This is a genomic window from Bradyrhizobium sp. 2S1 (assembly GCF_011516625.5).
Lineage (GTDB): Bacteria > Pseudomonadota > Alphaproteobacteria > Rhizobiales > Xanthobacteraceae > Bradyrhizobium > Bradyrhizobium septentrionale.
Genome location: NZ_CP147717.1, coordinates 3,779,528 through 3,835,138, shown reverse-complemented (window position 1 = coordinate 3,835,138; position 55,611 = coordinate 3,779,528). Strand labels below are relative to the sequence as shown.

General features: G+C 63.3%; 55 protein-coding genes and 7 pseudogenes (2 of these 62 only partly in view). 23 read left to right on the top strand and 39 right to left on the bottom strand.

The genetic code is table 11. The annotated features are described in order from the left end of the window. Positions 1–300, top strand: partial view of an IS1380-like element ISBdi2 family transposase gene (locus HAP54_RS18105; protein ID WP_166295177.1) — the final stretch only. 1,044 nt of this gene lie to the left of the window's left edge; 300 of the gene's 1,344 nt are visible here — the last part of the coding sequence; its start codon lies off the left edge, out of view; it ends in the stop codon at positions 298–300. A 167-nt stretch (positions 301–467) separates the two neighbouring features. Beyond that, positions 468–587, top strand: a pseudogene (locus HAP54_RS18100) (IS66 family transposase); the annotation flags it as partial. 232 nt (positions 588–819) lie between these two features. Here the strand turns inward: HAP54_RS18100 and HAP54_RS18095 are convergent. Further along, a pseudogene (locus tag HAP54_RS18095) lies at positions 820–1,419 on the bottom strand (Ku protein); the annotation flags it as partial. Between the two features lie 16 nt (positions 1,420–1,435). On the opposite strand from HAP54_RS18095, the pseudogene HAP54_RS52510 reads away from it, so the two are divergent. The 4 genes and pseudogenes from HAP54_RS52510 to HAP54_RS18080 form a co-directional block, all read left to right on the top strand. Further along, positions 1,436–1,579 (top strand): annotated as a pseudogene (locus HAP54_RS52510) (hypothetical protein); the annotation flags it as partial. Between the two features lie 176 nt (positions 1,580–1,755). Next, the gene (locus tag HAP54_RS18090; protein ID WP_166302393.1) at positions 1,756–2,109 is read left to right on the top strand and encodes a hypothetical protein; all 354 of its coding nucleotides are present in this window, start codon (positions 1,756–1,758) and stop codon (positions 2,107–2,109) included. Positions 2,110–2,114: 5 nt separating this feature from the next. Next, the gene (locus HAP54_RS18085) at positions 2,115–2,669 is read left to right on the top strand and encodes a hypothetical protein (protein WP_166302391.1); all 555 of its coding nucleotides are present in this window, start codon (positions 2,115–2,117) and stop codon (positions 2,667–2,669) included. A 114-nt stretch (positions 2,670–2,783) separates the two neighbouring features. Further along, positions 2,784–3,094, top strand: a pseudogene (locus tag HAP54_RS18080) (methyltransferase); the annotation flags it as partial. 233 nt (positions 3,095–3,327) lie between these two features. On the opposite strand, the gene HAP54_RS18075 reads toward HAP54_RS18080, so the two are convergent. The 5 genes from HAP54_RS18075 to HAP54_RS18055 form a co-directional block, all read right to left on the bottom strand. Further along, positions 3,328–3,630, bottom strand: a complete 303-nt coding sequence (locus HAP54_RS18075) for a response regulator (RefSeq protein WP_224741881.1) — start codon at positions 3,628–3,630, stop codon at positions 3,328–3,330. A gap of 55 nt (positions 3,631–3,685) precedes the next feature. Beyond that, positions 3,686–3,904, bottom strand: a complete 219-nt coding sequence (locus HAP54_RS18070; protein WP_166302388.1) for a hypothetical protein — start codon at positions 3,902–3,904, stop codon at positions 3,686–3,688. Between the two features lie 57 nt (positions 3,905–3,961). Further along, complete coding sequence (locus HAP54_RS18065) at positions 3,962–4,258, bottom strand: GlsB/YeaQ/YmgE family stress response membrane protein (protein WP_166302385.1); 297 nt, start codon at positions 4,256–4,258, stop codon at positions 3,962–3,964. A gap of 210 nt (positions 4,259–4,468) precedes the next feature. Then, on the bottom strand, positions 4,469–4,786 hold the full coding sequence (locus tag HAP54_RS18060) for a hypothetical protein (RefSeq protein WP_312022832.1): 318 nt from the start codon (positions 4,784–4,786) through the stop codon (positions 4,469–4,471). A gap of 51 nt (positions 4,787–4,837) precedes the next feature. After that, positions 4,838–6,046, bottom strand: a complete 1,209-nt coding sequence (locus HAP54_RS18055; RefSeq protein ID WP_166302383.1) for a sensor histidine kinase — start codon at positions 6,044–6,046, stop codon at positions 4,838–4,840. Positions 6,047–6,339: 293 nt separating this feature from the next. Between HAP54_RS18055 and hspD the strand changes: the two genes are divergently transcribed. Together hspD and HAP54_RS18045 are read left to right on the top strand one after the other, a co-directional pair. Further along, positions 6,340–6,795 carry a small heat shock protein HspD gene (hspD, locus tag HAP54_RS18050; RefSeq protein WP_166302380.1) on the top strand — a complete coding sequence of 152 codons (456 nt, stop codon included), beginning with the start codon at positions 6,340–6,342 and terminating at the stop codon, positions 6,793–6,795. A gap of 71 nt (positions 6,796–6,866) precedes the next feature. Then, positions 6,867–7,268 carry a hypothetical protein gene (locus tag HAP54_RS18045; protein WP_414646203.1) on the top strand — a complete coding sequence of 134 codons (402 nt, stop codon included), beginning with the start codon at positions 6,867–6,869 and terminating at the stop codon, positions 7,266–7,268. A 243-nt stretch (positions 7,269–7,511) separates the two neighbouring features. On the opposite strand, the gene HAP54_RS18040 is transcribed toward HAP54_RS18045, so the two are convergent. The 7 genes and pseudogenes from HAP54_RS18040 to HAP54_RS18010 all read right to left on the bottom strand — a co-directional run bounded on the left by HAP54_RS18040 (position 7,512) and on the right by HAP54_RS18010 (position 13,609). Next, on the bottom strand, positions 7,512–8,156 hold the full coding sequence (locus tag HAP54_RS18040) for a class I SAM-dependent methyltransferase (protein WP_283843270.1): 645 nt from the start codon (positions 8,154–8,156) through the stop codon (positions 7,512–7,514). Positions 8,157–8,244: 88 nt separating this feature from the next. Then, a pseudogene (locus HAP54_RS18035) lies at positions 8,245–8,703 on the bottom strand (malonic semialdehyde reductase); the annotation flags it as partial. Between the two features lie 18 nt (positions 8,704–8,721). Further along, a complete protein-coding gene (locus HAP54_RS18030) occupies positions 8,722–10,158 on the bottom strand; it encodes an IS701 family transposase (protein ID WP_166306603.1) in 1,437 nt (478 codons plus the stop codon). Positions 10,159–10,307: 149 nt separating this feature from the next. Then, positions 10,308–11,620, bottom strand: a pseudogene (locus HAP54_RS18025) (IS1182 family transposase); the annotation flags it as partial. A 57-nt stretch (positions 11,621–11,677) separates the two neighbouring features. Next, positions 11,678–12,142, bottom strand: a complete 465-nt coding sequence (locus HAP54_RS18020; RefSeq protein WP_166302372.1) for a RidA family protein — start codon at positions 12,140–12,142, stop codon at positions 11,678–11,680. Between the two features lie 186 nt (positions 12,143–12,328). Further along, positions 12,329–12,607 carry a hypothetical protein gene (locus HAP54_RS18015; RefSeq protein WP_166302369.1) on the bottom strand — a complete coding sequence of 93 codons (279 nt, stop codon included), beginning with the start codon at positions 12,605–12,607 and terminating at the stop codon, positions 12,329–12,331. 369 nt (positions 12,608–12,976) lie between these two features. Further along, the gene (locus HAP54_RS18010; RefSeq protein ID WP_166302366.1) at positions 12,977–13,609 is read right to left on the bottom strand and encodes a TetR family transcriptional regulator; all 633 of its coding nucleotides are present in this window, start codon (positions 13,607–13,609) and stop codon (positions 12,977–12,979) included. A gap of 94 nt (positions 13,610–13,703) precedes the next feature. On the opposite strand from HAP54_RS18010, the gene HAP54_RS18005 reads away from it, so the two are divergent. Next, positions 13,704–14,369, top strand: coding sequence for an O-methyltransferase (locus tag HAP54_RS18005; protein ID WP_166302363.1), 666 nt, complete (start codon positions 13,704–13,706; stop codon positions 14,367–14,369). Here HAP54_RS18005 and HAP54_RS18000 read toward each other — a convergent pair. From HAP54_RS18000 to HAP54_RS17985, 4 genes are all read right to left on the bottom strand, one after another. Next, the gene (locus HAP54_RS18000) at positions 14,315–15,133 is read right to left on the bottom strand and encodes a tetratricopeptide repeat-containing protein (RefSeq protein WP_166302360.1); all 819 of its coding nucleotides are present in this window, start codon (positions 15,131–15,133) and stop codon (positions 14,315–14,317) included. The two genes, HAP54_RS18005 and HAP54_RS18000, sit on opposite strands and share 55 nt — an antisense overlap. Next, positions 15,130–15,708: a hypothetical protein gene (locus HAP54_RS17995; RefSeq protein WP_166302356.1), complete on the bottom strand. Its 579-nt coding sequence runs from the start codon at positions 15,706–15,708 to the stop codon at positions 15,130–15,132. The genes HAP54_RS18000 and HAP54_RS17995 overlap by 4 nt, the downstream gene beginning before the upstream one ends. A 27-nt stretch (positions 15,709–15,735) precedes the next feature. Continuing rightward, positions 15,736–16,320, bottom strand: coding sequence for a hypothetical protein (locus tag HAP54_RS17990; protein WP_166302303.1), 585 nt, complete (start codon positions 16,318–16,320; stop codon positions 15,736–15,738). A 112-nt stretch (positions 16,321–16,432) separates the two neighbouring features. Next, on the bottom strand, positions 16,433–17,572 hold the full coding sequence (locus HAP54_RS17985) for a patatin-like phospholipase family protein (RefSeq protein ID WP_166302300.1): 1,140 nt from the start codon (positions 17,570–17,572) through the stop codon (positions 16,433–16,435). Between the two features lie 473 nt (positions 17,573–18,045). Here HAP54_RS17985 and HAP54_RS17980 point away from each other — a divergent pair, with 473 nt between their 5' ends. Beyond that, complete coding sequence (locus HAP54_RS17980) at positions 18,046–19,296, top strand: hypothetical protein (RefSeq protein ID WP_224741883.1); 1,251 nt, start codon at positions 18,046–18,048, stop codon at positions 19,294–19,296. 45 nt (positions 19,297–19,341) lie between these two features. Here the strand turns inward: HAP54_RS17980 and HAP54_RS17975 are convergent, their stop codons facing one another. The 3 genes from HAP54_RS17975 to HAP54_RS17965 all read right to left on the bottom strand — a co-directional run bounded on the left by HAP54_RS17975 (position 19,342) and on the right by HAP54_RS17965 (position 21,559). Beyond that, positions 19,342–20,073 (bottom strand): hypothetical protein, encoded by a 732-nt coding sequence (locus tag HAP54_RS17975; protein ID WP_029077648.1) that lies wholly within the window; start codon positions 20,071–20,073, stop codon positions 19,342–19,344. A gap of 108 nt (positions 20,074–20,181) precedes the next feature. Beyond that, positions 20,182–20,451, bottom strand: a complete 270-nt coding sequence (locus HAP54_RS17970; RefSeq protein ID WP_166302297.1) for a hypothetical protein — start codon at positions 20,449–20,451, stop codon at positions 20,182–20,184. 130 nt (positions 20,452–20,581) lie between these two features. After that, positions 20,582–21,559, bottom strand: coding sequence for an NAD(P)H-dependent flavin oxidoreductase (locus HAP54_RS17965; RefSeq protein WP_166302295.1), 978 nt, complete (start codon positions 21,557–21,559; stop codon positions 20,582–20,584). 87 nt (positions 21,560–21,646) lie between these two features. Between HAP54_RS17965 and HAP54_RS17960 the strand changes: the two genes are divergently transcribed. After that, positions 21,647–23,209 (top strand): AMP-binding protein, encoded by a 1,563-nt coding sequence (locus HAP54_RS17960; protein ID WP_166302292.1) that lies wholly within the window; start codon positions 21,647–21,649, stop codon positions 23,207–23,209. Between the two features lie 161 nt (positions 23,210–23,370). On the opposite strand, the gene HAP54_RS17955 is transcribed toward HAP54_RS17960, so the two are convergent. The 10 genes and pseudogenes from HAP54_RS17955 to HAP54_RS17910 form a co-directional block, all read right to left on the bottom strand. Continuing rightward, positions 23,371–24,321 carry an alpha/beta fold hydrolase gene (locus tag HAP54_RS17955; RefSeq protein WP_414646222.1) on the bottom strand — a complete coding sequence of 317 codons (951 nt, stop codon included), beginning with the start codon at positions 24,319–24,321 and terminating at the stop codon, positions 23,371–23,373. 176 nt (positions 24,322–24,497) lie between these two features. Then, positions 24,498–25,175: a response regulator gene (locus HAP54_RS17950; RefSeq protein WP_248114486.1), complete on the bottom strand. Its 678-nt coding sequence runs from the start codon at positions 25,173–25,175 to the stop codon at positions 24,498–24,500. Between the two features lie 8 nt (positions 25,176–25,183). Beyond that, positions 25,184–26,623 (bottom strand): hybrid sensor histidine kinase/response regulator, encoded by a 1,440-nt coding sequence (locus HAP54_RS17945; protein ID WP_224741884.1) that lies wholly within the window; start codon positions 26,621–26,623, stop codon positions 25,184–25,186. A 209-nt stretch (positions 26,624–26,832) separates the two neighbouring features. After that, positions 26,833–27,605, bottom strand: a pseudogene (locus HAP54_RS17940) (thioesterase family protein). Then, a complete protein-coding gene (locus HAP54_RS17935) occupies positions 27,605–28,573 on the bottom strand; it encodes an NAD(P)H-dependent flavin oxidoreductase (protein ID WP_166302287.1) in 969 nt (322 codons plus the stop codon). The pseudogene HAP54_RS17940 and the gene HAP54_RS17935 overlap by 1 nt, the downstream one beginning before the upstream one ends. A gap of 172 nt (positions 28,574–28,745) precedes the next feature. Continuing rightward, positions 28,746–29,036 (bottom strand): hypothetical protein, encoded by a 291-nt coding sequence (locus HAP54_RS17930; RefSeq protein WP_224741885.1) that lies wholly within the window; start codon positions 29,034–29,036, stop codon positions 28,746–28,748. 91 nt (positions 29,037–29,127) lie between these two features. Then, entirely contained in the window at positions 29,128–29,448 is a 321-nt protein-coding gene (locus HAP54_RS17925) for a hypothetical protein (protein ID WP_166302285.1), read from the bottom strand. Positions 29,449–29,611: 163 nt separating this feature from the next. Further along, entirely contained in the window at positions 29,612–30,193 is a 582-nt protein-coding gene (locus HAP54_RS17920) for a YqaA family protein (RefSeq protein ID WP_029077657.1), read from the bottom strand. Between the two features lie 69 nt (positions 30,194–30,262). Further along, positions 30,263–30,658 carry a phosphoribosyl-ATP diphosphatase gene (gene hisE, locus HAP54_RS17915; RefSeq protein WP_166302282.1) on the bottom strand — a complete coding sequence of 132 codons (396 nt, stop codon included), beginning with the start codon at positions 30,656–30,658 and terminating at the stop codon, positions 30,263–30,265. Between the two features lie 116 nt (positions 30,659–30,774). Further along, positions 30,775–31,212, bottom strand: a complete 438-nt coding sequence (locus HAP54_RS17910) for a hypothetical protein (protein WP_166302279.1) — start codon at positions 31,210–31,212, stop codon at positions 30,775–30,777. A gap of 158 nt (positions 31,213–31,370) precedes the next feature. Here HAP54_RS17910 and HAP54_RS17905 point away from each other — a divergent pair, with 158 nt between their 5' ends. From HAP54_RS17905 to HAP54_RS17870, 8 genes are all read left to right on the top strand, one after another. Next, on the top strand, positions 31,371–32,702 hold the full coding sequence (locus HAP54_RS17905) for an IS1182 family transposase (protein ID WP_166297236.1): 1,332 nt from the start codon (positions 31,371–31,373) through the stop codon (positions 32,700–32,702). 204 nt (positions 32,703–32,906) lie between these two features. Further along, a complete protein-coding gene (locus tag HAP54_RS17900; protein WP_224741886.1) occupies positions 32,907–33,962 on the top strand; it encodes an ABC transporter substrate-binding protein in 1,056 nt (351 codons plus the stop codon). A 307-nt stretch (positions 33,963–34,269) separates the two neighbouring features. After that, complete coding sequence (locus tag HAP54_RS17895) at positions 34,270–36,048, top strand: glucan ABC transporter ATP-binding protein/ permease (RefSeq protein ID WP_166302273.1); 1,779 nt, start codon at positions 34,270–34,272, stop codon at positions 36,046–36,048. Positions 36,049–36,250: 202 nt separating this feature from the next. Next, on the top strand, positions 36,251–37,666 hold the full coding sequence (locus HAP54_RS17890; RefSeq protein ID WP_166302270.1) for a D-alanyl-D-alanine carboxypeptidase family protein: 1,416 nt from the start codon (positions 36,251–36,253) through the stop codon (positions 37,664–37,666). Between the two features lie 180 nt (positions 37,667–37,846). Next, positions 37,847–39,529, top strand: coding sequence for a long-chain fatty acid--CoA ligase (locus HAP54_RS17885; RefSeq protein WP_166307983.1), 1,683 nt, complete (start codon positions 37,847–37,849; stop codon positions 39,527–39,529). 25 nt (positions 39,530–39,554) lie between these two features. After that, positions 39,555–40,112, top strand: coding sequence for a DUF924 family protein (locus HAP54_RS17880; protein WP_166302267.1), 558 nt, complete (start codon positions 39,555–39,557; stop codon positions 40,110–40,112). A gap of 108 nt (positions 40,113–40,220) precedes the next feature. Next, positions 40,221–40,706 (top strand): peroxiredoxin, encoded by a 486-nt coding sequence (locus tag HAP54_RS17875; protein WP_166302264.1) that lies wholly within the window; start codon positions 40,221–40,223, stop codon positions 40,704–40,706. A gap of 465 nt (positions 40,707–41,171) precedes the next feature. Beyond that, complete coding sequence (locus tag HAP54_RS17870; RefSeq protein ID WP_166302261.1) at positions 41,172–42,395, top strand: calcium-binding protein; 1,224 nt, start codon at positions 41,172–41,174, stop codon at positions 42,393–42,395. Between the two features lie 125 nt (positions 42,396–42,520). Here HAP54_RS17870 and HAP54_RS17865 read toward each other — a convergent pair whose 3' ends face one another. Both HAP54_RS17865 and HAP54_RS17860 read right to left on the bottom strand, forming a co-directional pair. Beyond that, positions 42,521–43,453, bottom strand: a complete 933-nt coding sequence (locus HAP54_RS17865; RefSeq protein WP_166302259.1) for a calcium-binding protein — start codon at positions 43,451–43,453, stop codon at positions 42,521–42,523. Continuing rightward, on the bottom strand, positions 43,441–45,375 hold the full coding sequence (locus HAP54_RS17860; protein WP_166302256.1) for a beta strand repeat-containing protein: 1,935 nt from the start codon (positions 45,373–45,375) through the stop codon (positions 43,441–43,443). Before HAP54_RS17860 ends, HAP54_RS17865 begins: the two co-directional genes overlap by 13 nt. A 239-nt stretch (positions 45,376–45,614) precedes the next feature. On the opposite strand from HAP54_RS17860, the gene HAP54_RS17855 reads away from it, so the two are divergent. Together HAP54_RS17855 and HAP54_RS17850 are read left to right on the top strand one after the other, a co-directional pair. Then, positions 45,615–46,118, top strand: a complete 504-nt coding sequence (locus tag HAP54_RS17855) for a hypothetical protein (protein ID WP_166302253.1) — start codon at positions 45,615–45,617, stop codon at positions 46,116–46,118. 50 nt (positions 46,119–46,168) lie between these two features. Further along, a complete protein-coding gene (locus HAP54_RS17850) occupies positions 46,169–46,732 on the top strand; it encodes a hypothetical protein (protein WP_166302251.1) in 564 nt (187 codons plus the stop codon). A 42-nt stretch (positions 46,733–46,774) separates the two neighbouring features. Here HAP54_RS17850 and rnhA read toward each other — a convergent pair whose 3' ends face one another. The 3 genes from rnhA to ispH are packed head-to-tail and all read right to left on the bottom strand — an operon-like array spanning position 46,775 to position 49,184. Next, entirely contained in the window at positions 46,775–47,236 is a 462-nt protein-coding gene (rnhA, locus tag HAP54_RS17845; RefSeq protein ID WP_166302248.1) for a ribonuclease HI, read from the bottom strand. Next, positions 47,224–48,204 carry a homoserine kinase gene (locus HAP54_RS17840; RefSeq protein WP_166302245.1) on the bottom strand — a complete coding sequence of 327 codons (981 nt, stop codon included), beginning with the start codon at positions 48,202–48,204 and terminating at the stop codon, positions 47,224–47,226. The genes rnhA and HAP54_RS17840 overlap by 13 nt, the downstream gene beginning before the upstream one ends. Positions 48,205–48,209: 5 nt before the next feature. Next, entirely contained in the window at positions 48,210–49,184 is a 975-nt protein-coding gene (gene ispH, locus HAP54_RS17835; protein ID WP_166302242.1) for a 4-hydroxy-3-methylbut-2-enyl diphosphate reductase, read from the bottom strand. Positions 49,185–49,413: 229 nt separating this feature from the next. Between ispH and HAP54_RS17830 the strand changes: the two genes are divergently transcribed. Beyond that, complete coding sequence (locus tag HAP54_RS17830; RefSeq protein WP_166302239.1) at positions 49,414–50,112, top strand: DUF1013 domain-containing protein; 699 nt, start codon at positions 49,414–49,416, stop codon at positions 50,110–50,112. 215 nt (positions 50,113–50,327) lie between these two features. Here HAP54_RS17830 and HAP54_RS17825 read toward each other — a convergent pair whose 3' ends face one another. The 4 genes from HAP54_RS17825 to HAP54_RS17810 form a co-directional block, all read right to left on the bottom strand. Beyond that, positions 50,328–51,404, bottom strand: a complete 1,077-nt coding sequence (locus tag HAP54_RS17825; RefSeq protein WP_166302236.1) for an acyltransferase family protein — start codon at positions 51,402–51,404, stop codon at positions 50,328–50,330. Between the two features lie 81 nt (positions 51,405–51,485). After that, positions 51,486–51,758 carry a hypothetical protein gene (locus HAP54_RS17820; protein ID WP_166302233.1) on the bottom strand — a complete coding sequence of 91 codons (273 nt, stop codon included), beginning with the start codon at positions 51,756–51,758 and terminating at the stop codon, positions 51,486–51,488. Positions 51,759–52,164: 406 nt separating this feature from the next. Beyond that, a complete protein-coding gene (locus HAP54_RS17815) occupies positions 52,165–54,075 on the bottom strand; it encodes a propionyl-CoA synthetase (RefSeq protein ID WP_166302230.1) in 1,911 nt (636 codons plus the stop codon). Positions 54,076–54,176: 101 nt separating this feature from the next. Continuing rightward, entirely contained in the window at positions 54,177–54,959 is a 783-nt protein-coding gene (locus HAP54_RS17810; protein ID WP_166302227.1) for a hypothetical protein, read from the bottom strand. Between the two features lie 134 nt (positions 54,960–55,093). Between HAP54_RS17810 and HAP54_RS17805 the strand changes: the two genes are divergently transcribed. Continuing rightward, positions 55,094–55,611, top strand: the 5' end (the start) of a protein-coding gene (locus tag HAP54_RS17805) for a cation:proton antiporter (protein ID WP_166302224.1). Its footprint extends 1,027 nt past the window's final position; the window shows 518 of its 1,545 coding nt (coding positions 1–518); the start codon lies at positions 55,094–55,096; its stop codon lies beyond the right edge, outside the window.

Genomic DNA, 55,611 nt, shown 5'->3' with positions numbered 1-55,611 from the left:
AAGCTGCATAAGACACAGCTCGCCTCCGATCGCACCAGCTGCCGTTCGGCGCTCGCCAATCAAGTCCGCCTCGTTCTCCACACTGCCGCTTATTGGCTGATGCTGACCGTGCGCGACGCGATTCCCAAAGCCCGGGAATTGGCCACAGCCGAGTTCGCGACGCTGCGTCTTCGTCTCTTGAAACTCGCTGCCCGTGTCGTCGAGACCACGAGCCGCATTCGCCTTGCGTTTGCCGCGGCATGTCCCGAAGCCGACCTGATCCGCGGCTTGCCAAGCGCGCTGCTGCCGCTCGGTCCTTGACCGGCGGGGCGTCCGCCCCCCGTTCGCCCAACCTACACCTCAAGCGCGTTGCAAAGTACCGGTCGTCAGGCGGTGAAAAGCCGAAGGCAATCCCGCGCGCCTCGTCAGAGCAGATGTGCGGCCACATCAATCGGACTAAAAAAACGCACTCTCACGAATAGGACGGGCTAGAGGCGTGGTTACGCGAGCAGCGCGCCAAGCACTCCAGGAACAACGATACGACCAAGGCGATCAATTACTGCCTTAGCCGCTGGAATGCATTCACCCGCTTCCTTCACGACGGGCGCGCGAGTTGGAAGACAAGGTTCGAAAAGATTAACTGGCATGATCAGCCTGGCGGGCGGCCACGGCGCGGCAACCGAGGGCCGGCTATTTTGTCGGCCGCCGCACGAAGAGCGCCGGCAAGTTTCCTTCCGTGCGAGCTTGTCCTGGCGGCAGGGATCGCGCCTTGGCAAGGGCCTCAATGGCTTAGGCATCGAGCCCAGATGGCGAGTGCCACTCGACCGTATCTTTCATCGCTCAACCGGCCTTGCGGCGAGGCTTGGATTTCGCCTTCTTGGCCTTCGCTGGTTTCGCCGCCGGCGCCGACTTATTGGATGATCCCGTTGATGCTCTGCTTTAGTGCATCCATGAGGTTGAACACATTGCTCGGGGCGGCCTTGCGAGCCGTCGCTATCGGCTGCCCCTTTTGCTTCTTGTCGAGCAGCTCCTGCAAGGCATGCTCGTAATGATCTTCGAATTTTGTCGGCTCAGAATGGCCGGACTTCTGCTCGACAATGTGTTTTGCGAGATCCAGCATGTCCTTGGTGATCTTCACGTCCTGGATATCGTCGAAATATTCCGCGGCGTCTCGAACCTCGTACGGATAGCGGAGCAGCATGCCCATCAGCCCTTTGTCGCGGGCCTCTAACGCGATGACGTGTTCGCGGTTGGTCAGCACCACGCGGGCGAGGGCGACCTTGTCGAGCGAGCGAATGGTTTCGCGGATAACGGCATAAGCGTCGTGGCCGACCTTGCCGTCCGGGACGATGAGTAGGGCCGAACGAGATACAGATCGTCGATCTCGCTTCTTGGCACAAACTCGTCGATCTCGATGGTGCGGGTGGATTCGAGCGCGATGTAGGCAGTCAAGGAAGAGGCGAGCCGCTCGCTGCTCGACCTTGTCCGTGACCAGGTGCTGGAGCGCGGGTTTCGAGATGCGGCAGTTGAAGTTCGCGATGGAGCCGATCGGGTTCTCAATGTGGCCGTCCTGTGGACGATGAAGCGCCTTGATTCTTGATCATCAGGGCTTCGCCTAGCTGTCTTCCTGATGGAGATAGTCAGGCACAAATCGCGCCTGCCATGAGATCAGGCCGCGACGCCTGAGGTCGTTATTGATCTGGATCAACTTGGCCGCGCGGTTCAAGCCACGCTGGAATTTCTACCGATGGGATTGACACTCTCGGCAGGTGCGGGATGATGGTTCCGGCAGTGACGATCAAACCGTCGTTGAATTTGGTTCGCCCAAAATCCTTAGCTTCTGTCTCTGTTGCGAACGTCTTAGTTAAGCGCGGTGACGCGGTCGCAGTGATGGGCGCGCAGCTCTCGATGTCGCTTGCTCGATGTGATGGGCGTTGCTCGTTGCTTGTCGTTCTCAGTCGATTATCGACCGCGTTTTGTCGCGTCCTCAAAAGCGCACCACCAACCAGCGCACAAGGCACCATGCAGGTTCTCAGGCAAGTCCTGATGCAGGTCCATCAATACTTCGATGGAAGCGATGTAGCCTTGTTGCCAAGCGTCCTTCTCGTCATCGGTTCTAAATTCGCCTAGGAATCGTGGTCGCTCCAGTCGACGCGAAGAGTACCGCTGCCGATATCGCCCGCTTCGTACAAAGGGCTATAGAATTCAAGGATGCGGTAAAGAGGGGAGAGACGAATACACCTCAAGCACGCGCAGCGCAGCGGCGCTACGGCAACTACTTTGACGAATTTTCCGGCAAAAAGCGACGGCGACGCATAGAAGAAATCGAATACATCTCTCGTCATGGTGATATTGTCGATGCGGTGCGCCAGTGGCGACGACGAACGCTAAAGTCGGGCAAGAAAATCTTCAAAGACGCTTACGTTGATCTGGGTGTGCAGGCGCGCGGCGTGGTGCGAGAAATCTATGAGGTGAAGACAAGCTGTGAGCGTCAGGCCCTCTACACGGCAATCGGTCAAGTCGTAGTCCATGACGCTTCTCCGGATGGCGATTGCAAACGATTTCTCGTCCTGCCCGACGGGGAAGCCATCCCGGAAGACGTGACACGCGCTCTCACTCGCGCAGATATATCCCTCATTCGATTCACGCTTCAGGAAGACAAAATTCGCTTGTCAACAACCAGCACCTGACCGACCTCAGCACTGCGTAGCACAGCTTTGAGATTTTCTTCTTGATGTCAAACTTCGCGTCAGCGCCAAACAAAGAAACGCACATCTGCTTTCTACAGTGGGCGATTGGCCGCGCAACCAGCGGATGTTCTGTGGCTGCACCCGTTCTATCACGATCTCCCCACCGCGCTAATCCAGGCCACCGGCGCGACGGCGGCTGACTTCAATCGAGCTGTCTACGAGCAGCTGAAGCCCGGCGGGTCATCGTCGACCACGCCGCCGCCGTCGGAACGGGCACGAGCGACGCCCAGTCGCTGCATCGGATTGAGCTTGGCTTCGTACTGGATGCGGAAGGCACCATGCTCGCGAACAAGGAAGATCCACACTCGATCAAGGTTCGACCCTCGATCAAGGGCGAGACCTTTTTCTACCGGTTCGTGAAGCCCTGTCCCGGCGCCGACTTGCTGGCGCATTGGTGGTGTTTTTCCATTCGGCATGATGTGGCGATGTGACGGAACCCGAAGGGGAGTGGGATGGGCGGACCTTCCTCTAATCGAGTGGTACATCAATTTGGATTGTTGTGCCCTTTGGCTCGTTTAATGAGACCGCGATGCGTCGATTGAGTTAGGCAAGCGAGCTCTTGAGCCGCTCGGAAGCGAAGACCCGCTCGCCCCTGGCTCTAATTCATATTTTCGAACGTTCTCATCGCCGCCACAACATTCTTGCCGACATAAGGCTTGGGAATAAAAAGCGCGTTCGCCGGGATTTCCAGCGGCCGCACCTTGCCGGTGGTGATTATGATGTGAACCGGAGGCCACCTGTCTCTTACCGCAGCGGCCAATTTCAGCCCATCCATGGAGCCGGGCATGTCGATATCGGTAAACAGGGTCTCATCTTCGACAACCAAGACTGTAGGCATTTCCACCCTTTCGGTGGACACATCCAGGCCACGACTGCATGCATAAAGCCCGGCGAGGAGCAATCGTTCCTTTCAACGGATCGCAGGTCGGGCGATAGCTCGAAGTCCTGCGGACCGATCAAAGGCGTGTCAGGATCTGGAGCTCCATCAATGCCATTCTTCGCAATATAGCGGGGTCTCGTTCGCCGTCCTTGGCGGTACGAAGAATCGTTTCCGCGATCGCCTGGACATGCGCGGAACTGACGGGATCCGGCAGCGAGGCAACCGCGCTATCCAACGCCGCTTTCATGATCGCAATCGTTTCAGGCGGAAACGACGCATTCGAGAAGTCTTTCATCTGGAATCGATCCCGGAGCTAAGTAACGCGGCAGACGGACGAGCCGCGGGCATTGGGTCACCCCCAACGGCCGCGCCATCTGCTTCCCCATCCACCGCCACCGCGGAGAAGCCGCACCACGAAGAGCAGCAGTACCGCACCGATGGTGGCGTTGATGATCGCGCTGATGATGCCGCTGCCGAGATGGATGCCGAGCCGGGGCAGCAACCAACTGCCTATAAAGGCGCCGAGAATACCGATGATCAGATCGCCGACGATCCCGAATCCGGTCCCGCGCACGATCTGACCGGCCAACCAGCCTGCAACGAGACCTACGAACAGTATGACCAAGAGGCTTTCGCTCGACATATTCATCTTGCTACCTCAATCGTTGGTCCGAATGACGTCCATCAGCGTAATCAGGTGTAGCGGTAATCGGTCATGCTCGCCTGCCAGTCTGATCCGCAGCCGAGCACCTATTTCCTCGCAGATCGCGGCGCTACACACTCGGTCGATCTGAATCGCATTGCGAGCTTCTGGACTGATCATCAAAATCTCCCGTTCGCCACATCTGCAAGCTGCTTACTAGCGGCGCGCCGTGACCAGGCGAACTTCGCGAACCATCGCCTCGCCGCCGTGCAGACAGTGGGCTTCAAAGCGAGGCCAGACCTGCTGCGAACAATTTCGCGCGACAGTCGGGAGTTCAAGCCGGTCCGACTTCGCCAGCACGGAGGTTTCGCCCGCGGCCACTTGAGGCGCAAACCCCGGCAAGGCAATAACCGCCGCTCCCAAGAGGCCAAATATGGCCAGGGACGTGAGAGAGTTGTTCATGTGAGGCTGCTGACTGTGGCTTATCGCCGATCCGGCTCGCTCGGGGATCATGAACATAACGGCGCGGTCCATGGGGAGTTCCCTTGACCACAACCTATATTTGAAAACTCCACGCCCGGTGGCTCAGCCCGTGTTCTCGTCCAAGGGCACGTCAAGCTGGATCATGACGCCTTTAGGCGTGTTGGACGTCACAGCAATGCGTCCCTCAAGTTGGGCGATCAGGCTTTTAATCACTTTGAAGCCGAGACTCGCCCGTGGCTGGTCGATATCGAAGTCCGTCGGCAGACCGATTCCCTGATCTGACACCTCCACACGCAAGTCGCTGCCGTGCAGTTTGCCCGAAACACGAATTTCGCCGGCCCCCTCTGGGTAGGCATGCTTGGCGGAATTAGTCACAATTTCATTGATCAGAAGGCCCAGCGGAATCGCCTTGTCGGCGGAAATCATCAGAGGATCGAAAGCGCAGCTTATCCTGTGCGCCACGGTTTCCTGCAGCTTCCGGCAAAGCTCGCCCGCAAAGTCGGCGATGTCAACAAAGCCGATCTTGTTGCTGCGCCATAAGTGGTCGTGGACCTGGGCAATCGTGGTGATGCGCGAAGCCGCGTCTTTCAGGGCATTTCGGACATCTTCCGACTCCGCGTTGCGCCCCTGCACGCGCAGCAGACCCACGACCGACGCCAGGCTGTTCTTGACGCGGTGGCTCATCTCGCGCGTCAGCATGGCCTGGTGGTCGAGTGCTTCCTTGAGGTCCGCGTCAGCATGTTGTCGCTCGATGGCAATACCGAGCAAACCAGCGAAGCCAGCAAGGAAGTCGGCATCCGCGGCATCGAACTGGCCGGGGTCGGCACTGTCGACCTCGAGAATACCGAACGGCACATTTCCCTCCCCGCCTCTCGCGATCAGGACATTGATCGCCCGCTTGATCCCGTGATCCGACAGCAGCATGGGCGTGCGAAAGCGTGTTTCTTCCTGAAGATGATTTGAAATCACCATTTGGCCGGTCTGGAACGCGTAGCCGGCGGGAGATTCCATATCAATCCCGAGCGACACCTGCCCGATCGTTCCGAGTGCCCAACCGACGCCGGCACGGACCAGCAGCCGCCTGTCGTCAGGCATATACTCGAGCACCTTAGCCAAGGATGTTTCGAGGCCTTGGGCACAGAGTTCGGTTGCGCGTTGCAGGATTTGTCCAATGTCCCGAGTCTGCATCGCAGAGCGACCGAACTCTCCAAGCAGGGACTGTTGCCGCAACCGGTAAGGTAGCTCCTCCCTGGTGAGATCGGCGGCAGCCGTGGGCGCCGATACCGACTCCTTCCCCGGTTGGGTGGGCATGAGTAGTCCCGTCAAATAAGAGGCTGCGGCGTGGCGGGCCGCACGGAAAACGTAGCACAGCGCCACCGCTGGGGGGAGACGATTTCCAGCCCCTAGGGGCCGACCGCAGCCGGCCGTTAGACGGATATTGAAAAATTTTCGGGCTCCCTCTTGAAACCAAAATCCGTTTTTTTTATTTTCCAAGTCGCCGCCGCAAGGTGGCTCCCGGGCGCCTGATGGGCCCGGGACCTGAGACGGGCACCGGTCGTGTCCGGTGCCGCTATTAACCATTTTGCTCCTAGGAGGATCTGGCTATGCGCACTTATGACTTCGCTCCCCTCTTCCGGTCGACCATCGGTTTCGATCGTCTTTTCGACCTCGCCGAAACCGCCCAGCGCGGCGCCGAGGGAGGCTACCCGCCCTACAACATCGAACGCATCGAGGAAGACCGTTACCTGATCACGCTGGCGGTTGCGGGCTTCTCGCCCGATGAAATCTCGATCACTGCAGAGCAGAACGTCGTCACCATCGAAGGCGGCAAGACCGAGAAAACCGAGCGCGAGTTCCTGTATCGCGGCATCTCGACCCGCCACTTCAAGCGGCGGTTCAACCTGGCCGACTACGTGCAGGTCAAGGATGCAGCCTTCGACAACGGCCTGCTCAAGATCGAACTGGTCCGGGAAATCCCAGAAGCCATGAGGCCGCGGCGGATCGCCATCAATGGCGCACAGCCGGCCAACGTGCATCAGATCGAGTCCAAGGCGGCCTGAGCGAACACCCTGCGGCGGCCCGGAATTGTTGTCTCGGGCTGCCGCCCCACTCGTCTTGAATGGAGGATACCATGCGGCCGACGACCGCCATCAAAGACAACGTATTTGACTTCCAGGCGCTGCTGCACCCCGGCACCGTCTTCGAACATCCCAAGGACGTGGTAGCGCATCCGGACCTGACGCTGGCCGAGAAGCGAGCGATCCTTGCTTCCTGGGCCTCCGATGCATCGGCGATCGCGTCTTGCCCGGCACTGCGCGCTCCGGCAGGTCTAAAGGCGCCAGTCAGCATCGACGCCATCTTGGAAGCCCTGTGCGACCTGGACGGCGGGCTTCGCCACCCGCCGGAAAGCCTGCAGACTGCGGTCCACCGAGCGCGCCATCGCGGCTTAGACCACGCATATGACGAAAGACTGTCAGGAGCGATGAAGATGACAGAGGAAATCTCGCCCGTTGACGTCACTCGCACTAGCTGATCGTCGATGTCCCGCGCACGTGCTTAGATGGAGCCGTCCAACGGCCACCTCTTTAACAGCTTGGATGGCTCCTTTGCGCCAGTACCGGCCGTTCGATACCCGACCGGACGAAGCAACGACTGGGTGAAGAAGACCTGCGCGCAGCGGGAGATGCTTGTGACCGCCGCGCGCCGGCAGACAGGTCGAGACGCGACAAGCGTGCCTTCCCGTCGGTCAGGTCGCACCAGTCCCTCCCGCGACCTATCAGGGCTTCGTGAAACGGTGGGCGAAGCGATCGGTCACACCCTTGATCGCGGGATCGAACACCTTCATCGAGTGCGGATCGTCCTTGTTCGCGAGCATGGTGCTCTCCGCGTCCAGTACGAAGCCGGCCGCCTCCACCTCCGCGCGAACGGATGCAGGCTCAATCCGATGCAGCGACTGGGCGTCGCCCGTACCCGCCCCGACGGCGGCGGTGTGATCGACGATGACGTAAGACCCACCGGGCTTCAGCCGCTCGTAGACGGCTCGATTGAATTGTGCCGCCGTCGCGCCCCTGGCCTGGATCAGCGCAGTGTGGAGATCGTGGTAGAACAGGTGCAACCACAGGACATCGGCTGGTTGCGTGACCTCCGGCATCGCCACGAGGTCCGCCGAGACGGCTTCGACATTCTCCCGGCCCGACTCCTTCGCAAGCGTCCGCATTCGGCCGACCGGATCGTTCTTGAAGTGGGCGACTTCGGCCGGCACGAAGCTGTAGACCCGTCCTTCGGGTCCCACGACGTCGGAGAAGAGACGGGTCCAGTCGCCGTCGCCTGGGTAAACGTCGATGATGGTGGCGCCGGCATCCACGCGCGCGAATCGGATTAACTCGGATAGCTTGAATTGGTCGTACATTGGGATCTCCATTACGTTTGGGAATTCGACGAGCGTGCGGGACGGCGATCCACGGCTCATTCGCCGTCGACCCCGAAAAGCTCACGCTAGACGGGTGGGCCTACGCCCAGCGACCGGCCTCCTCAAAGCTAAGGCGAGGGTTGCGTGGAAACACGGAAGCTGGATCGCCGTGACCAATGCTGCAAATGAAGTTCGACCGAACCCGCGTGCCCGAGAAGAACGCTTTATCCACGCCGGCGTTGTCGAAGCCGGACATGGGCCCGCAGTCCAGCCCCAACGCCCGCGCAGCGACGATGAGGTAAGCGCCCTGCAGCGTTCCGTTTCGCATTGCCGTCGCCTCGCCCACGCCTGGTGCCGCGAAATACTTCTGCATGACCTCGGCATTATGAGGCAGAAGCTTTGGTAGCTCGCCGGCGAAATCCAAATCGTGGCCGATGATGACCGTGACGGGAGCCTTCAGAATTTTGGGCTTGTTCGGCTCCGCGGCAAGCCCGGCAAGCGTTGCCTTTCCGTCGGCGCTACGCACCCAGACAAACCTGGCGGGGCTGCTGTTCGCGGATGTCGGTCCCCACTAGTCCTACTGCGTCACAAACGATGATCTGTCTAGTGGTCGAACTTGATCGCACAACAAGGACATCTCGACAGCGTTCGGACGAGCCCATGTTCGAGGCGCCGTCGCATCGTCGCGATCGAATTTGGAATGTGACGTTGGGTCCGCAGCGGCAAATCCGCGGGGTCTGTAATCTGCGGGAATGCGATCGAGCAGGATCGGCCGGGCGTGCCGAGTGCCTGAGGGGGGAATCGTCTCCCGCTCGGAGATCAGGAATCCGTAGGCTGCGATGCACATTGTTGCGTGATGATGAAAGCCGCGCCAGCCGCGTCCCTCGAAGTGGCCGAGCCCGACCTCCTGCTTGAGTTCCTGATAGTCGCGTTCGATGCGCCAGCGCAATTTAGCCGTCTCAACGAGAGTCCGGAATGCCACATCCTCCGGCAATGTCGAGAGCCAGTATTTGGTAGGCTGGTCCTCGCCTTTTGGCCATTCGATCAGCAACCATTCCTCCAATCGCCGGGTGGTTTGCCAATAATCACGATGCGCGGCACGGACCCGCACGCGGGCAAAGCGCGAGGTCAGCTTTTCGTTCGTTCCTTGCCGCCACGTGATGGTGCGCCAAGCTTTGGCCGGCAGGCCGATCGCGAGCGCCTTGACGGCGGCCGGCTGATGCTGACGGTTGCGGCGCATCAGTTTCGGTGGACGGCCGCGGCCCGACCATGGCTTCGGCGGCAAGGGACCGGTACCGGGCGCCCATACCGTTGTGCTCGACAGAAGACCCGCCACATAGGTCAATCCCAGCGCCGTGATCTCCGTGCGCAGGTCGCTGTTATTGCCATAGCCCGCGTCCATCAGTACGACACCGCGTGGAAGGCCGCTCGCGCAGGCCCACCGCAACTGCTCCAGCGCGATCTCCGGCTTGGTCCGGAAGCCAACTTCGGCAGGAATGCCCACCTTGCGCCGCCGATCGCAGTCCTCAGTCCATTCCTTCGGAAGATAAAGGCGATAAGCGACAGGCAGGCTGGCGTGGTGGTTGGCAATCGACAGTGACACCGCCACCTGACAATTATCCTGCTTGCCGAGCTGCCCGCAATATTGCCGTGCAACTCCAACTGAATGTCGGCCCTGCTTGGGAAATCCGGTATCGTCGATGATCCAGGCTTCGATGGGGCCCTGGCGTTCAATCGCCGGCAGGACCATCTCACGTACCTTGCCCAGCACCTTCTCATCCGACCAGGCGCCGCTGCCGACGAAATGCAGCAGCGATTGATGCTGGGCGGCCGTCCGTTCCGGAGCTGTCACCGCCGCCATCGACTCCACGCTCTTGCGACCGCCACAGGCCATCAGGCCGACGCAATAGTCGCGCAGCGGCGCCTTCCGATCAGCATGACCGATGACACTGGCAAGCCCTTCCAAATACGTCGCAAATCGCTTCTCGCTCGTCTTGGTGCCACGCCCGCTCATGTCGGCCTCTCGACTGATGGTCCGTGCTTCATCCATCGCTGATTCTGGCCGGCGGTTTTGTGACTCAGTCAGACTAGGAGCCCGTCCAGATATGTTTTCGTGACGGGCATTTGTTGTAGAGTAGCAGGCTCAGGCTGCGTTTGCGAGGTTGACAGCTTGAGGAGGTTATGGACGGTGCAGATCATTGTCCACTCGGCGCGCACTTTCTCGATGCCCCGCAACAGGAACTGGCGGAAGCCTCTTGCCTGTTTGATCTGCCCGAACACCGGCTCCACCACTTGCTTTCGCAATCGGTAGGGTGTTTCGAAGCCGCCATCGTCGATCTTCTTTCGCATGGCCTGTGTCAGCGGGCCGCCGACTTTTCCGTTCGCTACTGTCGGGTGCTTGGCGCGTCCGGGCGCGACATAGCCATCGATGCTGCGTGTGTCGAGCGCTTCGAGATTGGCTTCGCTGCAGTAGCCGGAATCCGCTGAGGCCTGCCGCGGCTTGCGGCCAAGATTGCTCTCGATGGCCTCGATCAGGGGCACCAACTGGCCCTGATCGCTGCCGTGCTGGGTCAGTTCTTGCGCGACAATGATCTGGGCATGTGCATCGACGGCCGCCTGGGCATTATAGGCCTGAACGAAGCCATCCTTCGACTTCATGATGCGGCTTTCCGGATCGGTGAAGTTGCGTTGCGCCTTGGGATTGGGTTCCTCCGATGGCAGCGCCGCCGGTTTGCCCGGCTTCTTGCGGCCTTCGCCTGGCGCTGCTGTTCCTTTTCGGCCTCGATGCGGCGCTCTTCCTCCGCCGCCAGTTTGGCGTCCGCTTCCAGCGCCGCCATCGCTTGCTGGATCTTCGCCAGCCGTTTCTGCTTGTCGACGGTCCAGTCCGGCAGTTCGTCGCTGTTGCCGAAAGTCTCATCCTCCGAGGCATCCGCCGCCTCGGCGGCCGCCAGCATGCGAGCGACCTCGGCCTTCAATTCCGCCTCGCGCTTCTTCATGCGCTCATAACTCATCGCCTTGTGTTTCGACGCGTTCGCCTTGATCTTCGTACCATCCAGCGCGACATGACCGAGCTTGACCAGCCCGGCCGTCTCGCACAACTTCAGAACCTGCACGAATAGCGCGCCGAGCGCCTTCAAATGTCGCTTGCGAAAGTCGCTGATCGTCCGAAAATCCGGCGCATCCAGCGCCACGATCATCACAAAATCGTTCCGCTCCCGGCAGGCCTTGGCAATCCGACGCGACGAATACAGCCCACTCGCATAGCTATGCAGCAGCAGCGCCACCATCATCCGCGGATCAAACGGCGGCTGCCCAAGCCCGCTCACATAGCTGCCCATGATCTCCCTGAGATCGAGGCTCTCCCGCACCAGATCAACCATAAACCGCGAGACATGGCCTTTCGGCACGAAGTCCTGCACATTCGGCGGCAGAAGCAGCGTCTGATCGATGTTCCAAGGCCGAAAATACTTGCTCATCGCCCAATGTTGAATCAGACCCGACCAGATTTGAACAGCGACTATCCAGACAAGCTCCTAGCGCGCCAGCGCTGCGATCAACTCGACCTCGATCGCTGCGTTGCGCGGAAGCTGCGCGACGCCGACGCTCGTCCTGGTGTGCAGTCCGCGCTCGGGACCGAACAGCTCCATGATGAGCTCCGATGCGCCGTCGGCAACCGCCGTCTGGCCGCTGAAATCCGCGGCGCTGTGCACGAACACGGTGAGCTTCAAGATCTGCGTGACATTGTCGAGCGAGCCCAGATGCGCCTTGATCGCGGCCAATCCGCGGATCAGCGCCAGCCGTGCACCCCGCTTGGCGTCTTCCAAGGTGACATCACGGCCGACTTGGCCGACGACATGCACCTTGTCGCCGTCGCGCGGAAGCTGGCCGCTGACATAGATGGTGTCGCCGTGGACCACCACCGGCGCATAGGCGCCGCCGGCCGCCGCCGACATCGGCAGCTCGATGTTGAGTTCGTGCAGACGTTGCTCAAGCTTCACAATTGCTTGCCAGCGAACTGGCCCTCTTCTCGGATTGCGACGGGACCTCCGCCGGGCGCCCCTGATAGCCGAGTTCGGCGTGAAGCGGTACCGCGATCATGCTCTCGGAGCAATTGCGCCGGCGGCTCAGCTCCTGCCGGCCGCGCTCAGCGTCATCGCGATCAGATCGCTTGCCATTGGGCAGTGTCAGCAGCCGCGGCAGATGGTCTTGAGCTTGGCGTTCAGTTTTGCATTTTCATCAGCAAGCATCTCGACGACGCTGCCACGCTTGGCCGACGGATCCGATAAGGCGGTCTTGCCCTTGTCCGGACTTCCACCCGTGATCGCGGCAGCCTTGTCATAGCAGGCCAGCCGGTCATTGGAATTGCTGATCGCCGAGCATCCGGACGTTTGAGCGGCGGCGCCGTGGCAAGCAATAACTTGGCAGGCAAGGATGAGAAACGCGGCGAGAGGAAGAAACTTCATCTGAAAATCTCCGTCGGACATCATCTGCCAGCGATTGGGGCTGCACGTTGCGACACGCGTCGAGCCAGCCCGCAAGGCGTCAGTGACCTTCCTCATAGGGACGACCGACCAACGACCCGTTGCGTAACATACCCGGCCGAGATCGAGGAAGAATATTTGCCGCGATCTGACGCCGCGCTGCGCGCCAGGTCAGTTGCGAAGCGGAACTCCGCTTATGAAGTGTTTCACCCGGGAGACGACGCCTGGCGGGGATTGTCAATGGACCGCTAAGGCGGCGGTTGAAGGACAGCTGCGAAGGATCCGGGTTGGGCACCACGCTTCGCCCTGTCGGGCTACGCGTGGCGCGGCCGCGGCGCGATGGCAGACGCCTCAGCGTCGTCCAAGGCTCCTCAGATACGCGCAGAACATGTCGGCCATGGCGTCGGCGTAGGTCTCGATCTCCGCCTGCGTTCGCGGGCTTTCCGAAAAATCCTTGCCGACCGTGCTCAGCGTCGTCGCGATCAGATCGCCGGCCATCGCGCGCACCGCGTCGGACGCCTTCGGCAAGGCCGCGCGCATGAAGGTCTCGACGATGCGCTCGCCCGACGTCCGCGCCTCGCGCGCTTCCGGCGCATCGCGATAGAGCGGCGCGGCGTCACCAAGCGCGACGCGCACCGCGGCCTCCTCGCATTCCGAGCGGACGAAGGCGTGCACCAGCGTGCGCAGCCGGTCGAGTGGCGGCCGTTTTGCGTCCTCGAGGATGTCGCGCAGCAGGGTCGTGGTCTGCCGCCACTCGTCGCTCTGCAGCCGGAACAGGATCGCCGCCTTGTTCGGAAAATACTGGTACAGCGAGCCGACGCTGACGCCGGCCCTCTCGGCCACCCGCGCCGTGGTGAAACGCTGCGCCCCCTCCTTGGTCAAAACCTGAACAGCGGCATCGAGAATCGCCGCGACGAGCTCGGCCGAGCGGGCCTGTTGCAGTTGTTTTCGCGAGGAAATTGAAGAGCTTCGGCGCTCGGTCATGGACTTCCTGGGGAATGCGATTAGCGAATGCGAATGATTATTCTTATTTCTGACGGGGCGCAAGGACGCGCCGCTTTCAGACCGGAGACCCGATATGACCACCCTCATTTCACCTGAGCTCGCGGGCCTGCTCGATCGCCTGTTCGAGCAGGCTTCCGCCGCGCAGGAAGAAACCCAGCTCGCGGTGGCTGACCTCACCGCCGAGGAGCAGACGCGCCTGATGCGGAGCAAGACCGATTACCGCGCGCTCTATAGCCGCCTCAACAACGTGCCGCTCGCGGTCTCGCGCGAGACCGGCGCGCTGCTCTACATGCTGGCGCGCGGCAGCGGCGCGCGCAGCATCGTCGAGTTCGGCACCTCGTTCGGTATCTCGACCCTGCATCTTGCCGCCGCGCTGCGCGACAATGGCGGCGGGCGGCTGATCACCAGCGAGTTCGAATCGTCCAAGGTGGCGCACGCCCGGGACAATCTCGTCGCCGGCGGCCTCTACGACCTGATCGAGATCCGCGAGGGCGACGCACTCCGGACGTTGCGCACCGATCTGCCTGATACGATCGACCTCGTGCTGCTCGACGGCGCCAAGGCGCTCTATCCCGAGATCCTCGATCTCGTCGAGAGCCGCCTCAGGCCGGGCGCCTTCGTGGTCGCCGACAACGCCGATGACAGCCCCGACTATCTGGCGCGCGTGCGCTCGCCGGCAAGCGGTTATCTGTCGGTGCCGTTCGGCGGCGACGTCGAGCTGTCGATGCGGCTTGGCTGAGGCGGAGGCCCCGGCGGCTCGTCGGGCCCCTTGATCTGGTCGATGATTGCGGACAGCCGCGCCCGCTTCGCGGCGTCCTCAACATACAAGACGCTGGCCCTGAGATCGCGAAGAACGCTGCGCACTTTCCATTTCACCTGACCCTCGGCAATCACCTCGGTGGCGAGTTTGTCAGCCTTGTCGGGATCGCCGAGATCGAAGGCCGCGGCAAGCAGCGTCGGGCGCAGCCATTCGTCAGCGACATTCAGCCGCCGGGCACGCTCGCACGCGGCGATCGCAAGCCTCACCGTCGCCTGCGCGCGATCCTCGTCACCTTCCGTGCCGCGCGCACGATAGAGACGGGGCAGGTTGCTGGAGCAATAATAGGCGTTGAGATCGAGATCCATTCCCTGTTCGTAATACTTGATGGCCTCGGCAAGATACGTGACTCGTTCGTTGGCCGCAGCATCGTCAGCGAGACGCTTGTAACGGCCGCCCATCAGACCCAGGCGCTCGGGCGTCGGTCCCGCGAGGTCGATCAACGTTTCAAGCTCGGCGATGGCCTCGATGTGGTTTCCCACCTGGGCCCCCGCAAATGCGCGGTTCTCCTTTACTTCGGGCTCGTCAGCAAAGCAGTCCGGAAGGTTCTGCGTGAAGTCGAGCATAACATTCCAGTCGTCAGTATCGATGACGCAATCGCGCAGCAGCAACAACAGAGCGAGGGCCTTCGCATAGCTTGCAGGCGGATTTCCCTCAGCGGCGATCAACGCCTGCGCCCGCTTCATGCGCTCAGCCGCGGGCGCCGCGCGCACGGCCGTACCTTGGTCTGGAATGCGGCTTGCTCCGCAAGCTGGCCCCGCGTCGTTACAGCCTTGCGTGGATCGACTTTGTCGGGATAGCCCGGGATCGATTGGTGCATCGGCGAGATGCCGTTACGGCGGAATTCGATTTCCCCCTTGATCGACGCCTGGAACGCCGCGGCGGTGCCGGGGTTGATGTCACCTTCGGGCAGCGGATAGCGGACAGTCCGCATCTGCGCGACATCGAACAATTGCTTCGACCATTCCGCCGCGAGCAGGACGCATCCGGTCTTCTGAGCGGCGTGGCGGATCCCGACTTCATAATAGACGTTTCCGTTCGGAATCGTCATGTCGGCCAGCACGAGATCGGCGAAGTATAGGCGCTCCAGCATTTCGCTGATGATCAAAGCGCTCGTGTCCTGGTCCGCGCGCACCGGCTCGTAGCCCAGATCCTTGATAACCGGAACGTAGCCGCGATCCCAAAGCGCATTGAAATCGATCTCGGCCGGTCCGCGGCCCGAGTCATTCTGCGTCGCCCTGCGACCGTAAGGCATGATCATGAAACACGACGGCATCTTGCAAATCCTTCAGTCCCATAATTTTCGTGTATCCAGCCAGTAAATCCACGCCGTCCTGCGCCCCGCTTCCTCCATCAGGTGCTTGGCGCCGCCAGGACCATCGCCGCCCTCGCCGTTCCACAGGCAGATGAAGGCGATCTTTTCGCCGCCATATCGCGCGGCCCGCTCCAGCATCCATTGATTGTCGCGCTCATAGGCGTTCTCGCCGGCCGGCAGCGGCCCCAGCTCGTCGGGCATGACGTGGAGCGTCGCGCGCGATTTGGCCGCGAAATAGCGCGCGCGCCAGTTGCCGCCGGCGAAATCCACCGAACCGTCAAGGAAGGTCGGCTCGTCGAACGGAATATAGATCTCAAGCCGCATGCCCCGCGCGAGAGCCGCTTCGGCAAACAGCAGGTCGCCGCCGCAAGCGCCGCCGCAGATCGCAAGATCGCCTTCGGCCGCGCCGATCCGCGAAAGCGCATCGGCGATTGCAGCGGCGGCTGCCGGCTCCTTGTCCGGCGGGAAGCGGGGCGTTTTTCGATCTGGCGCATCGATCATGTGACCGCTGAAGAGAACCACCTTGTTTGGTGATCTGGCATCCTGCTCTGTGGCCATCGCGACACCTCGACTAATGATTGGATTATCGTGTCTCGGCGTCGAACTTAACTGAAGGCGATTTGATTGTCGAAACTGTCACTTGAGTGTTGGGATGCCGCTCCGCGCGGCATCAGGTGAGATCGAAGGCCGGCGGGAAGTGATCCGGCTTGACCTGCCTGATTGCTGCGAGTCGTCCGATGTCGGCGAGCTCGTCCATGTTGTTCGGGTTGTCCATCGCCGCGATCTTCACCAGCGCGTCCGGCGTCCGGTCGATGGCGACCGTCTTCTTCAACCAGTCGGTTTCCAGCAGCACGTTGTAGCGCGCATAGGTCGCGAGTTGCGGCCCGCTCTGGCTGTCGGCCACCATGTCGTCTACCGCGCGATCGATCATCCACGGCGTCAGGCAGTTCGTCAGCCATTGCAGCATGCCGTGATTATGCCGTCCGCAATCATCCATGAGCGATTGCAGCGACCGCACGCCCTGCTCCGCCGCCGGCATGTGGACGATCTCGTCCGTCGAGAATGTCGATTTGAACACGCCCGTACCGGCCGAGATCAGCAGGAGATTGTCCTTGCCCGTGTGCCAGCGAAAGCCATGGCCATGGAGTGCCGCGAGCATCAGGAGTTGCAGGGCCGGATCGTTGAACGGGCTGACGCCGCCGTCGACGAAGGCGCCGCTGACCGTGCTGCCGTCGCGCGCCGAGATCGTGATCTTCTGCGGTTCGAAATAGGTTGGCGCCGCGGTGCTGGCGCGAACCACCTCGGTCAGCCGCAACCCGCCATCCTGTTTGGCAAAGACCGCATCCGGATGGTTGTGCAGCGGCCAGGGACTGCCGGTGTCGAGCCGTTTGGTCATGATCATCAGGCCGGTGCGGATGCGATCGCTGCCGAGCGACGTGTCAGCGCCGAGTTGCGCGTCGAGCGCGTGCTGCAAGGCGTCGGCTTTGAATTTTGGCGCCAGCAGCCCGCGCCGCCAGAACGAACCCTGGAAGATGTCGGTGCCGATCCCGCGATAAAGCTTCTTCAAGGCGTCGACCGTCATCCCGCAGGCCAGTCCGGCCGCGATGATCGATCCCGTCGAGGTGCCGCCGATCAGATCGAAATAGTCGCACAGCAGCAGATCGTCCTTGCCGTACCGCTTGCGCAACATCGCTTCGACCGCGGCGAGATATTCGAGCGTCAGAATGCCGCGAATGCCGCCGCCATCGAGAGCCAGGATCCGCTTCGGTCCGGCGTCGCGATCGAAATGCTGCTGCTTGGTCTTCGGCATAATTGCCCCCGCGGAACCATGACGTCATGAAATGAAGCGATGCACCCAACTCGGCGCATCGGCTTGCTTACAATTTTAGTCATTCGATGCCGGAGCCGGACAATTTCGCGCGTCGGCTCTCCGCGGCAGTCAGCTTGCACGTGATACACCCTAAGGTATAGTGAGATATTTCACTGGCAGACGGTTTTTCTTTTTCTTGCCCGGCGATCGCGGATTTCAAAGACGGGATATCATTCCGTCCGCGGCGAGCCGCGGAATTTGGCCGACAAAGATGCGGCCGGCCGTCGCATAACATTCATGCAGATCGGGTTGTGCCATGCCGGATGATTTCTCGGTCTTTCTCAGCCATCGCGCCGAAGACAGATATCTCGCGCGTCTGCTCAAGGCGCGGCTCGAATATCTCAGCAGCCTCGACCGCCAGCGTCCGGTGGAGTGCTATGTGTGCGAGGAAATCCCGGGAGTGGCGCCAATGGATGATCGACAACACGGCCAGGGCCGACTGCCTGATCTTCATCCACACCAATGCCGAGCACAATTGGACCTGGTGCGCGTCGGAGATTTCGCAGTTCGACGGCTACAAGCGCGCGCTGAAGCTGATGTCGAAAGTGCTGTGGTTCTCGGTCGATAGTTCGCCGTCGTTTCCGATGCTGGCGGAGAACGAGTTCTACGGGATCGGCGAAGACGATGTGCGGCGGTTTCTCGAGGATCTGTTCGTGAAGCCGACCTTCGGTAACGTCCCGCTCAGGCCGCGACTGAATGCCAACCACGCCCGCGAGTTCAACGATGCGGCGAAGGACATTCACGCGCAGTTCATGCAGATCACCCGTCCGGAAGAGCTGTTTCGGCTCAGGCTGCGCATCGTGTTCAGCGACGAGCTGTCATTCCGGCAAAAGGCCGACTCGCTGGCGCCGCTCGCCCCTGCGGACCGCGCACGCGGATTCCTGAAGGATGCGAGACTTGAGGCGGACGCCGCCACCGTCACGCTGCTGTCCGGTCCCGACACGGCGGAGCTCGACTGGGAGGACCTGCTCCGCGCGCAAAACCGCTACGACAGCGGCGCCTGGCTCGACGAACTGATCAACTATGTCGCGAACTCGTTCGCCGACGTCGATATTGCAAGCCGCCGCAGCCGTGAACAGGTGCTGAGCCCGATATTCCGCGACCTGAAGCTTTATCAGCCGGTCATTGCCCGGCTCGAATATCTCGACAACACGCCGTTCTCGGTCGTCCTCATCTTCGTCCCGATGCCGCCCTTCAGCGAGGATCCCCGCCTGATGGTCGCGCAGAACATGCCAAAGGACATCGTCTTCCTGTCAATCCTGCTGCGGCTGGCAAGGCGCTTCCGCTGGTCATTTCTCGAACCCTTGTACAACGCGGTCGAGGGCATGGACGATGACGTCAACGCCAAACGATGGGAAGATCTGCTCGAGCGCTACCACGAATGCCTGGAGAATCTGGATTCGATCCTGCGGCAGAGCAATATGCGCGAGTTGGAAACCGTCGGCGACATCAAATCGGCGATCAACATCTCCGACGATGCGCTGCTGAAGGAGATGTTCAAGGATTGGGGGACGTTTCAGACCAGACTCGCGCAGGCCGTCGAGAAGAGATCGCCAGGCGACATCAGGCAGACGCTGGAGCCCTGGCTGAAGCGCAACAAGGACTTCATGAAACAGCTGCTTGTCGAAACCCAGGGCAGGGTCGAGAAGCTGCGGCCGATGTAACCCAGCCAAGCTGGAGCAAAGGTCCGGCTCGACCGGACCCGGCACTCAGATCATCGCCGCGACCCGTTCGAGCCCGATCAGCCGCGCCAGCGAACGGACCTCGTTCTTCTGGTCCTCGCGGAGCTGGAACAGCAGCGGCATCGCCGCCGATTTCAGCTGCTGAACTTCCTCGGAGTCGGGATCGATCGGCATAGTGCCCGCCGCAGGATCACCCTGACGCTTGGCGTGGATCTTGCGCGCGACGGCACGCAGCGCTGTCTCGACCGCCGGCCAGTATGATTCCTGCGACGACGACAGCTTGAGCCGGTCCTTGATGCCGGCGATCTGCGCGTCGCTGAGCAGCGCGTAGCTCTTCTGCGGCGCCGGCTTGGCGGCGGCCTTGGGCTTCGGCGGCGCGGGAGCCGTCGGCAATGCCCCGGGCTCGGCGGCCTTCGGCAGGCCGGCATCGACCGGGTCGGTGAGCTTCGGCAGGCCGATATCGGTGGGCTCGGCGGAGGCATAGGCCTGGCGCACGGTGTCGGTCGCGCCCGGGATCGCGGCCTGCGCCCGCAGCAGGAGCGGCGACGGATTGGCGGGAGGCACAGTCGGCTGGGGCGCCTCAAAGGCGGCAGTGGCAAGCGTCGTGACCGCGAGCTTGTCCTGCTTGCTGGCGCGGTTGGCGACCGGGCCGATGTCAGCCTGCGCCGCCGGCAGGCTGTCGCGGCCCAAAATGGCTGTGATCGCAGCGCCGGCAAGGAGGAAACATGTCAGCGCGGCGAGGGTGATGGCTCTGGTCAAAAATTACTCCATTCCCTGCCAGTATCACCGCAGGCTGACCGCCAAATGCGGCGTTACCGTGCCATGACGATGCCAAATAGGTGAAATTGTCCCGAAACGGCCCGAAAATCAGGCCGAGGCGGCAAGCTCATAGGCTTCCTGGATGTCGGCGACGATCTCATGGGCCGTCCACAGCGCCCCCGGCTGGACCGAGTGCAGGCTGACCGTCCAGTTGGTGCGCCGGGTCCGCGGCGTGCTGACGATGTCGAATTCGACCTGACGGCACAGCGGATGCCGCTGCAGGGCGTAGAAGACCCGGGTCCGGAGCTCGTCGAGCGATGCCGGGGTCTTGTCCAGATCCTTGGCCAGATCCTTGGCGAAAAGCGCCTCAAAAGCCATGTCGCATTCCCACAACTGCCGGGCGGCCGGCCGTGGCGGCAGACCGTCCCATGGCGCCATTGTTGGGACTGGCATGGTTAATGCCGCGTTAAGCGGACAGGCGGGACTTGAGCGACAGCTGGGTCTGGTATCAGGCGAGCCGCACCCGCACGCTCGCCGCCTCGTACTCCGCAACCGTCTGCGCCACGAGATCGTCGACGCCAAGCACTCCGGTCACCCCCGAGGTGGAATGACCACCGCTCCAGATGTCGCGCCAGCGTTTCGGGCGGCTTTCGCGGGCGCCGATGTCGATGTCCTTGCCGATGTCGATCGCGCCGCGCGCCGGCAGATCGTCGGGATCGAGACCGGCGGCCTCGATCGAGGGCCGCAGCATGTTGGTCTGCAGGCCTGTGAACGCCGTCGTGAGCAGGATGTCGTCGGCAGAGCTGTCGACCAGCATCTGCTTGTACCTCGCGTCAGCCATGCTCTCGCGCGTCGCGATGAACTTGGTGCCCATGTAGGCGAGATCGCAGCCGAGCGCCTGCGCGGCGCGCAAGGCGTGGCCGTCGCCGATGCCGCCGGCGAGCACGATCGGGCCGTCGAAGAAACCGCGCACCGCGCGCACAAACACGAACGGATTGAGCCAGCCGGTCTGCCCGCCGGCACCCGCGGTGAGCAGCACCAGCCCGTCGGCGCCGGCGGCGGCCGCGCGCTCGGCATGGCGGATCGAGGCGACATCGGCGAACACCAGCGCGCCGGCATCATGCAACGGCGCGAGAACCGGTGCGGGCGAACCGACCGAGGTGATCACGAGCTCGACCTTGTGCCGCAGCAGCACAGCGAGATCCTGCTGGAGCCGCGCATTGGAGCGGTGCACGATCAGGTTCGGGCAAATCGGCGCCGCCGCCTTGCCGTTCGCATCGGCATGCGCCTGCAGGCGGCGCTCGATCTCGCCGAGCCAGGCATCGAGCTGTTCCGTCTCACGGCAATTCACCGTCGGAAACGAGCCGATCACGCCGTTGCGGCAGGCCGCTACCACCAACTCGACGCCCGACACCAGAAACATCGGCGCCGCGATCAGCGGCAGCCGAAGGCGATCGCGAAAACGCGCAAGAAGATCAGCGGACAAGTTGTTTCTTCCCTGCAGCCTTGTGTTAGCGTTGCCCGCAACATTGGCACGAGAGAAGCCAAAGACAAAGGCGGGAGGAAGAACAAGATGAGCAATCCGCTCTATGCATTTCCGGCGGTCTGCGAGCAGACCTTGCGGGCGCTGGCGCGCTATCCGTCGCGCACGGCCTTCGCCTGGCCGGGCGGCTCGCTCAGCTATCAGGGCGCGACCGACCTGATCGGACGGATGCAGAGCGTGTTCGTGCGGTTCGGCTTTGCGCCGGGCACCCGCGTCGCCTTTCTCACCGCCAACCGCGCCGACACCTGGTGCGCCGGCGTCGCCGCACAATTGTCGCGGCTTGCGATCACCTGGCTGCATCCGCTCGGCTCGCTCGACGACCAGCTGTTCCAGATCGAGGATTCCGAGGCCGAGATGCTGATCGTCGACGGCATCACGTTTCGCGATCGCGGCGGCGAGCTCGCGGCCAAAGCGTCCGGGCTGAAGACCGTGTTCACGCTCGGCCCGGCAGATTACGGCGCCGACCTGCTGCAGGCAGTCGAAGGTACGGGCAGCGCAAGCCCGAAGAACTTCGCCCTTGCGGACGACATCTCGACCTTGAATTACACCGGCGGCACCACCGGCAAATCCAAGGGTGCGCTGCGCCATCATCGCGAATATGGCGGCTTCGCCGCCGCCATCCTCGCCGACTTCGAAATCCCGGAGACGCCGCGCTATCTGACGGTGGCGCCGATCAGCCATGTGGCCGGCACCAAGGTGCTGCCGACGCTGATGTGCGGCGGCACCGTGCACATGCTCAAGGGCTTCGATCCGGAGGCCGTGTTCAAGACCATCGCGCGCGAGAAGATCAACTTCACGCTATTCGTGCCGACCATGATCTATGTGATGCTGGATCATCCCGCGCTCGACAAGACCGACCTCTCCTCGCTCGAGCTCCTGCTCTACGGCGCGTCGGCAATGTCGCCGAGCCGGCTGGTCGAGGGCATCGAGCGGATCGGCCCGGTGTTCTCGCAGCTCTACGGGCAGACCGAATGCTATCCGGTCTCGGTGCTGCGCAAGGCGGATCACGATCCGAAGACGCCGGAGCTGTTCCTGTCCTGCGGCTTCCCGATCGCCGCCTGCCAGGTCAAGATCCTCGATCAGGACGACCAGGAGGTCGCGACCGGCGATGCCGGCGAGATCTGCGTGCGTGCCACGCATGTGATGGCCGAATACTGGAAACGGCCCGACATCACGGCCGAAACGCTGAAGAGCGGCTGGCTGCACACCGGCGACATCGCCCGCATGGATGAGCGCGGCTACATGTTCATCCTCGACCGCAAGAAGGACATGATCGTCTCCGGCGGCTTCAACATTTTTCCGCGCGAGGTCGAGGATGTGCTGTCGCAGCACGCTGACGTTGCGATGGTCGCGGTCGTCGGCGTGCCCGACGACAAATGGGGCGAGGCCGTCACCGCCGTCGTGGTGGCGCGCGAGGGCGCAACACCCGACGCCGACGAACTGATCGGCCTGGTGAAGGCGAAGAAGGGCTCGGCGCATGCACCGAAGCAGATCCAGTTCGTCAAGGAGCTGCCCATGACCGGCGTCGGCAAGGTCGACAAGAAGGTGCTGAAGGCCCGCTTCTGGACCGGCCGCGACCGCATGGTGGGGTGAGCACCGCGGCGCGCAAAACCTATCACCGTCATCCTGAGGAGGCCGCACAGCGGCCGTCTCGAAGGATGCACGGCCCCAGCCGGGCCGTCGACCCTTCGAGGCTCGCTCCGCTCGCACCTCAGGGTGACGGGGAGAGGCCGCCGGCGGCGGCACATTCCGCGTTACTCCTTGCGCTGGTCGAGACGCGCAAGGAAGCCGCGAACCAGCGTCGCGATCTCGTCGGTCGCTTCGTCGAGCGCGAAATGTCCCGCATCCAGGATGTGTACCTCGGCTCCCGGCACATCGTCGGCATAGGCGGTTGCGCCGGCGACGGTGAACGACGGGTCGTATTTGCCCCAGACGACAAGGGTTCGCGGCTGCACCTCGCGGAGCCATTTCTGCCATAGCGGGTACGAGGCAAGGTTTGTCCGGTAATCCAGGAACAGCGTGGTCTGGATGTCGGCCTGGCCCGGGCGGGACAAAAACGCTGCTTCGTCGACCCACAGATCCGGATCGTAGCGTTCGGGATGCGGGCTCGTTCCGACATGACGCTGGCGCGTCGCTTCGAAAGACGTGAAGTTGGCCTTGAGCTTGTCGACTTCGTGCGCCGGATCCGCCCAGAATTTCCTGCGCGCTTCCCAAAGCGGGCTCAAGCCCTGTTCGTGGGCGACCGCGTTCTGGACAATGATCGCGCGGACTCGTTCGGGGTGCGCAAGCGCCAGGCGAAAGCCGACCGGCCCGCCATAGTCCTGCATGAACAGCACATAGTGCGCGAGCCCGAGCTTTGTCGTGAACTCGCTCGTCACGCGGGCGAGGTTGTCGAAGGCGTATTCGAAACTGGACGGCGCCGGCGCGCTGCTGTTGCCGAACCCCGGATAGTCAGGGGCAATCACGTGATATTTGTCGGCGAGAAGAGGCAGTAACGGCTCCCACATCCGCGATGAGGATGGAAAGCCGTGGAGCAGCAGCACGGCCGGTGCGTCGGCGGGCCCCGCCTCGCGGTAGAAGATGTTGACGCCCAGGATATCCACCGTGTGATACGAGATCGACCGTCGGCTCGATTGCAGGTCACTTGCCGAGGCCTGCATGGCCAAGCCGGCCAGTGCGGCAGACATCGCTATTCGGGTGGGCATCTTCATAAGGCAGCTCCTGCGTGGTGCTCGGCGTTCTTCGACGTGATGTGAGCAACACCGATCACGCGCGCATCCTTCCCGCCCAGCCGTCACGCGCAGATCACATTTGCGACATTGTCAGCCACGCGACCGCAGCCGGGCCGCCGCCCTTCGGGACGCCGCGCAAGCGCGGCTCCTCAGGGTGACGGGAAGAGATTGGAAGGCGTGGCGAGACTGTCGGCGCTGGTGGCGGCGGTGTGCTGACCGGCGCCCTGCCCGAGCAACTGATCGAGCCGCTCGCGCAGCTGATCCTGGTGGTAGGGCTTGGCCAGCCTCGGCAGATCGACCTGGATGCCGTCGGGCAATTCGGCATAGCCGGTGGCGAGCAGGACGGGAAGTTGCGGCCGCAGCTTGCGCGAGGCCGCGACGAGCTCGATGCCGGTCATGCCGGGCATCACGTGATCGGTCATCATCAGGTCGATCTCCTGGTCGCTCCTGATGATATCGAGCGCATGCGGTGCGGAATTGGCGCCGATCACGCGATGGCCGAGGTCCTCCAGCATCTCCATGGTGGACATCGCGATCAACGGATCGTCGTCGACCAGCAGGATCACCGCCGAACGCTTGACCGTCTGCGCCGCAGGCGCCGGGCTCTCGGCCTCTGGCGCTGCGGTTGCGACCGGCAGCACCAGCGCGGCCGTGGTGCCCTTGCCGACCGCGCTCGACAGCTGCAGCGCGCCGCCGAGCTGCACCGCGAGCCCATGCACCATCGACAGGCCGAGCCCGGTGCCCTTGCCCACCGGCTTCGACGAGAAGAACGGCTCGATCGCCCGCTTCAGCACGTCCGGCGACATGCCGGTGCCGCCGTCGACCACCGACAGTTTCAGGTAATTGCCCGGCTGCAGGCCGGATCGTTCTTCGCCTGCAAGGCCGCGAGACTGATCTCGATCGTGCCGCCATCCGGCATCGCATCGCGCGCATTGATCGCAAGGTTGAGCACCGCGAGTTCGAGCTGGTTGGTGTCGACACAGGCCGGCGGCAAGCCGGCGGGAATGTCGAGCCGCAGCATGACGCGCGGTCCAAGCGAGCGCTCCAGCAGATTGCTCATGTCGCGCACCAGCGCGCCGAGATCGACCGGCACCGCGCGCAGATCCTGCTGCCGCGCGAATGCCAACAGCCGCTGCGTCAGCGAGGCGCCGCGCTCGGCACCCTGCAGCGCGCCGTCGACCAGCCGTCGCAGGCGCGGATCCTCCGGCATCCGCTTGCGCAGCAGGTCGAGATTGCCCATCACCGCCATCAACAGATTGTTGAAGTCGTGCGCGACGCCGCCGGTGAGCTGGCCGATCGCCTCCATCTTCTGGGCATGGCGGAGCTGCTCCTGCGCCCGCTCGCGCGCGGCGACCTCCTTCATCAGGTCGGCGGTGCGCTGCTCGACCCGCTGCTCCAGCGTCGCGGTGAGTTCGGCGAGCGCGGTGCGCTCGGCGGCGAGCTGCGCCAGCAGCGCCTCGCGCTCGATCTCGGCGGTCTTGCGCGCGGTGATGTCAGAGCAGACCCCGACCAGCGAGCGGATGCTGCCGTCGGGCCGGCGCACCGCGCGGGCGCGGACGTCGAGCCAGTGCTCGGTGCCGTCGGGCCAGATGTTGCGGTATTCGATCCGGTAATCCGCGCCGGTGCGCAGCGTCTGCTCGACGATTCCGCTGCGGCGGGCGCGGTCGTCGGGATGCACCGCGTCCAGCAGCTCCGGATAGGTGAAGGGATCGCCGGGCCTGCGCCCGAAAAATTTCTTGCAGGTCGGCGACGCTTCGAGCTCGAAATCCGGCAGATGAAGTTCGAGCGCGCCGAGATGGCCGGCATCGAGCGCGGTCTGCAACAGGCCTTCGCTCTCGGTCAGATCCTCCAGGATCTGGCGGGTCTGGTACTGGCGGCGGCGGCCGCGCACCGCCGCGGCGACCAGGCTCACCAGCGTGCTCGGATGAAACGGACGCTCGACGAAGGTGACATTGCCGAGCACGCGGCCGAGCCGCGCCGCCTCGGGATTGCGCTCGGGCCCGCCGCCCTCGCTCATCAGCACGATTGGGAAATCCGACCATGACGGCTGCTCGTTCAGCCAGCGCGTCAGGCGGGCGAGGTCGGCGCTCCGGATCGCCTCATCGGCAATGATGGCAAGGCCTGCCCCGCTTGCGACCTGGCGCTCGAGCTCGGCGAGATCGCCGCAGATATTGGCGTAGTAGCCGGCTTCCTTGATCAGATGGGCCGTCTTGACGGCGTCGCGCTCGCTTGCGGCAAGGATGACCGCGCGTTCCGAGGACGGGCCGGGCCTCATCGCGACCGCCCCTGCGACTGCCGAGCTTCACCACGAACCGGCGCCACGTCACACCGCCGCCGGGCGGCCATGGCCACGATACCGGCGGTGGGATCGATACGCATCATGGGGCCCCTCACGGGAGCGAAACTCGCTGGTGCTGCCAACCGTTCCCGGGAAGCCGGTTTATTTTTGCTGCAAGGGCAGCCGCTTGGCAGCGGTTCCTTGCGCTAGCGCCGCTCGATCACCAGGCTCTGGACCGCCCGGCCGAAATAGCCGCGCTGGTCGGCGAGCCGCGACATCGCAAGGCCGGCGCCGTCAGGCCCGATCCAGGATTCGCCGTCGAGCAGAATCCAATCGCCGACCGGCTCGCGCGCCAGGCTCACCGTGAGGTCGGCGTTGATGAAGGTCCATTGGTTGAAATCGAGCGCCGGCGAGGTGCCATTGGAGAAATCCGAGGCGACCACCGCGCGCATCGCCTGCGAGACGGCGGCGCCCGCGATCAGCGGACGGTCGACGCGGAACCAGATCGCGCCGGGGCCCATCACGCCGAAGCGACCGCGCGCAGCCCGCATCGAGATGCATTTCACGAACGGACTGTTCGCAAGGTGCCAGGCTCGACCATGCATTCGTCGGGTCCCGGCAGATCGACCGGAAGTGCTGCGACATCAGGCGGCAGCTCGGCCGCCTGCTGCTTGATCTTCAGCACACTGGCCGAGACCACGACGACACCGTCGGCGAAGAGCCTGACGCCGCAGAGCTGGATCTTGCGGCCGTCGCGCAGGATCTCACTCTCAATCGTCAGCGGCGCCACCGGCACCGGACGCATCAGGTCGATCGTGACGCGCGCGATCCGCATCGGCACCGGCGTTGGGATGGCCTCGGCAGCCCACACCACGAGCGCCGCCGGCGCGGAGCCGTGCTGCATCCGCGGATCCCATGGACCCGCGGCGTCGGGACTGGTGACGACGCGGTCGCCGTCAACGCGAAAGATCGGCTCCATCAGAGCGCCGGATCGACCGCTTCGTCGTACTCTTTCTTGAAGCGCGCGATCAGCTCGGCGGCAGGCACCACCTTGGAAATGCTGCCGACGCCCTGGCCCGAGCCCCAGATCTCCTTCCAGGCCTTCGGCTTGGCGCGCTCGCCGGACGAATCGGTGCCGAAGCTCATCTTCGAGGGATCGGAGGTCGGCAGGTTTTCTGGATCCATGCCGGCCGCGACGATCGACGGCTTCAGATAGTTGCCGTGCACGCCGGTGAACAAGTTGGAATAGACGATGTCCTCGGCGGACGAATTGGTGATCATGCTCTTGTAGTTCTCGACCGCGTTCGCTTCCTGCGTTGCGATGAAGGCGGAGCCGACATAGGCGAAGTCGGCGCCGATGATGCGCGCGGCGCGGATGGCGCGGCCGTTGGCAATCGTGCCCGACAGCGCAATGGGTCCGTCGAACCACTGCCGTGTCTCCGACACGAACGGGAACGGCGAGAGCGTGCCGGCATGTCCGCCGGCGCCGGCCGCGACTAGGATCAGGCCGTCGGCGCCCTTCTCGATCGCCTTGTGCGCGAACTTCTGATTGATCACGTCGTGGAAGACGATGCCGCCCCAGCCGTGGACGGCCTGATTGAGCTCCTCGCGCGCGCCGAGCGAGGAGATGATCATCGGCACCTTGTGCTTCTCGCAAAGCGCCATGTCGTGATCGAGCCGGTTGTTCGACTTGTGCACGATCTGGTTGACCGCGAACGGCGCCGACGGCCGCTCCGGATGGGCCTTGTCATAGGCGGCGAGCTCTTCCTTGATTCGGTACAGCCATTCGTCGAGCAGTTCCGGCGGCCGCGCGTTCAACGACGGAAACGAGCCGACCACGCCGGCCTTGCACTGGGCGATGACGAGGTCGGGCACGGAGATGATGAACAGCGGCGCCCCGATCACGGGAAGAGACAGGCGGCCCTTGAACAGAGCAGGCATGGACATTGGGTGCGGATCCTCGGGTTGATCGTTGGTCTCGATTGCTGACCGTCATTCCAACAAGAATCTTTCCAGTGTCAAGTATTGCGTTATGGCGCTGCAAAATGAATGACAAAACCTCATCCAGGCACGGCATTTTTCACAGGCGTCTGGCATCCCAGACGTGGTTTTGCCCGCCTTATTGGCAGATCGCCCGTGTCACGAAATTTTCGGTCTTGCAGTCGTTCGGGCCGCGCTTGTGGCCGGGCAAATAGACCAGCGGCGAGCATTTCTCGAAGGCGTCGGTATCGATGCCCTTGCCTTCCCGAAACCCCTTGCTCTGACACAGCCGGTCGGCGCCGATCTTGCAATCCGGCGCATCGTTCGACGCCACCACGCAGGCCGCGCGTCCGGTCACCACCGTCGAGGGGCGCGCGATGTTCGACAGGTCGTTGATGGTCTCGCCGGGGTTCTTCAGCGCCGGCGGCAACTCGATCTGTTGCGGCCGAGATTCAACAGGCTGTTGCGCGGGCGACTGCACGCCGAGCGCGGTCTGCGCAAGCTTGAGTGATCTTGGTCGATCAAAAGCGCGGATACACAATCTTCCAACCGGTTGCCGCATAGAGCCGATCAAAGTTGTCGTCCAGGCCCGCCGTCATTCCGTAGGAGATTGCCGTGATCGACCGGACTGGCTGTCTTGCTTCGAAATAGAACTCGACCGATCCTCCCTTTCCATTCTCGAAATAGCCCTGACGCCTCGGGTAGGGTGTATCGCTGCCAAAAAGAAAGAGCCATGCCCGCAGCAGAATGGACATCTGCGCACGCGCGGCGACCGATCCGGGAGGCTCTTCCGCCTCGTACTGAAATCGAATGCCCGGAAACGCATCCGACAGACGGTGCATGACCTCCTCCTCGGGTCCCAAAGGACCACGGTCAGGACGCCCTATCGTGCCGGTCAAAGCCATACAGGTCAGCGTACGCGAAACCCTCCCATCGGCAAAGACGGTCGGTTTTCTTGAGCATGGTTGTTTCGGAAAACCGCGTCACAATTTTCCGGATCATGCTTTAGATCAGCTTGAATGCGACGACAAAGCCCAGCACCAGCACGATCGCGCCGATCGCGACCCACAGGCCGAGCCGCTTCTCGAGCTCCGCGCGGATGACATCGCCATAGCGGTTGAGCAGCACCGCAACGAAGAAGAAGCGGCCGCCGCGCGCGACGATCGAGCACAGGACGAACAGCCAGATGTTGTAGCCGGCAAAGCCCGAGGTGATGGTCACGAGCTTGTAGGGGATCGGCGTCAGCCCCTTCAGCAGGATGATCACGGCGCCCCATTCGGCATAGGAGGCGCGGAACGCGTCGACCTTGTCGGACAGGCCGTAAAGATGGATCAGCCACTGCCCGAGCGAGTCGTAGAGCAGCGCGCCGATCGCGTAGCCGAGCACGCCGCCGGCGACAGACGCAACCGTACAGACCGTCGCAAACCACCACGCCCGCTTCGGCCGCGCCAGCGACATCGGCAGCAGCATGATGTCGGGAGGGATCGGGAAGAAGGAGCTCTCAGCGAACGAGACGGCCGCGAGAATCCAGAGTGCGTAGGGCTTGTCGGCCGCCTCGACGCACCAGTCGTAAATCCGTTTCAACATGGGCGCGATGAACCATCATGGAGCGGATTTGTCCATGCCGGGATTGGGCTGATTTGGGACGATTTGGGGCTACCGTTTACGCAGCCGGTTCTCCAGCGCGACAATTCGGCGCCGAACCACCGGGACGGGCGCGGTTTTGGGCAGCTTGACCGGCGACTTCGGCAGCTTCTCGGCCATCCCGAGTAGCCGCTCGCGCCGCTCCATCTCGCGCCAGACGTCCTCCGGCTTGACGCCGGCCGACGCCCAGAGAACGGTGAGGTTGTAGAACAGGTCGGCGCTTTCACGGACCACGGCATCCGACTTACCGGCGACGGCGTCGATCACGACTTCGATCGCTTCCTCGGCTAGCTTCTTGGCCATCTTGGCCGGGCCGCGCTGGAACAGCCGCGCCGTGCGCGACGTTGCCGGATCGAGATCCTTGGCCGCGATCACCGCCTGGTAGAGCCGATCGATCGAATCACTCATCCTTCGAACCTAATCGAAACGCGTCGCCAGCGTGTTAACGGCGCTCATGAAAAAATCCACCGGCCTGAGGCCGGTGGATTGATCGTTTGTGACAGTTCTGAGAACCGCCGGCAGTCTCAGTACGGCGTATAGGGCAGCTGCGACCGGCGCCCGTAATAGCCGTGGTAACCATAGGGTCCGCCGCCATAGTAGACCGGGCCGCCACCGTAATAGGCGGGGCCACCGCCGTAATAGGCCGGGCCGCCGTCGTAATAGCCGTACGAGTCGTAGTAATCGCGGCGGCTCTGGGTCGCGGCGATCGCGAGACCCGTGCCGACGATTCCGGCGAACGCGGCCGCGGCAGCCGCGCCACCTCCGCCATAGTAGCGACGGCGCGCGCTGATATCGGTCGCGCCGCTGGTGCCGTGCGACGTGGTCACAGCGGCCGCCTTGCCCGCCGCAGCCGAGCCTGCGAACGCCATCGTCGGCTCAACGGCCGTCAGCGCCACAGCAGCAACCGTTGCCAATGTGGCTGCGCGGCCAATGGACGAAAAAACACCTTTTCGCGCAAACATTGCAGTCATCCTTTATGGAAGCCGGCCCGACGGGCCTTGGTTAGCTAACCAGTCCCTCCAGATTAGGTTCCCCAAACCGAATGCAAGCTGAACAACCCTAGGAGCTTGTCTGGATAGTCGCTGTTCAAATCTGGTCGGGTCTGATTCAACATTGGGCGATGAGCAAGTATTTTCGGCCTTGGAACATCGATCAGACGCTGCTTCTGCCGCCGAATGTGCAGGACTTCGTGCCGAAAGGCCATGTCTCGCGGTTTATGGTTGATCTGGTGCGGGAGAGCCTCGATCTCAGGGAGATCATGGGCAGCTATGTGAGCGGGCTTGGGCAGCCGCCGTTTGATCCGCGGATGATGGTGGCGCTGCTGCATAGCTATGCGAGTGGGCTGTATTCGTCGCGTCGGATTGCCAAGGCCTGCCGGGAGCGGAACGATTTTGTGATGATCGTGGCGCTGGATGCGCCGGATTTTCGGACGATCAGCGACTTTCGCAAGCGACATTTGAAGGCGCTCGGCGCGCTATTCGTGCAGGTTCTGAAGTTGTGCGAGACGGCCGGGCTGGTCAAGCTCGGTCATGTCGCGCTGGATGGTACGAAGATCAAGGCGAACGCGTCGAAACACAAGGCGATGAGTTATGAGCGCATGAAGAAGCGCGAGGCGGAATTGAAGGCCGAGGTCGCTCGCATGCTGGCGGCCGCCGAGGCGGCGGATGCCTCGGAGGATGAGACTTTCGGCAACAGCGACGAACTGCCGGACTGGACCGTCGACAAGCAGAAACGGCTGGCGAAGATCCAGCAAGCGATGGCGGCGCTGGAAGCGGACGCCAAACTGGCGGCGGAGGAAGAGCGCCGCATCGAGGCCGAAAAGGAACAGCAGCGCCAGGCCGAAGGCCGCAAGAAGCCGGGCAAACCGGCGGCGCTGCCATCGGAGGAACCCAATCCCAAGGCGCAACGCAACTTCACCGATCCGGAAAGCCGCATCATGAAGTCGAAGGATGGCTTCGTTCAGGCCTATAATGCCCAGGCGGCCGTCGATGCACATGCCCAGATCATTGTCGCGCAAGAACTGACCCAGCACGGCAGCGATCAGGGCCAGTTGGTGCCCCTGATCGAGGCCATCGAGAGCAATCTTGGCCGCAAGCCGCGGCAGGCCTCAGCGGATTCCGGCTACTGCAGCGAAGCCAATCTCGAAGCGCTCGACACACGCAGCATCGATGGCTATGTCGCGCCCGGACGCGCCAAGCACCCGACAGTAGCGAACGGAAAAGTCGGCGGCCCGCTGACACAGGCCATGCGAAAGAAGATCGACGATGGCGGCTTCGAAACACCCTACCGATTGCGAAAGCAAGTGGTGGAGCCGGTGTTCGGGCAGATCAAACAGGCAAGAGGCTTCCGCCAGTTCCTGTTGCGGGGCATCGAGAAAGTGCGCGCCGAGTGGACAATGATCTGCACCGTCCATAACCTCCTCAAGCTGTTCAACCTCGCAAACGCAGCCTGAGCCTGCTACTCTACAACAAATGCCCGTCACGAAAACATATCTGGACGGGCTCCTAGGCGAAAACAAGGCAGTCATCGGCCATTCACCTTGCCTGGGGCAAAATGCCTGCAAATAACGCTTGAAATTGCACGTTGCCATGGCGCATTCGATGCCATGAAGCAGGCGCGCCGGCGCGGCACTTTGTCTCGCCTCCCGGATGTCATGATGCAGGTAACTCGGACCACCGTTCTCCGCTGGATACTGGCCGGCATGATCGGCCTCGCGGGCGGCGCGTGGCCGGCCGTCACCCCGCTCCGTGCCAGCGACCAGCCGCCGCCGCTCGCCATCCAGTTCACGCTCGACCGTCCGCTTGATGCTGCCGCCGCGCCGTTCGTGATGGCGCAGGCCGGCGGCCTGTTCAGCGCCGAGGGGCTTGCGGTCGGCACCAACGTCGCCACCAGCTCCGCGGACGCGATCGCGCGGGTCGCCGACGGCTCGAGCGACTTCGCGCTGGTCGACATCAACACGCTGATCCGCTTTCGCGACAAGCCCGGTGCGGCGCCCGTCAAGGCGGTGCTGGTGCTGTTCAACCAGGCGCCCTACGCGATCATTGCCCGCAAGAGCCGCGGCATCAAGGCGCTGGCGGATATGGAAGGCAAGAACCTCGGCGTCGCCGAGGGCGACCTCTCGATCCTGTTCTGGCCCGCCGTCGCCAAGCAGAACGGCATCAAGCTATCGAGCGTGAAGCAGAACACGATCAGCGCCGCAGTGCGCGAGCCGATGCTGTCCGCCGGACAGGTCGACGCCGTGACCGGCTTCTCCTATCTCTCGGCGATCAATTTACGGGATCGCGGCGTGCCGGCCGACGATCTCGCGGTGCTGCGCTTCGCCGACTATGGCTGCGAGGCCTATGGGTTTGCCGTCATCGTCAGCCCGCGCCTTGCCGCGGCGAAGCCGGATGCGGTGAAAGGTTTCGTGCGCGCGGTGATCGGCGGCACCAACCTCGCCATCAAGGACCCGGGGCGCGCCGCCGGCGAGGTGGTGAGCCGGATGGATGGCGGTTCGCGCGATCTGGAGCTCGAGCGGCTGCGCGCCATCATCCGCGACAACATCCTGACCGGCGAGGTGAAGCGCGACGGCATCGGCGGCATCGAGGCGGAGCGCTTCGAGCGGTCGATCGATCAGCTCGCGGAGGATTTCAAATTCCAGAAGCGGCCGCACGCCGCCGACATCTTCGACGACCAGTTCCTGCCGCCGATCGACGGCCGGCTTGTGAATTGAGGACAGCTCTCCGTATTCGTCATGCCTGGGCAAAAGCGCGAAGCGCGTCTTCGCGCAGACGACCCGAGCATCCACGTCTTCGGTGATCGCTTGCGAGAAAGACGTGGATGGCCGGGTCCATAGGCGAGCGGAAGCGACGCCGTCCTTCGGACGGCTACGGGCGAGCGGAAGCGACGCCGTCCTTTGGACGGCTCTGCCCGGCCATGACAGAGCGTGATGTACTTCCGCCCGCTGGCCCTGCATCGCGAACCCTGATTAAATCGCGTCCCGCCTGACCGGGCGTCCACCGCTTACGAGTCCCGCCGGCATGTCCATGCTCCGCCTCTATACCCGCGCCCTCGAACTGCTCGGCAAGGAGGCGCGGCTCGGCTGGATCCTCGCCGCCGCCAACGTGCTGCTCGCCGGCGCGCAATTCGCCGAGCCGGTGCTGTTCGGCAAGATCGTCGACGTGCTGTCGGGCCGGCCGGTCACCGGACTGTTCGCGACCTCCTCGGCATGGCCGCTGCTGATCGCATGGGCAGCGTTCGGCCTGTTCACGATCGGCTGCAGTGCGATCGTCGCGTTGCAGGCCGACCGGCTGGCGCACCGCCAGCGCCAGGCGGTGCTGACCGATTATTTCGAGCACATCATGCAGCTGCCGCTGACCTTCCACTCCGGCACCCATTCCGGGCGGCTGATGAAGGTGATGCTGAACGGCACCGATGCGCTGTGGCGACTCTGGCTCGGCTTCTTCCGCGAGCATTTCGCCGCCATCATGTCGCTGATCGTGCTGCTGCCGCTCGCGCTCTACATCAACTGGCGGCTGGCAATCCTGCTGTTCATACTCTGCGTCGTGTTCACCGTGCTGACCACGCTGGTGGTGCGCAAGACCTACGGCATGCAGAGCGAGGTGGAGGCCTATTACAGCGACCTGTCGGCGCGCGCCTCCGACGCGCTCGGCAATGTCGCGCTGGTGCAAAGCTTCGTGCGGATCGACTCCGAGGTGCAGGGCCTGCGCTACGTCGCCGACAAGCTGCTCGCGGTGCAGATGCCGGTGCTGTCATGGTGGGCGCTGGTCACCGTGATCACCCGCGCCTCGACCACCATCACGGTGCTCGCGATCTTCACCGTCGGCATCGCGCTCCACAACGAGGGCCTCACCACGGTCGGCGAGATCGTGATGTTCGTCTCGTTCGCCACCATGCTGATCCAGAAGCTCGAGCAGGTGGTGAGCTTCATCAACAACGTGTTCATGGAAGCGCCGCGCCTGCAGGAGTTCTTCGACGTGCTCGATGCGGTGCCGGCAGTGCGCGACCGGCCCGGCGCGGTCGATCCCGGACGGCTGTCCGGCCTGGTGGAGTTCAACAACGTCTCGTTCTCCTATGACGGCAAGCGGCCGGCGATCGAGGATCTCTCCTTCACCGCATTGCCCGGCCAGACCATCGCGCTGGTCGGCTCGACCGGTGCCGGCAAGTCCACCGCGATTGCGCTGTTGCATCGCGCGTTCGATCCGCAATCCGGCATCATCAAGATCGACGGTATGGACATCCGCGCGCTGAAGCTGACGGCGCTGCGGCGGAACATCGGCGTGGTGTTCCAGGAGGCGCTGCTGTTCAACCGCTCGCTCGCCGACAATCTGCGCGTCGGCAAGCCCGATGCGACCGACGAGGAACTGCGTACCGCCGCGGCGCGGGCGCAGGCGCTGGATTTCATCGAGCGCAGCGACAAGAAATTCGACACCCATGCCGGCGAGCGCGGCCGTATGCTCTCCGGCGGCGAACGTCAGCGGCTGTCGATCGCGCGTGCGCTCTTGAAGGATCCGCCGATCCTGATCCTCGACGAGGCGACCAGCGCGCTCGACGCCGTCACGGAAGCCAAGGTGAATGCCGCTCTCGATGAAGTGATGAAGGGCCGCACCACATTTGTGATCGCGCACCGCCTGTCCACCATCCGCCACGCCACCCGCATCCTGTTGTTCGACCAGGGACGGGTGATCGAAAGCGGAACTTTCGATGAACTGGTGGCGAAAGGCGGGCGTTTTGCCGAGCTCGCGCGGGCCCAGTTCATGGTCCATGAGCAGGCACGCGCCGGCATCGAGACACCATAATTCCGGCTTTCCAATTGAGGCGGCTGCCGAAATTCAGCCGATTTCGTCCACGATATAATCCCCCGGCCTCTGTTCTCTGCTGGCAAGCCGGTATAGGGTTTGCATCGCCGCAACGCGGCGCCGGACACGCTTGAAACCCGTACGCTACAATCGCAAGACCTCCTTGTTTTAAGGCGGGTCTCAAAGGACCGGAACCGGACTCGTGCATTTTCCTCGCCCGCTGCGCCCGTCGTTGAAATGGATTCTGGCTGTTGCGATGCTCGCCATCGCAACGCCGCAGCTGGCGCAAGCCGAGGCGCTGCTGGTCGTCGAGGCCGATTCCGGCAAGGTGCTGCAGGCCGACAATGCGACGATGCCGTGGTATCCGGCGTCAATCAGCAAGCTGATGACGGCCTATGTGACGCTGAAGGCGGTCAAGGATGGCCGCGTGTCGCTCGACACGCTGCTCACCGTCTCGCCGACCGCTGCCTCGCAATCGCCCTCGAAGATGGGCTTCCGGCCCGGCACCCAGGTCACCGTGGACAACGCGCTGAAGATGATGCTGGTGAAGTCGGCCAACGACATGGCCGTGGTGCTCGCCGAGGGCGTCGGCGGCTCGATCGACGGCTTTGCCGGAATGATGAACCAGACCGCGCAAAAGCTCGGCATGACGCAAACGAGCTACGTCAACCCGAACGGCCTGCCCGCCGACGGCCAGATCACCTCGGCGCGCGACATGGCGATCCTCGCCCGCGCCATCATCCGCGACCTGCCGGAATACGAATATTTCGTCCACATCCCGTCGATCCGCTTCGGCCGCCGCATCACGCCGAACTTCAACAAGCTGATCGGCCGCTATCCCGGCGCCGACGGCTTCAAGACCGGCTTCATCTGCGCCTCCGGCTACAATCTGGTGGCGTCGGCGACGCGCGACGGCAGGCGACTGATCGCGGTGGTGCTCGGCGCCTCCTCGGGCCGCATGCGCGCGATCCGCGCCGCGCAGCTCCTGGATCGCGGCTTTGCCAATAACGGGCTGGCGTGGCTGCGGCCCTCACTCGGCACCGTCGACAATCTGGTGCCGATCGATGCCTCGCCGCCGAACCTGCGCGAGGAGATGTGCGGCGGCAAGCACAAGCGGCCGGCCAGCGACGAGGACGGCGAAGACACCGTCGCCAGCGCCGGAGGCTCGACCACCAACGGCGAAGGCGGCGTGAGCTTCTTCGCCGCCGGCCTGCAGGCCGCGATGCCGAAACCGTCAGAGATGCTGGCGCAGGCGCCGGCGGCGTCGGAGCCGGTCGTGGTTTATACGGGCCCGACCAAGACCGGCGCCGCGTTGATCGCCGCGGTCGAGGCCGACACCGAGAAGATGCAGCCGGTCAAGCGCGGCAAGGGCAAGCACACCCGCGTCGCGGCCAAGAAGCCCGATGCGGCAGCCGACAAGGGCGACGCCAAATCCGACAAGCCGGCGGCCAAGCCGGTGCGTCATGCCAACGCCAAGCCGGATGCCGCAGCTGCGAAGCCGGCCGCGGACAAGCCGGCCGCCGCGAAGCCTGCCGCCAAGCCCGCGGCAGCGAAGCCCGTGGCGGCAAAGCCGAAGGCGGCCGACAAGCCGAAAGCTGACGCCAAGCCGGCCGGCTAGCAGCGCAGCCGGCCCTCCTATTTCCCGATGCGTCGATAGCGCGGCTTGCCATTGACCGCGGCATTGCTCAATACTGCCGAAAATAACGCGGCCAACAGCCGACTAAGTGCCGGCCAAAGCGCCGGAAACCCGGAAGCAATCCGGGACATCAGGCAAATTTGAGAGAGGGGATTGACCACCATGGAGCGCATCTGGCTCAAGCACTATCCGGCCGGCGTGCCCGCCGATATCGACGTCACGCAATATTCGTCGCTGGTCGAATTGCTGGAAGAGAGCTTTAAGAAGTTCGCCGATCGCAAGGCGTTCATCTGCATGGACAAGTCGATCACCTATCGCGAGCTCGACGAGATGTCGTCGGCGCTCGGCGCCTACCTGCAGAGCAAGGGCCTGCAGAAGGGTGCGCGGGTCGCGCTGATGATGCCGAACGTGCTGCAATACCCGGTTGCGACCGCCGCCGTGCTGCGCGCCGGCTATGCCGTGGTCAACGTCAATCCGCTCTACACCCCGCGCGAGCTCGAGCATCAGCTCAAGGATTCCGGCGCGGAGGCGATCATCGTGCTGGAGAACTTTGCCACCACCGTGCAGAAGGTGCTGGCGAACACGGCGGTCAAGCAGGTGATCGTCGGGAGCATGGGCGACCTGCTCGGCTTCAAGGGCGTAATCGTCAATCTGGTGATACGCCGGGTGAAGAAGATGGTGCCGGCCTGGTCGATCCCGGGCGCGGTCTCGTTCAACGACGCGCTGTCGGCGGGCCGCGGCATGAAGCTCAACAAGCCGGTGCTGACGCGCCAGGACGTCGCCTTCCTGCAATATACCGGCGGCACCACGGGCGTTTCCAAGGGCGCCACGCTGATCCACCAGAACGTGCTCGCCAACGTGCTGCAGAACGACGCCTGGCTGCAGCCGGCGCTGAAGAAGCCGCCGCATGTCGACAATATGATCATCGTCTGCGCGCTGCCGCTTTATCACATCTTCGCACTGACCGCGTGTTACCTGCTTGGCGTGCGAACTGGCGGCACCAATCTGCTGATCCCGAACCCGCGCGACATGGCCGGCTTCATCAAGGAATTGTCGAAGTACCAGGTCAGCTTCTTTCCGGCGGTCAACACGCTCTACAATGGCTTGCTGAACACGCCCGGCTTCGACGAGCTCGACTTCTCCAAGTTGAAGATCGCCAACGGCGGCGGCATGGCGACGCAAAGGCCGGTCGCGGAAAAATGGCTGAAAGTCACTGGCACCGCGCTGTCGGAAGGCTATGGCCTATCGGAGACCTCACCGACCCTGACATGCAATCCCGCGACGATCGAAGAGTTCTCCGGGACGATCGGCCTACCGGTGCCGTCGACATGGCTCTCGATCCGTGACGACGACGGCAATGAGCTGCCGATCGGCGAGGCCGGCGAGATCTGCGCCAAGGGTCCGCAGGTGATGTCGGGTTACTGGAACAGGCCCGACGAGACCGAGCGGGTGATGACATCGGACGGCTATTTCCGCACCGGCGACATCGGCGTGATGGACGAGCGGGGATACACCAAGATCGTCGACCGCAAGAAGGACATGATCCTGGTCTCGGGCTTCAACGTCTATCCGAACGAGATCGAGGAGGTGCTGGCGAGCCATCCGGGCGTGCTCGAGTGCGCCGTGATCGGCGTGCCCGACGCGAAGTCCGGCGAGGCGGTGAAGGCCTTCGTGGTCAAGAAGGACCCGAACATTACCGCCGAGGACATCATCAAATTCAGCGCCACCCAGCTCACCGCCTACAAGGTGCCGAAGCAGATCGAGTTCAGGACCGATTTGCCGAAGACTAATGTCGGCAAGATCCTGCGCCGCGAGCTGCGCGACGAGAAGAAGGCTGCGGCGTAAGAGACCGGCGAGGCGAGCGTTGGACATGACTGACGCGCGCCTCGCGACGCCGGCCGATATCATCACCTTCTGGCTAAAGGCTGGCCGTGACCGCTGGTACACGCGCGACGACGCGTTCGATGCCGAGATCCGCAGCCGCTTCCTCGCCACCTGGCAGAAGGCGGCTGCCGGCGAGCTGTCGTCATGGGAGGCGAACGACGACGGCGCCCTGGCGCTGACCATCGTGCTCGACCAGTTTCCCCGCAATCTGTTTCGTAACGACGCCAAGACCTTTTCCAGCGATCCGCTGGCGCGCGAGGTGGCAGGCCGGGCCATCGACCGCGGCGTCGACGCGCGGATCGATCCGCTGCTGCGCGAATTCCTCTATCTGCCTTTCGAGCATTCGGAGCATCTCGCCGACCAGCAGCGCTGCGTGGCGCTGTTTCGGCAATGCGGCGGCCATCCCGACAACCTCAGATATGCCGAGGACCACGCCGACATCATCCGCCGGTTCGGCCGCTTCCCGCACCGTAACCGGGTGATGGGCCGCCAAACCACCGCGGACGAGCAGGCGTTTCTCGACGCCGGCGGGTTTTCCGGCTGATGACGGAACGGTGACCAGCATCCGGCATTGCCGTTCTTCCGCCAGGTCGTATTGTGCCGTTCCGCAGCCGGGTTTAAGAGAGTTCCGCTTCACCGAGGGAGAACACCGATGACGATCAATGTTGGCGACAAGCTGCCGGAATCCAAGTTTCGCGTCATGACCGCCGAAGGGCCGCAGGTCAAAACCACCGACGACATTTTCAAGGGCAAGAAGGTCGCCCTGTTCGCGGTGCCCGGCGCCTACACCGGCACCTGCCACAAGATGCATCTGCCGAGCATCTTCCTCAACGCCTACGCCTTGAAGAACAAGGGCGTCGACACCATCGCGATCGTCTCGGTCAACGACGCCTTCGTGATGAACGCCTGGAAGCGCGACACCGACCAGCGCGACGAAGCCGTGTTCCTCGCCGACGGCAATGCCGACTTCGCCAAGGCGATCGGCATGGAGCTCGACGCCTCCGGCAACGGCCTCGGCATCCGCTCCAAGCGCTACTCGATGCTGGTCGAGGACGGCGTGGTGAAGAAGCTCAACCTCGAACCCGCCCCGGGCAAGGTCGAAGTCTCCGGCGGCGACACACTGCTCGGGCAGCTCTGAGCTGAGCTTTCGCCGCAAACCTGGCTGTCGTCGCCCGGCTCGACCGGGCGACCCAGTACGCCGCGGCCTCTCGTTTCAATCACCACTGTCTCTGGAATACTGGATCGCCCGCTTTCGCGGGCGATGACAGTTTTGGGCGTGGCGATAGCTGGGGATCGCCGCGTTGTAGCTCAAGGATGGGTAGAGCGTAGCGAAACCCATCAGCTTCGTGCCGTGCACTGAAATGGTGGGTTTCGCTGCGCTTGACCCACCCTACGCAGGGCCGGCTACGTGCAATCTGTGCCGGACGAAGGGTTCCCTCCGCGGATCGGCTTTTTCGTCCCGCCTCCCCCGAGCTTGCCGGAATTTCCCGGGCGCGCCGGTGTTTGGTCAACACGCAGAGCATTGATGCTGCGCTGATTTCGGCTCAAGTCGATTAAATTCCAATAACTTAATGTTCGGCCGCACTGATCAGGGAGGCCCGTCATGGCTGAAAATGCATCCGCGTTCATCGGATTCGTGCAGCTTTCCCCGACAAGCTATCAGTACACGATCACCTTGATCGACAATGGTACCACCCCGATTGGTACATTCTGGTTCTCCTGGCTGCCCGGCCAGGGCTACCTGAGCGAGATTCCGACCTTCGTCGCCCCTTCGGGATGGACCGCAAGCATCACGGACGGTGCCCCCCCGGCGAACGGCTACAGCGTCCGTTGGGTCGCAGACTCCACCGCCACCGCGCTGCAGCCCGGCCAATCGCTCACCGGCTTCACCTTCACGACTTCAATTGCGCCGAACGAGCTTTTTGCAGATTCATCAATCCATCCGGGGGGTTTCGGCACGACATCGGTGGTGTATTCCGCCGGCCCGTTCAGCGACGGCGGCTTTGACCTGGTTGCCGGCCAATTGCTTGCCGGCTCGGCGAGCAATGACATCCTCATTGGAACGATCGGCGATGACGCGGCCTATGGCGGAAACGGCAATGATTACATCTATGCCTATGGCGGCGACGACACGCTGGTCGGCGGCGATGGGCTTGACGTGCTCTTGGGCGGAGATGGCAACGACTTCGTCTACGGAGGCACCGGATTCAACTATCTGTTCGGTGACGCCGGAGATGACACATTGATTGGAAGCGGCGGAGCTGCGGCCTCCGACGTCAATGTCATGTACGGCGGCGACGGCGCGGACTTTCTCACCGGCGGCATCGGCACCAACTACTTCTACGGCGGCGCCGGCGTCGATACGATGGTCGGCGGCTCCGGTCTCAACATCTTCATCTCGTCGGGCGAGACCGATGGCAATTTCATCTACGGCGGTTCAGGCCAGAACTATGTCTACGGTTCGAACGGCGGCGACACGGTCACTGGCGGCGCAGGCGTCGACGTGTTCCTGATGGGGAGCGGCAACGACAATATTACCGGTGGTGGCGGTGTCGACTATGCCTGGGGCGGCGGTGGCTCCGACACGTTCACGATCAATGACAGCACGCCGGAGGTCATGGTTGTCCAGGACTTCAACACGGGCGGCGTCAATGACTTCGTGAATTTCGCCGGCACGTCACTGCATTCGTTCGCCGATGTTCAGGCCGCCGAGTTCTACTCACCCGGCATCAACACGACCATCATCACCGACGCCGCGGGCAGTGCGGTCTGGCTGATCGGCTTGGCACCAGGACAACTGGACGCCAGCATGTTCAAGTTTGGCTAAGGCTGAGACGCACCTGCCTCGGCGCAGGTGCGGTCTCATTCAATGATCTCGTCGGCACGGCCCGAAACCTCGTTGAGGTCGCGTCGCGCGCGAGCCCGTGCATCCGGAAAATGGTCGAGCAGGTCCTAGCTGAACTTGAACATGCTCGCATCCAGCTGTCCCGGTGCGATCCCGATCAGCCAGGCCGCATTGCCTGCCGCATCGGTGATGATGGTCGTGTTGATGCCGGCGACATAGGTCTCGGCTGCTTGTACATCAGCAAACGAATGCAGCGATGTGCCGGCAAAGCTCAGGAAGTCGTTGACCCCACCCGTGTTGAAATCCTGGATGACCATGACCTCAGAGGTCGTGTCGCTGATGGAGAAGGTGTCGGCGCCCCCGCCACCCCAGGCATAATCCACTCCGCCGCCTCCGCTGATGTTGTCCGCGCCCGAGCCCATCAGGAATACGTCAACGCTGGCGCCGCCGGTGACGGTATCGCCACCATTGGAGCCATAGACGTAGTTCTGGCCCGCGCCGCCGTAGATGACGTTGCCATCCGTTTCGCCTGAGGAGACGAAGATGTTGAGACCACTGCCGCCGAACATCGTATCGACGCCGGCGCCGCCATAGAAATAGTTGAAGCCGGCGCCACCATACAGGGCATCGGCGCCGGCCTCTCCGAACATCACATTGACATCCCCTGCTCCGACGATCCCACCGTTACCAATGATGAGGTCGTTGCCGTCGCCGCCGAACAGATAGTTGGTGCCGGACCCGCCATAGAGGGAATCGTTGCCCGCTTCGCCGAGGAGAACGTCGAGACCAGCATCACCCACAAGAATGTCGTTTCCGGAGCCGGCATAGAAATAGTCATTGCCGTCGCCGCCATATCCGACGTCGTCACCGGCAAAACCGATCAGGACATCGTTGCCGCCGAGCCCGACGAGCGAGTCGTTGCCCACGCCGCCGTAAAGATTATCGGCACCAGCCGTCCCGGTGTTCGCGATCGGCAGATCCGCAACGTTCAGGGGCACGTCGAAAAAATGCAGCAGTTCGATATTGGTCAGCGTGTCCAATCCCTCGCCGGCGACGAGGACCGAACTCGTGGGACTGGTTCGGGTGATCGTATATGCGCTTCGGTTGCCGAAGAACCACGCTGTATCGGTGCCAGACCCACCGTCAAGCGAATCGTTCCCTCCGCCTCCCCTAGGACATTATTCCCACCGTCACCGGTCAGCGTATCGTTGAAACTGCTGCCGTCGAGACCCTCAATGGAGGTGTAGATGTCTCCACTCGCCTCGCCGGTGTTGGCAGCCGGGTTTGCCAGGCTAGCCACCACGGCGGAGCTGGCCCGGGAATAGGAGGCGATATCGTTGCCTGCTCCTCCGTTCAATGCGTCGGCGCCGAGACCGCCACTCAGAATGTTGTCGTTTGCATCTCCGACAAGCGTGTCATTGAAACGCGACCCGGACAGAGCCTCGATGGAGCTATAGACGTCGCCGGCCGCGTCACCAGTATTCTGCGAGCTGTCAGCAAGATTGGCCACCACCGAAGCTGATGCTTGGTCGTAGGAAGCGGTGTCAAAGCCGGCGCCGCCATCGAGAGTATCTGCCCCACCGCGCCCGTCGAGCGGATTGTTGCCGGCATCGCCGATCAGATGGTCGGCAAACGCACTGCCAATCAGCACCTCAATGCCGCTATAGGAATCTCCAGTTGCTTCGCCGGTGTTCACTGCCGGGTTAGCGAGACTTGCAGTGACGCCGGACGTCGCACTTATATACGAGGCCGCATCAATGCCGCTGCTGCCACCTACCATCGAGTCGGCGCCAAGTCCGCCGATGAATAGAGTGTCCGCCGTGGCGTCTCCGATCAGCGTATCGTTGAAGTTACTTCCCTGGATGCCCTCGATCGAAACGTACACGTCTCCGGCGGCTTCGCCCGTGTTCAGTGAAGGGTTATTGAGATTTACGACGATACCCGCGCTGGCATTGCCATAATCGGCGACATCGCGGCCGCCGCCGCCGTTCAGCGTATCTGCGCCGAGGCCGCCCCGCAGATAATTGCCATTATTGTCGCCGACCAAGAGATCGTTGAATGCGCCGCCTCTGAGCCCTTCGATGCCGACATAGACGTCGCCGGCGGCCTCGCCCGTGTTCGCCGATGCATCCGAGAGATTGGCGACAATCGCGGTGCTTGCGTTGAAATAGTCGGCAAAGTCAAAACCGGCCCCGCCGTCCAGCGTGTCGGCGCCGACACCGCCCTGCAGGAAATTGATGTTGGCATCGCCGGTCAACGAGTCGTTGAAGTCGCTGCCGCGGATCGCTTCAATCGAGACGTAGGTATCGCCGGCCGCTTCGCCCGTGTTGGATGCCGGATTGGCAAGGCTTGCGGTGATTGCCGTTGTCGAATCCGCATAGGATACGAAATCGAATCCGGCACCGCCGTCGAGAGAATCCGCCCCGAGGCCGCCGCGCAGCGTGTTGTTGTTGCCATCGCCGATCAGCGTATCGTTGAAGGCCGAGCCGCGGATGTTCTCGATCGACGTATAGGTGTCGCCGGCGGCCTCGCCGGTATTGCCAGCGGGATTTGCCAGGCTGACCAGCAGTCCCGCCGAAGCTCCGAAATAGTCGGCGGTGTCGCTGCCGGCGCCGCCGTCGAGGACGTCCGCGCCCAGTCCGCCGCGAAGCAGGTTGTTGCTGCTGTCGCCCGTCAGCGTGTCGTTGCTGTTGCTTCCGATCAGGCCTTCGATCGAGGTGTAGGTATCGCCCAGTGCGTAGCCTGTGTTGAGTCCGGGACTGACGAGATTTGCCACCACGCCGGCCGGCGCGTCCGCGTAGGACGCGAAATCAATGCCGGTACCGCCGTCGAGGGCGTCCGCGCCGTCTCCGCCGATCAGGGTGTCGTTTCCGGCAAGCCCCTGAAGGGTATCGTTGGTGTTTGAACCGTTGGCTGTGCCGGTAACCGTGTCGTCACCCGCGGTCCCCTGAAAAGATCCCATCCCCAATCCCCCAATCAAAATCGCAGACGATCCTAACCACCGGATCGAACAAATCTTCAATTCAGTCAGATACTTGCCTAGGAAGACAACGACACGATCCGGATATCATGCAGGCCAGAGTTCGATCCTGACCCATTTGGGTGCGACAATTGCGCACACCCGCGACAGTCCCGATATTGCGGGGCCCCATCCGTCTGTATTTCTTGATGTTTCCCGCCGCCTGTTCAACGACGCTCCCCTTGAGTCCGAAAGCCATAGACCACGATCGGTTGACCCAAGTCATGAGCCGCCTCGGCGATGCCGTGGTGGATCCATTGCTGTGGCCAGAGCTGATGGAAAGCATCTGCGCGGCGGTTGGCGCATCAGCTGCTCTGCTGCTGCAAAGCGACGTTCGGACACCGGACGTGCCGCGAACGAAATCCATCGACGAAGGCACCCGGTTCTACTTTGCAAATGATTGGCAGACAAAAGACCCACGTGCAATCGGGTTTCCGCGCATGATGGCCGGAGAGGTCGTCACGGATCATGACCTGCTGACACCCGAGCAGATCCGGGCTGATCCGATGTACAATGAAGTCCTGTTTCCGTTGAAGTCCTGTTTCCGTTCGGCTTCAAATGGTTTGCCGGCATCGGTTTTTGGGCCGACTCCGCCGCCTGGGCACTCACGCTTCAGCGCACCCAAAACGAGGAGCCGTTTGACGCGGCGGACAAGCGGGCGCTTGCCCGTCTTGCGCCAAGATTGACCGAGACCGCGACACTGGCGACGGCAGTCGGCCGAGTTGCCCTCTCGTCGATGACCAGCGTGCTGGAGAAGGTTCAGCGGCCTGCTCTCGTCCTCAATCGGCAGGGCCTTGTCCTGAGCTGCAATGCGGCGGCCGATGCCGGATTCGATCAGGACATCCTGGTCCGGAACAGGCGGCTTGCTCTCCGCGACAAGGAGGCGATGGCGAAATATCACCGTCTTGTCGATTTGATCCGGTCGTCGCCCGACGGCGTTGCGCTGCCGACGGAGCCGATCGTGGTCCGCCGCGCCGCAAAGCCTCCCGCCTTGATCCGCGTGCTGCCGGTCGAAGGTGCGGCAAGCAGCGTCTTCCTGGGCGCTCGCGCGATGCTGGTCTTCTCCAACCTGTCGCCACCCCCGCCGCTGGATGCGAAGCTCATCGCGCAGGCATTCGATCTGACACCGGCAGAGGCCAGGTTGACGGCGTTGCTAACCGGTGGCCTGCCGATTCACGCCGCCGCGGAGAAACTGGAAATCTCTCTGGCAACGGCGCGCAACCATTTGAAGTCGGTGTTCTTCAAGACCGGTACCCATCGCCAGTCCGAGCTGATCAGATTGGTTACGATGTTGGGGTAGTTCGAAGATGGCGGGGTTTGACCATCTTCCACGTCACGCGCCCTAGCCCTTCAGCCGCGCCATCGCCACGCCCTCGCGCGCCAGTTCGTCGGCGCGTTCGTTCTCAGCGTGGCCGGCATGGCCCTTGATCCAGTGCCAGCGCACCTCATGCGGCTTCAGCGCGGCGTCGAGGCGCTGCCACAGTTCGACGTTCTTGACCGGCTTCTTGTCCGCGGTGCGCCAGCCGTTGCGCTTCCAGCCGTGGATCCAGCCGGTGATGCCCTGGCGGACATACTGACTGTCGGTGGTGAGGTCGACCGCGCAGGGCTTCTTCAGGGCTTCCAGCGCCGAGATCGCCGCCATCAGCTCCATGCGGTTGTTGGTGGTGTGCGGCTCGCCGCCCTTCAATTCCTTCTCGACGTCGCCGAATCTGAGGATCGCGCCCCAGCCGCCCGGTCCGGGATTTCCGGAGCAGGCACCATCGGTGAACACGATCACATGCGGCTTGTCGCTCACGCCGCGCATCCCGCCGGCGTGATGCCGTAGTCGTTGATGGCAGCGACGTTCTGCTGGAAGCGCAGCTTGCGGACGTATTCGAGCGGGTCCTTCGGCTGCACCAGCGCGCCCTCGGGGACGTTGAGGAAATCGACCAGGCGCGTCAGCAGGAAGCGCATCGATGCGCCGCGCGCGAGCAGCGGCAGCGCGGCCTCCTCGGCCGCCGACAATGGCCGCCCCCTGCCATAGGCATTGAGCAGCGCGCGCGCCTTGGTGACGTTGAAGGAAAGATCCGGCTCGAAGCACCAGGCGTTGAGGCAGATCGCGACGTCGTAGGCCAGGATGTCGTTGCAGGCGAACGGGAAGTCGATCAGGCCGGAGAGTTTGTCGCCGAGGAAGAAGACGTTGTCGGGAAACAGGTCGGCATGGACGACGCCGACGGGAAGATCCGCCGGCCACGCGGCTTCGAGATGATCGAGTTCGCGCGCGATGAAGTCGTGCAAGCCTGGCTGCACGCTGTCGGCCCGCGCGGCGGCGAGATCGAACAGCGGCCGCCAGCCGGAGACCGACAGCGGGTTGTTGCGGACCAGCGGAAAGTCGCGGCCGGCGAGATGCATTTTGGCCAGCGCCTCGCCGACGCCTCCGCAATGCGCCACGTTCGGCCGCCGCGGCCACACGCCTTCGAGGAAGTTGATGATCGCCGCGGGCCGGCCGGCGAGCCGGCTGTAGACCTCGCCCTTGAGGTTGCGCGCAGGCTGCGGGCACGACACGCCGCGCTCGGCGAGATGCGCCATCAGCGACAGGAAATACGGCAGGTCGTCCTCCGCCACGCGCTTCTCATAGAGCGTGAGGATGTAGGCGCCCTGGCTGGTGTGCAGCAGGAAGTTCGAATTCTCGACGCCCTCGGCGATGCCCTTGTAGGAGAGCAATTCGCCGATGTCGTAACTCTTGAGGAATTCCGCGAGGTCTTCGGCGGCAACGTCGGTGTAGACCGCCATATGGTCTATTCCGCCGCGGCAGCGTCGGGCCGTAGCGAACGCGGCAGCGGGAAGAACTCGTTCTCTTCCGCGGCCGAGACCGTCTCCACGTGCAGTTGGTAGCGCTCGGCGAAGGCGCCCATGATCTCCTCGACGATCACCTCCGGCGCCGATGCGCCCGCAGTGATGCCGAGGCTCGTGATGCCTTCGAACCTGCTCCAGTCGAGATCGCTGGCCCGCTGGGCAAGAACCGCAATCGGGCAGCCCTCGCGCTCGGCGACTTCGCGCAGGCGCTGCGAGTTCGACGAGTTCGGCGCGCCGACCACGATCAGGGCATCGACCACCGGCGCCACCTTCTTGACCGCGAGCTGGCGGTTGGTGGTGGCGTAGCAGATGTCTTCCTTGTGCGGACCGTTGACGTTCGGGAAGCGCTGCTTGAGCAGCGCCACGATCTCCGCGGTGTCGTCGATCGACAGCGTGGTCTGGGTCACAAAGGCGAGGTTGTTGGGGTGCTTCGGGACGAAGGTCTTTGCATCCTCGGCGGTCTCGATCAGGGTCACAGCGCCCACCGGAAGCTGGCCCAGCGTGCCGACCACCTCGGGGTGATGGGAATGCCCGATCAGCAGGATCTCGCGGCCGCGCTTGAAATGGATCGCCGCCTCGCGGTGGACCTTGGTCACCAGCGGGCAGGTCGCGTCCAGCGAGAAGAAATTGCGGGCCTTGGCCTCGGCCGGAACCGATTTCGGAACACCGTGGGCCGAAAACACCACCGGCGCGTTGGTATCGTCGGGGATTTCGGCCAATTCCTCGACGAAAATGGCGCCTTTGGTCTTCAGGCTGTCCACCACATACTTGTTATGGACGATCTCGTGCCGGACGTAGACCGGGGCGCCATAAATGGTAAGGGCACGCTCGACCGTGTCGATGGCGCGGACCACCCCTGCGCAAAAGCCGCGGGGGGAACAAAGCACGATTCTAAGGTCGGGTTTTTTCGCTGACATCGGGCTGTCTCGGGGCAATCTCGGGACCGAATCACCCCTCGCCGGCGGGCGGGGAACGGCCAGTTAGGATAAGGACTTGGGACTGCTTTCGGGCGCTGTCAAGGCGATTTTGCTGGCCCATTGCGCCATTCCCCCCTGAGGGCTTATATAGGCGCCATAATTCCCGTCATCACCGATGACTACCAGCTTCGCCTCGACAGAGGTGGGCGAAGCACAAAGGAGATTTGCCATGAGCAACGCACCGCTGATGCCGAAGGCGACTGCCGTGTGGTTGGTCGACAATACCGCCCTCACGTTCGATCAGGTGGCCGATTTCACCAAAATGCACCCCCTGGAGGTCCGCGCCATCGCCGACGGCGACGCCGCCCAGGGCATCAAGGGCATGGACCCGATTTCCAATGGCCAGCTGACCCGCGAGGAGATCGAGCGGGGCGAGAGGGACCAGAACTACCGTCTCAAGCTGCAGGAGAGCAAGGTGGTGCTGCCTTCCGCCGCCAAGAAGAAGGGCCCGCGCTACACCCCGGTGTCGCGCCGCCATGAGCGGCCGAGCGCGATCCTCTGGCTGGTGCGCAACCACCCCGAGCTGAAGGACGCCCAGATCATGCGCTTGGTCGGCACCACCAAGACCACGATCGCGAGCGTGCGCGACCGCACCCACTGGAATGCCTCGACCCTGACCCCGATGGATCCGGTGACGCTCGGCCTGTGCTCGCAGATCGAGCTCGATTTCGAGGTGCAGCGCGCCGCCAAGGAGAAGCCGACCACCACCGTCTATGGCGGCGCCACGCTGCTGCCGGCCTCCGAGACCACGCGCAAGGACGAACTGGACGATCAGCCGATCGAGAAGCACGACGACCTCAACGTCGATGCCGTGTTCGCCAAGCTGAAAACGATCGGCGGCAAGAAGGCCGACGAAGACGAGCAGTAAGCGCCTCGCGCGACCACCGGACGACGACACGCGGCGGGGCAACTCGCCGCGTTTTTTGTTTGCGAGCACGAGTTGCCCTGATCCGGCACGCGGCGCCGCTATAGCGTTTTCGAGCGAAGTGGACGCCGGTTCGCGTAAAGAAAGCGCGTCCAAACAACAAGCTAGAGCTTCGGTTCTGATTCAATCAGAACCGAAAATGCTCTCACCGGCTTCGCTCACCCGAACGAGAAGCGCCGGTGGGCAAAGTCGAGCAGCGGACGTTCGAAATATCGATAGCTCAGCGCACACAGCCCGAACGTCAGGGCAAGCGCGGCGAAGGTCAGCAGGATGCCGGCGAGGCTCGTGACTGTTCTTGGTTGATGGAGCACGGCGAACAGCAGGTACACGACGACGTGGTGGGTGAGGTACGCCGCGTAGGACGTTCTGGCAAAGAAGTTCGCGACCGAGCTGCGCAGGATCGCGAGTTTTGCAGAGCCGCGATTTTCCAGAACGACGAACAGCAGAGAACCGAAGAAGATCTCGACCTGCGTGTGCGAGAACGCCACCGACCAGCGCTTCCACCCGAACAGCCACAGCAGGGGAAGCGAAATGCTCGACCATTTGAGGATCGCGGCGACGCGTCCGGATATCTCGGCATCCGGCTTGCGATAGAGACGCCACCAGGCGATCAGCGCGCCGATCGCAAGCGAATCGATCCTGAATTGCGGGAGCACGTACCAGCCATAGGCATCCGGCAGCGTGCTGTCGATCAGGCGCCCGATCGGGCAGATCAGGATCGGGACGAGCAAGATCGCGAACAGCCGCTCGGACGGGATATTCCGGACCAGCAACGGAAACAGCAGATAAAACTGCTCCTCGATCGCGAGCGACCAGGTTACGGCCAGCCAGTAGGCGCCATCGGTCTGGGCCATGGCCATTCCGAAATTCTGCAAGCCGAACAGATACAGCCAGCCAGGCACGCCCCTGGTGTCAAACAAATGAGGGCTTAGCGAAAAATACCAGCCGATCGCTGCGCTGCCGCACATCAAATAGTAGAGCGGCCAGATGCGGAACGCGCGCCTGCCGTAGAAGGCCGAGTAGTATTGTTTGGCCGCGCGGTGCCGCAGCAGAATATCCGTGATGAGATAGCCGGACAGAATGAAGAAGAGATCGACGCCGAAGCGGCCGACATGCAGCAGTTTCCACGGCGAGCCTTGCGGACCGTCCGGCGTCCCGAAATAGTGCCAGATGACGACGGTCAGCAGCGCGATCGCGCGCAGCCCGTCGAGCTCTCCGATCCTGTCACGTTCCAACGCGAGCTCGCCTTCCACACGCACAAGATCAGGTCTCGTCCAGTCCGCGCATACCCCGCCGGCCGGGCCGTCATCACGCGCCTAGTGCCGGTCCGGATTGTTCATCATGTATTCGCCGAGGTCGCGCTGCCGCCGATCAGTGCGGGCTTCGGCGTTCTGGCGCTGCACGTCGCGGTCCTTGCGGCAGGCGACATATTCTGGCGAACCGACCGCAACCTTGCCGCTGGCCTGGCAGTACTGGTCGTCGTCGCCCATGCTCTCCGCGATTGGCGATCGCCCGCGTTCGAGGCAGCCTGCCAGCAGCGGCAGTGCGAGCAGCAATGCAATGGGCGCGCGTGCGGAAATGGATCGCATCCGTGGGTCCGTATCTCGTGGGGTATGGCGTTGGAAAACCGGGATGACCCGGCAATCCATCAAAATCAAGGCCGTTTTGCTTCTGGGTGCGTTTCGAGAGTGGGCGAGCGAGTTGGACGATCGCGCAAGCATCGATCATCGCGCCCGGGGCCACCCCTCTCTCCAACCCTCCCCCGCAAGGGGGGAGGGAGCCTGACCAGCGTGCTCACCTTACATGATGCAGCAACTGCATGCCGTTCAGTTCGTCTTACGTGAGGAGGCCACCGGCGGAAGGGTTCCCTCCCCCTTGCGGGGGAGGGTTAGGGAGAGGGGTTCACACGGACACTCTCTCAGAAGCGACGCAGCAATCCATCGATCCGGCAGGCAGTGACAATGGATTGCTTCGTCGCTTCTCGCACCGAAGGAGCTACGCTTTCCCCTTCAGCGCCTCGCCGATTTCGTCGAGCACCTTGGGGTCCTCGATCGTCGCCGGCATGGTCCAGGGCTCGCCGTCCGCGATCTTCTTGATGGTGCCGCGCAGGATCTTGCCGGAGCGGGTTTTCGGCAGCCGCGCCACTGTAATCGCAAGCTTGAACGCGGCAACCGGCCCGAGCTTCTCGCGCACCAACGCGACGACTTCCTTCTCGACCTCGGCGGGCTGCTTGGTCACGCCGGCCTTCAACACCAGGAAGCCACAGGGCACCTCGCCCTTGATCGCATCCTTGACGCCGAGTACGGCGCATTCGGCGACATCGGGATGCGAGGCCAGGATCTCCTCCATGCCGCCGGTGGATAGCCGGTGGCCGGCGACATTGATGATGTCGTCGGTGCGGCCCATCACCCAGACATAGCCGTCCGCATCCTTGTAGCCGGCATCCGAGGTCTTGTAGTAGCCGGGAAATTCGGTGAGGTAGGCGTCCCTGAAGCGATCGTCCTGCTGCCACAGCGTCGGCAGGCAGGCCGGCGGCATCGGCAGCTTGATCACGATCGAGCCCATCGTGCCCGCCGCCACCGGCTTCGCCGCCTCGTCGACGATGTCGACCTGATAGCCCGGCATCGGCACCGTTGGCGAGCCATGCTTGACCGGCAGCATGCCGAGCCCGACCGGATTGCCCGCGATGCACCAGCCGGTCTCGGTCTGCCACCAGTGATCGATCACAGGCACCTTGAGCTGCTGCTCCGCCCACGCCACGGTCGGCGGATCGGCGCGCTCGCCGGCGAGGAACAGGGTGCGGAAGCTCGAGAGGTCGTAGCTCTTGAGCAGCCTGCCCTCGGGGTCCTCCTTCTTGATCGCGCGGAACGCGGTCGGCGCGGTGAAGAAGGCGACCGCCTTGTGCTCGCTGATCACGCGCCAGAACGCGCCGGCGTCCGGCGTGCCGACCGGCTTGCCCTCATACATGATCGAGGTCGCGCCATGGATCAGCGGGCCGTAGACGATGTAGGAGTGGCCGACCACCCAGCCGATGTCGGAGCCGCACCACCAGATCTCGCCGGGCTTGACACCGTAGAGATTGTACATCGACCATTTCAGCGCAACGAGATGCCCGCCATTGTCGCGCACCACGCCCTTCGGAATTCCGGTCGTGCCCGAGGTGTAGAGGATGTAGAGCGGATCGGTGGCCAGCACCGGCACGCAGGGCGCGGCCTTGCCGGCATCGAACGCGGCGCGGCGCAGCGTCGCCCAGTCGTGGTCGCGGCCCGCGGTGAGCTCACAAGCCTGCTGCGGCCGCTGCAGGATGATGCAGGTCTCGGGCTTGGCGCCGGCGAGCCGGATCGCCTCGTCGAGCAGCGGCTTGTACTGCACGATGCGGCCGGGCTCGAGCCCGCAGCTCGCCGAGAAGATCAGCTTCGGCTTGGCGTCGTCGATCCGGGTCGCCAGCTCCTTGGCCGCGAAGCCGCCGAACACCACGCTGTGCACCGCGCCGATCCGCGCGCAAGCCAGCATCGCGACGACCGCCTCCGGCACCATCGGCATATAGAGAATGACGCGATCGCCCTTGCTCACGCCGAAATCCTGCATGATCGCGGCGAGCGTCTGCACTTCCTCGAGCAGCTTGGAATAGGTGAATTTGGTGATCGTGTTGGTGAGCGGAGAATCGTGGATCAGCGCGACCTGGCCGGCGCGGCCGCCGGCGACGTGGCGATCCAGCGCGTTGTAGCAGGTGTTGACCACGGCGCCGGTGAACCAGCGGCCATAGGCGCCCATAGAGGGATCGAAGATCTTCTTCGCCGGCTCGATCCAGTCGATCTCGCGCGCCGCTTCCGCCCAAAAGCCCTCGGGGTCCCGAAGCGAGCGGGCATGCACCTCATGATACCGGCTCATCTGCTGGCTGTTCATCGCGTTTCTCCCTCGCGCGGTCGCGCGTCATTTGCCGACCATTGTCACGGGAAGCGGCCGGGTTTCAAGCCGAAATGACCGCGACCTTCGGCCGGGTCCGGCTAGTAGCCGTCGACCCCGTTGATCCGCTGCAGCCGCTCGCGCATCGCCTTTTGCAAATCATAGCCCGGCTGGCCGAATTCCGCGTTGCGGCGGGCGATGAACTGATCCTGCACACGCTGCAGCTCGCGCGCCTGCCGCGGGTCTTTCGACTCGTGTACCGCGCGAAAGCTCGACGCGCCGATCTCGCGATCGAGATCGGCGAGCGCGGGATCGGCGCAGATCGCCTTCTCCACCGCGCGGCGTGCCGTGCGGCAATCGAAGCTCGGCTTGCCGGCAACCGCCATCATGGCGCCGATCCGCTCCAGCTCCAGCGACAGCGATTTGTAGTTGGCCTTGGCGGCGGCGTGATCGGGGTCGAGCTTGACGGCGGCGCCAAAATCCATGATCGCCTTCGGCCGGTCGCCCTTGCGGCGCCACAGCTCGCCGCGCGCATTATGGGCGTCGGCAAGCGAGGGATCGAGCCTGAGCACGCTGTCGTAATCGGCGATCGCGCGATCGATCATCTGCTTGCGGTCATAGGCGCTCGCGCGCGCCACAAGCGCCTTGACGCGATCGGGCTTCGCCGCCTTCTCATTGTCGATCAGCGCGCCGCAGACATCGATGGTCTTGTCGTCATCCGCCGCCGCAACCGCCGCGATGCAGGGGCCGGCATCGACCTGCACATCCTTGCCGGGCTCGCTGCTCGTGGCACACGCAACGCCTGCTGTCAGCGCGCCTGCCAGGCAAATGCACAGCAGCGCCAAAGCCAGATTCAAGACCAGATTTGCAGAATTGCGTCGCATCCCAATCGCCGACAAGACATCCCTCTCCCGCACCCAACCACCGGTCCCCGATTTCCGGCAGCGCGCCATTTGCCGCAAAACCACACGCTGGATTATACGTCAATTGCGACGATCGGCTGCACTGGGGGTTCGCCTTGCTCACGTTCGAATGGATCATCGGCCTGTTGCTCGCGGCCGTTGCGTTGTCGGCACTGGCACGCAAGATCAAGGTGCCCTACCCGACCTTCCTGGCGGTCGGCGGCGTGCTGCTGGCTTTCGTGCCGTCCGGCCCGTCCTGGGCGCTGGAACCGAAACTGGCGCTGGCCCTGTTCGTCGCGCCGGTGCTGCTCGATGCCGCGTTCGACACCTCGCTGCGCGATCTCCGCAACAACTGGCTGCCGGTCTCGACGCTGGTGCTGGTCGCGGTCGGCATCACGACGGTGGCGGTCGCGGTGGTGGCGCGCTGGCTGCTTCCCGACATGCCCTGGCCGGTCGCGATCGCGCTCGGCGCCATCGTCGCCCCGCCCGACGCGGCCGCGGCCACTGCGATCCTGCGCCAGGTCAAATTGCCCTACCGGATCCAGAAGATCCTCGAGGGCGAGAGCCTGCTCAATGACGCCAGCTCGCTGCTGATCTATCGCGTCGCCGTCGGCCTGATCGCGGCCGAACACAT

Bases quoted from the DNA above. Each gene is read 5' to 3' on its own strand.
- HAP54_RS18090 (WP_166302393.1), top strand. From the start codon at position 1,756: ATGATGGTTCCGGCAGTGACGATCAAACCGTCGTTGAATTTGGTTCGC.
- HAP54_RS18070 (WP_166302388.1), bottom strand. From the start codon at position 3,904: ATGAAAGACTTCTCGAATGCGTCGTTTCCGCCTGAAACGATTGCGATC.
- HAP54_RS18065 (WP_166302385.1), bottom strand. From the start codon at position 4,258: ATGAATATGTCGAGCGAAAGCCTCTTGGTCATACTGTTCGTAGGTCTC.
- HAP54_RS18060 (WP_312022832.1), bottom strand. From the start codon at position 4,786: ATGGACCGCGCCGTTATGTTCATGATCCCCGAGCGAGCCGGATCGGCG.
- HAP54_RS18055 (WP_166302383.1), bottom strand. From the start codon at position 6,046: ATGCCCACCCAACCGGGGAAGGAGTCGGTATCGGCGCCCACGGCTGCC.
- hspD (WP_166302380.1), top strand. From the start codon at position 6,340: ATGCGCACTTATGACTTCGCTCCCCTCTTCCGGTCGACCATCGGTTTC.
- HAP54_RS18045 (WP_414646203.1), top strand. From the start codon at position 6,867: ATGCGGCCGACGACCGCCATCAAAGACAACGTATTTGACTTCCAGGCG.
- HAP54_RS18040 (WP_283843270.1), bottom strand. From the start codon at position 8,156: ATGGAGATCCCAATGTACGACCAATTCAAGCTATCCGAGTTAATCCGA.
- HAP54_RS18030 (WP_166306603.1), bottom strand. From the start codon at position 10,158: ATGAGCGGGCGTGGCACCAAGACGAGCGAGAAGCGATTTGCGACGTAT.
- HAP54_RS18015 (WP_166302369.1), bottom strand. From the start codon at position 12,607: ATGAAGTTTCTTCCTCTCGCCGCGTTTCTCATCCTTGCCTGCCAAGTT.
- HAP54_RS18010 (WP_166302366.1), bottom strand. From the start codon at position 13,609: ATGACCGAGCGCCGAAGCTCTTCAATTTCCTCGCGAAAACAACTGCAA.
- HAP54_RS18005 (WP_166302363.1), top strand. From the start codon at position 13,704: ATGACCACCCTCATTTCACCTGAGCTCGCGGGCCTGCTCGATCGCCTG.
- HAP54_RS18000 (WP_166302360.1), bottom strand. From the start codon at position 15,133: ATGAAGCGGGCGCAGGCGTTGATCGCCGCTGAGGGAAATCCGCCTGCA.
- HAP54_RS17995 (WP_166302356.1), bottom strand. From the start codon at position 15,708: ATGATCATGCCTTACGGTCGCAGGGCGACGCAGAATGACTCGGGCCGC.
- HAP54_RS17990 (WP_166302303.1), bottom strand. From the start codon at position 16,320: ATGGCCACAGAGCAGGATGCCAGATCACCAAACAAGGTGGTTCTCTTC.
- HAP54_RS17985 (WP_166302300.1), bottom strand. From the start codon at position 17,572: ATGCCGAAGACCAAGCAGCAGCATTTCGATCGCGACGCCGGACCGAAG.
- HAP54_RS17980 (WP_224741883.1), top strand. From the start codon at position 18,046: ATGATCGACAACACGGCCAGGGCCGACTGCCTGATCTTCATCCACACC.
- HAP54_RS17970 (WP_166302297.1), bottom strand. From the start codon at position 20,451: ATGGCTTTTGAGGCGCTTTTCGCCAAGGATCTGGCCAAGGATCTGGAC.
- HAP54_RS17960 (WP_166302292.1), top strand. From the start codon at position 21,647: ATGAGCAATCCGCTCTATGCATTTCCGGCGGTCTGCGAGCAGACCTTG.
- HAP54_RS17955 (WP_414646222.1), bottom strand. From the start codon at position 24,321: ATGCCCACCCGAATAGCGATGTCTGCCGCACTGGCCGGCTTGGCCATG.
- HAP54_RS17945 (WP_224741884.1), bottom strand. From the start codon at position 26,623: ATGAGGCCCGGCCCGTCCTCGGAACGCGCGGTCATCCTTGCCGCAAGC.
- HAP54_RS17935 (WP_166302287.1), bottom strand. From the start codon at position 28,573: ATGTCCATGCCTGCTCTGTTCAAGGGCCGCCTGTCTCTTCCCGTGATC.
- HAP54_RS17925 (WP_166302285.1), bottom strand. From the start codon at position 29,448: ATGCACCGTCTGTCGGATGCGTTTCCGGGCATTCGATTTCAGTACGAG.
- HAP54_RS17920 (WP_029077657.1), bottom strand. From the start codon at position 30,193: ATGTTGAAACGGATTTACGACTGGTGCGTCGAGGCGGCCGACAAGCCC.
- hisE (WP_166302282.1), bottom strand. From the start codon at position 30,658: ATGAGTGATTCGATCGATCGGCTCTACCAGGCGGTGATCGCGGCCAAG.
- HAP54_RS17910 (WP_166302279.1), bottom strand. From the start codon at position 31,212: ATGTTTGCGCGAAAAGGTGTTTTTTCGTCCATTGGCCGCGCAGCCACA.
- HAP54_RS17905 (WP_166297236.1), top strand. From the start codon at position 31,371: ATGAGCAAGTATTTTCGGCCTTGGAACATCGATCAGACGCTGCTTCTG.
- HAP54_RS17900 (WP_224741886.1), top strand. From the start codon at position 32,907: ATGCAGGTAACTCGGACCACCGTTCTCCGCTGGATACTGGCCGGCATG.
- HAP54_RS17895 (WP_166302273.1), top strand. From the start codon at position 34,270: ATGTCCATGCTCCGCCTCTATACCCGCGCCCTCGAACTGCTCGGCAAG.
- HAP54_RS17885 (WP_166307983.1), top strand. From the start codon at position 37,847: ATGGAGCGCATCTGGCTCAAGCACTATCCGGCCGGCGTGCCCGCCGAT.
- HAP54_RS17880 (WP_166302267.1), top strand. From the start codon at position 39,555: ATGACTGACGCGCGCCTCGCGACGCCGGCCGATATCATCACCTTCTGG.
- HAP54_RS17875 (WP_166302264.1), top strand. From the start codon at position 40,221: ATGACGATCAATGTTGGCGACAAGCTGCCGGAATCCAAGTTTCGCGTC.
- HAP54_RS17870 (WP_166302261.1), top strand. From the start codon at position 41,172: ATGGCTGAAAATGCATCCGCGTTCATCGGATTCGTGCAGCTTTCCCCG.
- HAP54_RS17860 (WP_166302256.1), bottom strand. From the start codon at position 45,375: ATGGGATCTTTTCAGGGGACCGCGGGTGACGACACGGTTACCGGCACA.
- HAP54_RS17850 (WP_166302251.1), top strand. From the start codon at position 46,169: ATGACCAGCGTGCTGGAGAAGGTTCAGCGGCCTGCTCTCGTCCTCAAT.
- rnhA (WP_166302248.1), bottom strand. From the start codon at position 47,236: ATGCGCGGCGTGAGCGACAAGCCGCATGTGATCGTGTTCACCGATGGT.
- HAP54_RS17840 (WP_166302245.1), bottom strand. From the start codon at position 48,204: ATGGCGGTCTACACCGACGTTGCCGCCGAAGACCTCGCGGAATTCCTC.
- ispH (WP_166302242.1), bottom strand. From the start codon at position 49,184: ATGTCAGCGAAAAAACCCGACCTTAGAATCGTGCTTTGTTCCCCCCGC.
- HAP54_RS17830 (WP_166302239.1), top strand. From the start codon at position 49,414: ATGAGCAACGCACCGCTGATGCCGAAGGCGACTGCCGTGTGGTTGGTC.
- HAP54_RS17820 (WP_166302233.1), bottom strand. From the start codon at position 51,758: ATGCGATCCATTTCCGCACGCGCGCCCATTGCATTGCTGCTCGCACTG.
- HAP54_RS17815 (WP_166302230.1), bottom strand. From the start codon at position 54,075: ATGAACAGCCAGCAGATGAGCCGGTATCATGAGGTGCATGCCCGCTCG.
- HAP54_RS17810 (WP_166302227.1), bottom strand. From the start codon at position 54,959: ATGCGACGCAATTCTGCAAATCTGGTCTTGAATCTGGCTTTGGCGCTG.